General features: G+C 73.9%; 39 protein-coding genes. 27 read left to right on the forward strand and 12 right to left on the reverse strand.

Features of this window, described 5'->3' with window-relative positions; all coding sequences use genetic code 11:
* Positions 1-115: 115 nt before the first annotated feature.
* From pgl to tkt, 5 genes are all read right to left on the reverse strand, one after another.
* Entirely contained in the window at positions 116-928 is an 813-nt protein-coding gene (gene pgl, locus ACI79A_RS17625) for a 6-phosphogluconolactonase (RefSeq protein WP_457085057.1), read from the reverse strand.
* On the reverse strand, positions 925-2,145 hold the full coding sequence (locus ACI79A_RS17630) for a glucose-6-phosphate dehydrogenase assembly protein OpcA (RefSeq protein WP_457085058.1): 1,221 nt from the start codon (positions 2,143-2,145) through the stop codon (positions 925-927). Before ACI79A_RS17630 ends, pgl begins: the two co-directional genes overlap by 4 nt.
* 49 nt (positions 2,146-2,194) lie before the next feature.
* Positions 2,195-3,718, reverse strand: coding sequence for a glucose-6-phosphate dehydrogenase (gene zwf / locus ACI79A_RS17635; RefSeq protein ID WP_457085059.1), 1,524 nt, complete (start codon positions 3,716-3,718; stop codon positions 2,195-2,197).
* Positions 3,719-3,835: 117 nt separating this feature from the next.
* Entirely contained in the window at positions 3,836-4,942 is a 1,107-nt protein-coding gene (gene tal / locus ACI79A_RS17640; protein ID WP_457085060.1) for a transaldolase, read from the reverse strand.
* Between the two features lie 87 nt (positions 4,943-5,029).
* The gene (tkt, locus tag ACI79A_RS17645) at positions 5,030-7,267 is read right to left on the reverse strand and encodes a transketolase (protein WP_457085061.1); all 2,238 of its coding nucleotides are present in this window, start codon (positions 7,265-7,267) and stop codon (positions 5,030-5,032) included.
* Between the two features lie 321 nt (positions 7,268-7,588).
* Here tkt and ACI79A_RS17650 point away from each other — a divergent pair, with 321 nt between their 5' ends.
* Positions 7,589-8,512: a heme o synthase gene (locus ACI79A_RS17650; RefSeq protein ID WP_457085062.1), complete on the forward strand. Its 924-nt coding sequence runs from the start codon at positions 7,589-7,591 to the stop codon at positions 8,510-8,512.
* 16 nt (positions 8,513-8,528) lie between these two features.
* Here ACI79A_RS17650 and ACI79A_RS17655 read toward each other — a convergent pair whose 3' ends face one another.
* The gene (locus ACI79A_RS17655; protein WP_457085063.1) at positions 8,529-9,050 is read right to left on the reverse strand and encodes a VanZ family protein; all 522 of its coding nucleotides are present in this window, start codon (positions 9,048-9,050) and stop codon (positions 8,529-8,531) included.
* Positions 9,051-9,151: 101 nt separating this feature from the next.
* Positions 9,152-10,093: a COX15/CtaA family protein gene (locus ACI79A_RS17660; RefSeq protein ID WP_457085064.1), complete on the reverse strand. Its 942-nt coding sequence runs from the start codon at positions 10,091-10,093 to the stop codon at positions 9,152-9,154.
* 172 nt (positions 10,094-10,265) lie between these two features.
* Here ACI79A_RS17660 and ACI79A_RS17665 point away from each other — a divergent pair, with 172 nt between their 5' ends.
* From ACI79A_RS17665 to ACI79A_RS17705, 9 genes are all read left to right on the forward strand, one after another.
* Positions 10,266-12,821, forward strand: coding sequence for an ATP-dependent Clp protease ATP-binding subunit (locus ACI79A_RS17665; RefSeq protein WP_457085065.1), 2,556 nt, complete (start codon positions 10,266-10,268; stop codon positions 12,819-12,821).
* A 175-nt stretch (positions 12,822-12,996) separates the two neighbouring features.
* A complete protein-coding gene (locus tag ACI79A_RS17670) occupies positions 12,997-13,749 on the forward strand; it encodes a helix-turn-helix transcriptional regulator (protein WP_457085066.1) in 753 nt (250 codons plus the stop codon).
* A 32-nt stretch (positions 13,750-13,781) separates the two neighbouring features.
* A complete protein-coding gene (gene sufB / locus ACI79A_RS17675; RefSeq protein WP_457085091.1) occupies positions 13,782-15,188 on the forward strand; it encodes a Fe-S cluster assembly protein SufB in 1,407 nt (468 codons plus the stop codon).
* A complete protein-coding gene (sufD, locus tag ACI79A_RS17680; RefSeq protein WP_457085067.1) occupies positions 15,188-16,537 on the forward strand; it encodes a Fe-S cluster assembly protein SufD in 1,350 nt (449 codons plus the stop codon). Before sufB ends, sufD begins: the two co-directional genes overlap by 1 nt.
* A 1-nt stretch (position 16,538) precedes the next feature.
* Positions 16,539-16,880 (forward strand): non-heme iron oxygenase ferredoxin subunit, encoded by a 342-nt coding sequence (locus ACI79A_RS17685; RefSeq protein WP_457085068.1) that lies wholly within the window; start codon positions 16,539-16,541, stop codon positions 16,878-16,880.
* 19 nt (positions 16,881-16,899) lie between these two features.
* Positions 16,900-17,733 carry a Fe-S cluster assembly ATPase SufC gene (sufC, locus tag ACI79A_RS17690; protein WP_457085069.1) on the forward strand — a complete coding sequence of 278 codons (834 nt, stop codon included), beginning with the start codon at positions 16,900-16,902 and terminating at the stop codon, positions 17,731-17,733.
* The gene (locus ACI79A_RS17695) at positions 17,730-19,070 is read left to right on the forward strand and encodes a cysteine desulfurase (RefSeq protein ID WP_457085070.1); all 1,341 of its coding nucleotides are present in this window, start codon (positions 17,730-17,732) and stop codon (positions 19,068-19,070) included. The genes sufC and ACI79A_RS17695 overlap by 4 nt, the downstream gene beginning before the upstream one ends.
* Complete coding sequence (gene sufU, locus ACI79A_RS17700; RefSeq protein WP_457085071.1) at positions 19,070-19,555, forward strand: Fe-S cluster assembly sulfur transfer protein SufU; 486 nt, start codon at positions 19,070-19,072, stop codon at positions 19,553-19,555. Before ACI79A_RS17695 ends, sufU begins: the two co-directional genes overlap by 1 nt.
* The gene (locus ACI79A_RS17705) at positions 19,552-19,929 is read left to right on the forward strand and encodes a metal-sulfur cluster assembly factor (RefSeq protein ID WP_457077168.1); all 378 of its coding nucleotides are present in this window, start codon (positions 19,552-19,554) and stop codon (positions 19,927-19,929) included. Before sufU ends, ACI79A_RS17705 begins: the two co-directional genes overlap by 4 nt.
* Before the next feature lie 330 nt (positions 19,930-20,259).
* Here ACI79A_RS17705 and ACI79A_RS17710 read toward each other — a convergent pair whose 3' ends face one another.
* Positions 20,260-22,095 (reverse strand): SCO7613 C-terminal domain-containing membrane protein, encoded by a 1,836-nt coding sequence (locus ACI79A_RS17710; protein WP_457085072.1) that lies wholly within the window; start codon positions 22,093-22,095, stop codon positions 20,260-20,262.
* Between the two features lie 127 nt (positions 22,096-22,222).
* Here ACI79A_RS17710 and ACI79A_RS17715 point away from each other — a divergent pair, with 127 nt between their 5' ends.
* From ACI79A_RS17715 to ACI79A_RS17750, 8 genes are all read left to right on the forward strand, one after another.
* Positions 22,223-23,833, forward strand: coding sequence for an ABC-F family ATP-binding cassette domain-containing protein (locus tag ACI79A_RS17715; protein WP_457085073.1), 1,611 nt, complete (start codon positions 22,223-22,225; stop codon positions 23,831-23,833).
* 376 nt (positions 23,834-24,209) lie between these two features.
* A complete protein-coding gene (locus ACI79A_RS17720) occupies positions 24,210-24,440 on the forward strand; it encodes a helix-turn-helix domain-containing protein (RefSeq protein WP_457064284.1) in 231 nt (76 codons plus the stop codon).
* On the forward strand, positions 24,437-25,225 hold the full coding sequence (locus tag ACI79A_RS17725; RefSeq protein WP_457085074.1) for an enoyl-CoA hydratase/isomerase family protein: 789 nt from the start codon (positions 24,437-24,439) through the stop codon (positions 25,223-25,225). Before ACI79A_RS17720 ends, ACI79A_RS17725 begins: the two co-directional genes overlap by 4 nt.
* 158 nt (positions 25,226-25,383) lie before the next feature.
* A complete protein-coding gene (locus tag ACI79A_RS17730; protein ID WP_457085075.1) occupies positions 25,384-27,264 on the forward strand; it encodes an ABC transporter ATP-binding protein in 1,881 nt (626 codons plus the stop codon).
* Between the two features lie 50 nt (positions 27,265-27,314).
* A complete protein-coding gene (locus ACI79A_RS17735) occupies positions 27,315-27,782 on the forward strand; it encodes an SgcJ/EcaC family oxidoreductase (protein ID WP_457085076.1) in 468 nt (155 codons plus the stop codon).
* The gene (locus ACI79A_RS17740; RefSeq protein WP_457085077.1) at positions 27,779-28,597 is read left to right on the forward strand and encodes a sulfurtransferase; all 819 of its coding nucleotides are present in this window, start codon (positions 27,779-27,781) and stop codon (positions 28,595-28,597) included. The genes ACI79A_RS17735 and ACI79A_RS17740 overlap by 4 nt, the downstream gene beginning before the upstream one ends.
* Positions 28,598-28,629: 32 nt before the next feature.
* A complete protein-coding gene (locus tag ACI79A_RS17745) occupies positions 28,630-28,908 on the forward strand; it encodes a hypothetical protein (RefSeq protein WP_457085078.1) in 279 nt (92 codons plus the stop codon).
* A 42-nt stretch (positions 28,909-28,950) separates the two neighbouring features.
* Positions 28,951-29,322 (forward strand): hypothetical protein, encoded by a 372-nt coding sequence (locus ACI79A_RS17750; RefSeq protein ID WP_457085092.1) that lies wholly within the window; start codon positions 28,951-28,953, stop codon positions 29,320-29,322.
* Positions 29,323-29,326: 4 nt separating this feature from the next.
* Here ACI79A_RS17750 and ACI79A_RS17755 read toward each other — a convergent pair whose 3' ends face one another.
* From ACI79A_RS17755 to ACI79A_RS17765, 3 genes are read right to left on the reverse strand one after another with little or no spacing between them, the layout of a single operon-like run.
* Complete coding sequence (locus ACI79A_RS17755; RefSeq protein ID WP_457085079.1) at positions 29,327-30,034, reverse strand: sirohydrochlorin chelatase; 708 nt, start codon at positions 30,032-30,034, stop codon at positions 29,327-29,329.
* A 58-nt stretch (positions 30,035-30,092) separates the two neighbouring features.
* Positions 30,093-30,854: an SDR family oxidoreductase gene (locus ACI79A_RS17760; protein WP_457085080.1), complete on the reverse strand. Its 762-nt coding sequence runs from the start codon at positions 30,852-30,854 to the stop codon at positions 30,093-30,095.
* 35 nt (positions 30,855-30,889) lie between these two features.
* Positions 30,890-33,817, reverse strand: a complete 2,928-nt coding sequence (locus tag ACI79A_RS17765) for an aconitate hydratase (RefSeq protein WP_457085081.1) — start codon at positions 33,815-33,817, stop codon at positions 30,890-30,892.
* 95 nt (positions 33,818-33,912) lie between these two features.
* On the opposite strand from ACI79A_RS17765, the gene ACI79A_RS17770 reads away from it, so the two are divergent.
* Positions 33,913-34,656, forward strand: a complete 744-nt coding sequence (locus tag ACI79A_RS17770) for an SIR2 family NAD-dependent protein deacylase (protein WP_457085082.1) — start codon at positions 33,913-33,915, stop codon at positions 34,654-34,656.
* A 126-nt stretch (positions 34,657-34,782) separates the two neighbouring features.
* Here ACI79A_RS17770 and ACI79A_RS17775 read toward each other — a convergent pair whose 3' ends face one another.
* A complete protein-coding gene (locus ACI79A_RS17775) occupies positions 34,783-35,685 on the reverse strand; it encodes an IclR family transcriptional regulator (protein ID WP_457085083.1) in 903 nt (300 codons plus the stop codon).
* 336 nt (positions 35,686-36,021) lie between these two features.
* On the opposite strand from ACI79A_RS17775, the gene ACI79A_RS17780 reads away from it, so the two are divergent.
* Genes ACI79A_RS17780 through ACI79A_RS17815 form a run of 8 tightly spaced genes read left to right on the forward strand, consistent with a single transcriptional unit; the run spans position 36,022 to position 42,258 of the window.
* Positions 36,022-36,594: a UGSC family (seleno)protein gene (locus tag ACI79A_RS17780; RefSeq protein WP_457085084.1), complete on the forward strand. Its 573-nt coding sequence runs from the start codon at positions 36,022-36,024 to the stop codon at positions 36,592-36,594.
* Positions 36,591-37,685, forward strand: coding sequence for a hypothetical protein (locus ACI79A_RS17785; RefSeq protein ID WP_457085085.1), 1,095 nt, complete (start codon positions 36,591-36,593; stop codon positions 37,683-37,685). The genes ACI79A_RS17780 and ACI79A_RS17785 overlap by 4 nt, the downstream gene beginning before the upstream one ends.
* Entirely contained in the window at positions 37,682-38,584 is a 903-nt protein-coding gene (locus ACI79A_RS17790; protein WP_457085086.1) for an SDR family NAD(P)-dependent oxidoreductase, read from the forward strand. The genes ACI79A_RS17785 and ACI79A_RS17790 overlap by 4 nt, the downstream gene beginning before the upstream one ends.
* Positions 38,581-39,441, forward strand: coding sequence for an SDR family NAD(P)-dependent oxidoreductase (locus ACI79A_RS17795; RefSeq protein ID WP_457085087.1), 861 nt, complete (start codon positions 38,581-38,583; stop codon positions 39,439-39,441). The genes ACI79A_RS17790 and ACI79A_RS17795 overlap by 4 nt, the downstream gene beginning before the upstream one ends.
* 18 nt (positions 39,442-39,459) lie before the next feature.
* Positions 39,460-40,020: a UGSC family (seleno)protein gene (locus tag ACI79A_RS17800; RefSeq protein WP_457085088.1), complete on the forward strand. Its 561-nt coding sequence runs from the start codon at positions 39,460-39,462 to the stop codon at positions 40,018-40,020.
* The gene (locus ACI79A_RS17805) at positions 40,017-41,087 is read left to right on the forward strand and encodes a hypothetical protein (RefSeq protein ID WP_457085089.1); all 1,071 of its coding nucleotides are present in this window, start codon (positions 40,017-40,019) and stop codon (positions 41,085-41,087) included. The genes ACI79A_RS17800 and ACI79A_RS17805 overlap by 4 nt, the downstream gene beginning before the upstream one ends.
* The gene (locus ACI79A_RS17810; RefSeq protein WP_457075419.1) at positions 41,084-41,314 is read left to right on the forward strand and encodes a hypothetical protein; all 231 of its coding nucleotides are present in this window, start codon (positions 41,084-41,086) and stop codon (positions 41,312-41,314) included. The genes ACI79A_RS17805 and ACI79A_RS17810 overlap by 4 nt, the downstream gene beginning before the upstream one ends.
* A 2-nt stretch (positions 41,315-41,316) precedes the next feature.
* Complete coding sequence (locus ACI79A_RS17815; RefSeq protein ID WP_457085090.1) at positions 41,317-42,258, forward strand: SDR family NAD(P)-dependent oxidoreductase; 942 nt, start codon at positions 41,317-41,319, stop codon at positions 42,256-42,258.
* Positions 42,259-42,403 lie beyond the last annotated feature (145 nt).

Raw genomic sequence — 42,403 nt, forward strand, 5'->3', positions numbered from 1 at the left:
CGGACCCCCCCCACGACGAGGCCCCCCCCCCCCCCCCCCCCCCCCCCCCCCCCCCCCCCCCCCGGGGGGCGGCGGCCCCCCCCCCCCCCCCCCCCCGGTCGTTCCCGTCGGTCGCCTACCCGCGCGGGAGACGGCTCGCGGCGGCCTCGTCGAGCAGCCAGCGGGTCGCCCGCTTCCCGCGGGCCCCTGCCGCCGGGATCTCCAGCGGGGAGGCGCCGGACAGCGCCCGGGCGACGGCCTCGGCCTTCCCCTCGCCGCTGACCAGCAGCCAGACCTCCTCCGCGGAGGTGATCGCGGAGAAGCCCAGGCTCACCCGGGTCGGCGGCGGCTTCGGGCAGTCCCGGACGGCCACCACCGGCCGGTCGTCCCGGGCGGCGGGGGAGTCCGGGAAGATCGACGCCACGTGCCCCTCGGGCCCCATGCCCAGCAGCAGCACGTCGAACCGGGGGAGCGTCGCGCCCTCGCCGGCGGCCTGGGCCAACTGCTCGGCGTACCAGGCGGCGGCGCCCTCCGGCTCGTCGAACCCGGCGTCGGACGACGGGATGGCGTGCACCCGCTCGGGCGGGATGCCGGCGGGCAGGATCAGGGTCTGCCGCGCGCCCAGCTCGTTCCGGTCGTCGGAGTCGGCCGGGACGAAGCGCTCGTCGCCCCACCAGACATCCACCGCGGTCCAGTCGACGACGGCGTGCTCGGGCTCGGCCACGAGGTCCGCCACGCGCTCGAGGACCGCGGTGCCGATCCCGCCGCCGGTCACCACCACCGACGCGGTGCCGTGCACGGCCTGGGCGGCGGCCAGCCGCGCGACGAGGGCGGAGGCCACGGATCGGGCCAGCCGGTCGGCGTCGGGCTCGACGACGACGTCCGGGGCGGGCAGCCCCGAGTCGTCCAGCGCCCGGTCGACCTGGTCCCCGGGGGATGCCTGGCTCATCGCCGTCCTGCCTCCTTCGCCGTCGGTGTACCGGCGGACTGCACGACCTGCTGCTCGTCGGAGTCGTCGGCGGGGGAGTCGTGCTCGCCGCTCTCGGCGATCTCGTCGGTGTCACCCGGGGTGTCCGGCACGGTGGGGGCGGCGGCGGCCGCCGTGTCCGAGGCGCCGGGCACCTCGTCCTCGGCGGAGTTGAGCTCCGCCTCGGCGGCCGCGGGCGACTGCTCGGGGCGCATGGGGTCGAACCAGACGTGGTCGCGGCAGGCCGGCCGGTCGGACAGCCCGGACAGCCCGGAGACCGCCTCCAGCGCCTCGCTGAAGGGCTCGTCGGGGTCGAGGCGACGCAGCTCCTCCCCGATCAGCTCGCCCAGCGAGCGGTCGGCCAGTGCGACGACGGCCTCGGGGCGGAACGGCTGGGTGATGACCGCCCCGCCCTTGCGGTCGTCCTCGATGCGGAGCTCCTCGTCCTGGTCCAACCGCAGCGCGACCGCGTGCACCCCGGACGGCCCGGGGACCCGGGGGGTGGCGACGACCGGGATCCGGCACCCGCAGCGGGCGGACAGCCACCCGGCGACCAGCTGGGCGGTGGCGCTGGCCGGGTCGCCCTCGACCTGCCCGCCGTGGACCCGCACCGGCTCGCCGCGCCGTCCGGCCACGGAGTCCAGCGTGGAGGCGAGCGTCGCCCGCCACGGCGTGCTCCGCGTCCAGGCCAGGTCGGTGTCGCCGGGGGCGTAGTCCTTCGCGCGGTTCCGCAGCGCGGCCACCGGGTCCTCCGCCAGGGCGGAGTCGGTGATCCGGCGGTCGGCGATGACGCCCAGTGCGTCGCGCGCGATGAGCTCGGGCGGGGCCTCGTGCCACCAGGTGACGACGGGGGCGTCCGCGGCCAGCAGGGGCAGCACCACCGATTCGGCGTGCAGCCCCAGCCGCCCGTACATGCGCATGACGACGGCCTCGCCCGGACCGAGCCGGCCGCCGATCAGCACCTCGGCGTCCAGCCGGGGCACCGGGGCCTCCACCTGGCGGCGCACGACGATCAGCAGCCGGCAGGGGTGCGCCTCGGCGGCCGAGGCGGCGGCCTGCTCGGCCTCGGCGACCCGGCGCTCGTCGGCGACGACCACCAGGGTCAGCGCGACGCCGCTCATCACGGCGCCGCCGGTGCGGCGCTGGGCCGCCAGTTCCTTGACCACCGCGGATCCGGTGGTGTCCCACAGCGTGGTCACGAGGTCAGCTCCTCAGCTCGCGAGGGTGGGGGAGGGGCAGGGATGCCGGTCACGGTCGGCGCCACGCCCGGCCTTCGGCCTCCAGCATCCCGTCGGCGGCCCGGGGACCCCACTCGCCGGCCCGGTAGGAGTGCGGCGTGGTGCCGGCCCAGAAGGCCTCCAGCGGGTCGATGACCGCCCAGGAGGCCTCGACCTCGGCGTTGCGGGGGAACAGGGTGGCGTCGCCGAGCAGCACGTCCAGCAGCAGCCGCTCGTAGGCCTCGGGGCTGGCCTCGGTGAACTGCTCGCCGTAGAGGAAGTCCATCGAGACGTCGCGGACCTCCATCACGCTGCCGGGCACCTTCGACCCGAACTTCAGCGTCATGCCCTCGTCCGGCTGGACGCGGATGACCAGCTGGTTGTGGCCCAGCTCCTCGGTGTCGGTCGGGGCGAAGGGCAGGTGCGGGGCGCGCCGGAACGACAGGGCGATCTCGGTGACCCGTCGTGGCAGGCGCTTGCCGGTGCGCAGGTAGAACGGCACGCCGGCCCAGCGGCGCGTCTCGACGCCCAGCCGGACGGCGGCATAGGTCTCGGTCGTCGACTCGGGGTCGACGCCCTCCTCCTGCCGGTAGCCCTTCGCCCGCTGGCCGGCGAGCCAGCCCTGCTCGTACTGGCCACGGATCGCGAACCGCTCCATGTCCCCCTCGGCGGGGATGGAGATCGCGCGGAGCACCTTCAACTTCTCGGTGCGGATCTCGTCGGCGGAGAACTCGACCGGCTCCTCCATCGCGGTCAGCGCCAGCAGCTGCAGCAGGTGGTTCTGCAACACGTCCCGGGCGGCGCCGGTCTTCTCGTAGAAGCCCGCGCGTCCGCCGATGCCGACGTCCTCGGCCATGGTGATCTGCACCGAGTCGACGTGGTGGCCGTTCCAGATCGGCTCGAAGAGCGAGTTGGCGAAGCGGAGCGCCAGCAGGTTCTGGACCGTCTCCTTGCCCAGGTAGTGGTCGATCCGGAAGACGTCGTCGGCGGTGAACACCGAGTCGACCAGGGCGTTCAGCTCGCGGCTGGAGGCGAGGTCGGTGCCGAAGGGCTTCTCGACGACGACCCGGCGCCACCGCTCCGGGGTGCTCTCGGCCATGCCGGTGCGCTGCATCTGCTTGAGCACGACGGGGAAGAGCGCCGGCGGGATCGACAGGTAGAACGCGGCGTTGCCACCGATGCCGTGGCTGCCCTCCAGCTCGGCCAGGTTGTCGGCCAGCTCGTCGAAGGCGTTGTCGTCGTCGAAGGAGCCCTGGACGAAGCGGACGCTGTTGGCCAGTCGCTCCCAGACCTCCTCGCGCCAGGGGGTGCGGGCGTGCTCGCGGGCGGCCGAGCGGGCCAGCTCGGAGAACTCGACGTCACCCCAGTCGCGGCGGGCGAAGCCCAGCAGGGCGAAGTTGGTGGGGAGCAGACCGCGGTTGGCCAGGTCGTAGACCGCCGGGAGGAGCTTCTTGCGCGAGAGGTCACCGGTGATGCCGAAGACGACGAGGGCGCAGGGCTCGGGAACTCGGGGCAGCCGCCGGTCCCGCGGATCGCGCAGCGGGTTGGTGGACATCGTCTCCGTCCTCGATGGCTGGGTGCCCGCCGTCCGGCCCGGGTGGGCCGGACGGCGGGCAGGGTGCTGCGGTGTCTCAGGTGGTGCGGTGGAGGTGCGCCGGAGGCCGGCGCACCGTCACTTCTTGTCCTGCAGCTGCTCCTGCACCGAGCCGGTCAGCTCGTCCCAGGCGTCGACGAACTTCTGCACGGCCTCCTCCTCGAGGACGCGGAACACGTCGTCGAGGTCGATGCCGGCGTCGCGGACCGACTGCATGACCTTCTCGGCCTCGGCATAGGAGGACTGCACCGGCGTGCCGGCCCGGCCGTGGTCGGCGTAGGCCTGCATCGTCTTCTCCGGCATGGTGTTCACCGTGTCGGGGGCGATGAGCTCGGACAGGTACAGCGTGTCGGAGTACTCCGGGTTCTTGACCCCGGTCGACGCCCACAGCGGGCGCTGCTTGCTGGCGCCCTTGGCCTCCAGCGCCTTCCAGCGGTCGGAGGAGAACACCTCCTCGTAGGCCTGGTAGGCCAGCTGGGCGTTGGCCACGCCGGCCTTGCCCTTGAGCGAGGCGTCGGCGCCCGAGGCGTCCAGCCGCTTGTCGATCTCGGTGTCCACCCGGGACACGAAGAACGAGGCGACCGACTCGATGCCCTCGAGGGACGCGTTCGGGTCCTCGGCCAGCCGCTGCTCGAGGCCGGTGAGGTAGGCGTCCATGACGGCCTTGTACCGGTCGATGCTGAAGATCAGCGTCACGTTGACGCTGATGCCCCGGGCGATCGAGGTGGTGATCGCCGGGAGGCTCTCCAGCGTCGCCGGGATCTTGATGAACAGGTTTGGCCGGTCGACCAGCCACCACAGGTGGGCGGCCTCGGCGGCGGTTGCGTCCTCGTCGTGCGCCAGCCCCGGTGCGACCTCCAGCGAGACGCGACCGTCCCGCCCGGTGCGGGCAGCGACCGGTGCGAGCAGGTCGCAGGCGTCCCGGACGTCCGCGGCGGTGATGGTGCGCAGCGCCTCCTCGACGCTCACCTTCCGCACCGCCAGGGCGTGCAGCTGGTCGTCGTAGGACTTCGACCCGCTGATCGCCGCGGCGAAGATGCTGGGGTTGGTGGTGACGCCGACGACGCTGTGCTCGTCGACGAGCTGCTGCAGGTTGCCGCTGCGGATGCGGTCACGGGAGAGGTCGTCGAGCCAGACGGCGACCCCCGCCTTGGACAGCTGTGCCAGGTTCTCGTTCTGGGCCATGTCATGCCCTCCTGTCGGTGTAGTTGTGGCCCCGCTGCAGGGCCCCGCCGCGAGCTCGCGAGCGGTGGGGGGCAGCGGGGTCCTTCCTCAGTGGTCGCCGGTGGCGTCGGAGCCGAAGACCCCGCCGCGGGAGACGCCGGCACCGCTGGGGGGAGTGGCGCCGGAGGCCGCGGCCTCGATGCTCTCCCGCGCAGCCGCGACGACGGCGTCCTCGGTCAGCCCGAACTCCTCGTACAGCTTCGAGTAGGACGCGCTGGCGCCGTAGTGGTTGAGACCGACGATCCGGCCCGCGTCGCCGACGAACTCGCGCCACCCCATGGGGACGCCGGCCTCGACGCTGACGCGCGCCTTGACCGACGGGGGGAGGACCTCGAGGCGGTAGGCCTCGTCCTGCTCGGCGAACCACTCCCAGCAGGGCAGCGAGACGACCCGGGTCGGGACGCCGGCGGCCTCGAGCTGCTCGCGGGCGGCGACGGCGATCTGCACCTCGGACCCGGTGCCCATGAGGATCACCTCCGGGGTGCCGGTGGACGCCTCGGCGAGCACGTACCCACCCTTCGCGACGCCCTCGGCGGAGCCGAACTCGGTCCGGTCGAACACCGGCAGGTTCTGCCGCGACAGCGCCAGCCCGGCCGGCCGGTCGTTGTGCTCCAGGATCGTCCGCCAGGCGACGGCGGTCTCGTTGGCGTCGGCCGGGCGGACGAAGTCCAGCCCGGGGATCGCCCGCAGCGCGGCGTAGTGCTCGATCGGCTGGTGCGTCGGGCCGTCCTCGCCCAGGCCGATGGAGTCGTGCGTCCACACGTAGGTGACCGGCAGCTGCATCAGCGCCGCGAGCCGCACGGCGCCGCGCATGTAGTCGGAGAAGGTGAGGAACGTGCCGCCGTAGACGCGGGTGCCGCCGTGCAGGGCGATGCCGTTCATGACCGCGCCCATGGCGTGCTCGCGGACGCCGAAGTGGAGGGTGCGGCCGTAGGGGCCACCGGTCCACATCTTGGTCTGCCGGTTCGCCGGCAGGAACGACGGCTCGCCCTTGACCGCGGTGTTGTTGCTCTCCGCCAGGTCGGCCGAGCCGCCCCACAGCTCGGGGAGCTCGGGGTAGAGCGCGCTCAGCACCTCACCGGAGGCCTTGCGGGTGGCGACGCCCTTGGGGTCGGCGTCCCAGGTCGGCAGGTTCGCCGCCCAGCCCTCGGGGAGGGTGCGGGTGGTCATCCGCTCCAGCAGCGCCCAGCCCTCGGGGTTGGCCTGCTGCCACGCGTCGAACTGCGACTGCCAGGCGCGGTGCGCCTCCTGGCCCCGGGTGACGGCCTTGCGGGTGTGCTCGATGACCTCGGGGGTGACCTCGAAGGTCTGCTCCGGGTCGAAGCCGAGGATCTCCTTGGTGGCCTTGACCTCGTCCTCGCCCAGCGCCGAGCCGTGCACCGCGCCGGTGTTCTGCTTGTTCGGTGACGGCCAGCCGATGACGGTGCGCAGCACGATCAGGGACGGGCGGGTGGTCTCGGCCTTGGCGGCGGCGAAGGCGGCGTCGAGGGCGGCGAGGTCCTCACCGTCGTCCACGTGCTGCACGTGCCAGCCGTAGGCCTCGTACCGCTTGCCGACGTCCTCGGTGAAGGCGACCGTGGTGTCGTCCTCGATGGAGATCTGGTTGTCGTCGTAGACGAGCACGAGGTTGCCCAGCTGCTGGGTGCCGGCCAGGGACGACGCCTCGGCGCTGACGCCCTCCTCCAGGTCGCCGTCGGAGGCGAAGGCCCAGATGGTGTGGTCGAACAGGCTCTCGCCCTCGGGGCTCTCCGGGTCGAACAGGCCGCGCTCGCGGCGGGCCGCCATCGCCATGCCGACGGCGTTGCCCACGCCCTGGCCCAGCGGGCCGGTGGTGGTCTCCACGCCGGCGGTGTGGCCGACCTCGGGGTGGCCCGGGGTCTTCGAGCCCCAGGTGCGCAGCGCCTTGAGGTCGTCGAGCTCCAGGCCGTAGCCGGCCAGGTAGAGCTGGACGTACAGCGTCAGGCTGGAGTGGCCCATGGAGAGCACGAACCGGTCGCGGGCGACCCAGTTCGGGTCGCTCGGGTCGTGCTTGAGCCACTTCTGGAACAGCAGGTACGCGGTGGGCGCCATGCTCATCGCGGTGCCCGGGTGGCCGTTGCCGACCTTCTGCACCGCGTCCATCGCCAGCACGCGGGCGGTGTCGATGGCCTTGCGGTCCAGCTCGCCGAAGCCCTCGGGCAGCGTCGGGTTCGGCTGACGCGGCGAGCCGGTGGCGGTGTCGGCGGCGGCCTCGGCCGGCGCCTCGGGTCGGGTGGCTTCCGTCGACGACGTGTTGTCAGTGCTCATGTGGCGCTCGGTGCTCCCTCGGGGTAGGTCGATGTCGGGCCACCCGGGGGGCGCGGGGACCCACTCACCCCGGGCGGACGACGGTGCGCACCACGGCCGCCCCGGTCGGGCGCGGTCGGAAGTCGGGAGCGGTGGGTGCGCCGGCGTCCTCGACGACCGCCCTACCCGCTCTACGCGCAGAGTCAACGTGATCAAACCCTAGTGGTGCCGGGCCATTCCCACCGGGCGGCCCGGCTACAGTGGTCGAGCAACCCATCCCCCGGCGGAGAAGGACCTCGTGGTGGCCTGCTGCCCGCGCGACGCCGCGCACCTGGGTCCCCGGTGACGGCGATCGCCGACCGCACCGTCGGCCGTGCCCAGCCGCTGCGCTCGGCCCGTGCGACGGTGGCTGCCTACGTGTCGCTGACCAAGCCGAAGCTCGTCGAGCTGCTGCTGGTCACCACGCTGCCGGCGATGATGCTGGCGGCCGGGGGCTGGCCGGGCACCGGTCTGGTCCTGGCCACCCTGGTCGGCGGCATGCTCGCCGCCGGGGCGGCCAACACGATCAACTGCTGGTACGACCGGGACATCGACCGGCTGATGTCCCGCACGCGCAACCGGCCCATCCCCAGCGGGGTCATCGCACCCCGCAACGCGCTGGTCTTCGGCGTCATCCTCGCGTGGGTCTCGCTGGTCCTGCTCGGGTTGTTCACCACGCCGCTGGCCACGGCCCTCGCGGCCGCCGCGGTGCTGGCCTACTCGGTGCTCTACACGATGGTGCTCAAGCGCCGGACCCGGCACAACACCGTGTTCGGCGGGCTGCCGGGCGCCGCCCCGGTGCTGATCGGCTGGGCCGCCGTCACCGGATCGCTGGACTGGCCGGCCTTCGTCTTCTTCGGCATCGTCTTCTGCTGGCAGATGCCGCACTTCTGGGCGCTGGCCAGCCGGTTCCGCTTCGACTACTTCCGGGCCGGGGTGCCCATGCTCTCGGTGGTGGCCGGACCGGTCACCGTCGGGCGCCAGTCGGTCGCCTGGGCCTGGGGCACCCTGGGCACCTCGCTGCTGATGGTGCCGGTGACGCCGCAGCTGGGCTGGATCACCGGCATCGGCACGCTGGCCCTGGGCGTCTGGTACGTCGCGGAGTCGCACGCCTGGCTGCGGCGGATCAAGGCCGGCGTCCCCGATCGCCCGATGCGGCTGTTCTCGGTGTCGATCACCTACATGACGCTGCTGTCGATCGCCCTCGTGGCCGACGTCCTGGTCTAGCGGCCCGGACGGGAGCTCACCCCCGCGAGGCCGGCTCGCGGTCGGTGCGGCGACGGTCGGCCAGGGCGATGGTCCCGACGGCCAGCAGGACGCCGCAGACGGCACCTGCGGTGTTCATCGTCCAGTCGGTGGTGTCGCAGGCCCGCCCGAGGACCGGCACGACGGCCTGCACCGCCTCGATCAGCGCCGAGGCGACCGTCGCGACGGTGAGCACCAGCAGCGGACGGCGGCTGAGCAGCGTGCCGACGAAGGCCGGCGGGAGGAACAGCGCGAGGTTGGCCAGGAGTTCCACGCTGCCCAGGGTCGGCAGGGAGAACTGGACCGTGCAGCGGACGTCGTCCGCCCGCGAGGCTCCCGCGGGGACCAGCGTCAGCGCCACCACCGGCAGCAGGGACAGCCCGAGCAGCGTGCCGAGAACCCGGGTACCGGCGCGTCGGCTGCGCAGCAGCGCGAAGCCGATGAGCACGCAGCCCAGCGCGACCGCCAGCAACGCGACCGGCACGAGCGCCGCGTGGTCGATCAGCACGTCGGTGATCACCGGAGCATCCGGATCAGGGCGTCAGGTGGCACGCCGGTGACCCTGTCACGGGCGGACCGGACGGGGTGGCGGCCCGGCCGGGTGCGCCGGGACCGGCCTCCTCAGCGGGCAGCGGTAGTGGTGAGCGGGGCCTCGGTGACCGGCAGCTCGGAGGCCGGCCCACGCACCGACCAGACCAGTCGCGCCGTGTAGACGGTGACCAGCACCGCGCCGGCCATGTGCAGCAGCACCAGCGCCGCCGGCAGGTGGGTGAAGTACTGGGCGTACCCGACGACGCCCTGGAGCAGCTCGACGATCAGCAGGTCCCGAACGGCGCGGCGCACCCGGGCGGGGGCGTCGGTGGCGTGCAGGCCCACCAGCAGCGCCACGGTCAGCCCGATGAGCAGGAAGACGACGTCGGCGTGGAGCTGGCTCATCAGCTCCGGGTCGAAGCCGGTCCGCCCGGCCTCCGGGTCGCCGCTGTGCGGGCCGCTGCCGGTGACGACGGTGCCGAGCACGTGCACCGCGGCGACGGTGACCGCGATCCCGTTGGTCAGCAGCGCGAACGGGCGGCGGACCAGCAGCTGACCCACCCCCGGCTCGCGGGAGCGGAGCCACAGGATGGTCGCGAGCGCCACCAGGACCATCGACAAGAGGAAGTGGGCGGCCACCGTCCAGGGGTTCAGACCGGTGAGCACGGTGACGCCGCCCAGCAGCGCCTGTGCCGGGATGCCGAGGAAGCTCAGCACCGCCAGCCGCCGGAGGTCGTGGCGGGCCGACCGGAAGACGGCGACCACGGTGGCGATCGCCACCGCGGCCAGCACGAAGGTCAGCAGTCGGTTGCCGAACTCGATCATCCCGTGCCCGGCGAGCTCCGGCGTCGCCACGAAGCTCTCGTCGGTGCAGCGCGGCCAGGTGGGGCAGCCCAGCCCCGAGCCGGTCAGCCGGACGGCGCCGCCGGTGACGACGATCAGCCCGTTCGCCACCACGTTGGCCAGGGCGATGCGGGACACGGTCGACGGACGCACCGTGGCCGAGCGGACCGAGCTGGGAAGAACTGACACGTCGCCGATGCTATCCGTGCCGGTGCCCCCACCGGCCCGCCGCGAACGGCCCGCCGGTGCCCCTGCTGGCCCCGTCACCCCGGCCGACCGCTGATCAGGCCGTCGAGGTGCAGAGCGCCCGGTGCGGGTAGGTGAGCACCGCCACATCGACACGAGAGGCGGCCATCGACTGATGAGCAGCGGTTTCCCGGGCGGCCCCTTCGGCGGCAGCCCCTTCGACGACTTCTTCCAGGCGTTCCTCGGTCCCGGGGCGCGTCGTGGGATGCAGCGGGTCGACATCACCCAGCTGCTGAGCTCGCACTCCCGGGAGGTGGTCTCCGCCGCGGCGCGCCAGGCCGCCGAGTGGGGGAGCCCCGACCTGGACACCGCCCACCTGCTGTGGGCCCTGGCCGGGCACGAGCCGACGCGCACACTGCTGGCCCGCAGCGGCGCGGACGCCGACGGCCTGCGCGACGCCCTGGCCGCGGAGCTGCGGGGCGGTGAGGCCACCGGGCAGCCGCCGGCGCTGACCCCGGCGGCGAAGCGGGCCCTGCTCGACGCCCACCAGGTGTCGCGCGCCAGCGGTTCCACCTACATCGGTCCCGAGCACCTGCTGTTCGCCCTGGCGCTGAACCCGGAGTCCGGCGCGGGCCGGGTGCTGGGCAGCGCCCGGGTGACCCCGGAGGGGCTGCAGCGGGCGGCGGCGGGCGGTCCCGTGCCGGCCGGCGGGGCCGGTGGGGGAGAGCAGCCGCCGTCGAACACCCCCACGCTCGACGAGTACGGCCGCGACCTCACCGCGCTGGCCCGGGACGGGCGGATCGACCCGGTCATCGGCCGCGCGCAGGAGATCGAGCAGACCATCGAGGTGCTCTCCCGGCGGAACAAGAACAACCCGGTGCTCATCGGCGAGGCCGGCGTCGGCAAGACCGCGATCGTGGAGGGCATCGCTCTGCAGATCGTGGACGGCGACGTCCCCGAGTCGCTGCGCGACCGCCGGCTGGTCGAGCTGGACCTGACCGGCCTGGTCGCCGGCACCCGCTACCGCGGCGACTTCGAGGAGCGGCTGAAGAAGGTGATGGACGAGATCCGCGAGCACAGCGACGAGGTGATCGTCTTCATCGACGAGCTGCACACGGTCGTCGCCGCCGGCGGATCCGAGGGCTCGGCGGGGGCGGGCAACATGCTCAAGCCGGCCCTGGCCCGCGGGGAGCTGCACATCGTCGGCGCCACCACGCTGGACGAGTACCGCCGCAACATCGAGACCGACCCGGCCTTCGAGCGCCGCTTCCAGCCGATCCTGGTCCCGGAGCCCAGCGTGCTGGACACCGTGGAGATCCTGCGCGGGCTGCGCGACCGGTACGAGGCGCACCACCAGGTGCGGTTCACCGACGAGGCACTGGTCGCCGCGGCGGAGCTGTCGAGCCGCTACATCACCGACCGGCACCTGCCGGACAAGGCGATCGACCTGATCGACCAGGCCGGCGCGCGCACCCGGCTCCGGGTGCGGCGGCCGACCACCGACCTGCGTGCGCTCGAGCAGCGCGTGCTGGAGCTGCAGCGGGAGAAGGACCAGGCGGTCGCCGCCGAGCACTACGAGCGGGCCTCCGCGCTGCGGGACGAGTGCCAGGCGGCGCAGGCCGAGCTGGAGCAGGCCCGGTCCGGCGGGGGCGCCGGCATCCCCGAGGTGGGGACGACGGAGATCGCCGAGGTGGTCTCCCGGGCGACCGGGGTGCCGGTGGCCCAGCTGACCGAGGAGGAGCGCGACCGGCTGCTGCGGCTGGAGGACGTGCTGCACGAGCGGGTCGTCGGCCAGGACGAGGCGGTCGGGGTGGTCGCCGAGGCCATCCGGCGCTCGCGCGCCGGGCTCGGCGACCCGGACCGGCCGATCGGCAGCTTCCTGTTCCTCGGCCCGACCGGCGTCGGCAAGACCGAGCTGGCCCGGGCGCTAGCAGAGGCGCTGTTCGGCGACTCCGACCGGATGATCCGGCTGGACATGAGCGAGTTCCAGGAGCGGCACACGGTCAGCCGGCTGGTCGGCTCGCCCCCCGGCTACGTGGGGTACGAGGACGCCGGCCAGCTCACCGAGGCCGTGCGTCGCCGGCCGTACTCGGTGGTGCTGTTCGACGAGGTCGAGAAGGCCCACCCGGACGTGTTCAACACGCTCCTGCAGCTGCTGGACGACGGCCGGCTCACCGACTCGCAGGGGCGGACGGTCGACTTCACCAACACCGTGGTCATCATGACCAGCAACCTGGGGTCGGAGGCGATCGTCAACGCCGGCCGGGGCCCGCTGGGCTTCACCGCGGGCGGGGACGCCGGCGACGACCTGCGTGACCAGGTGATGCGGCGGCTGCGGGAGGAGTTCCGGCCGGAGTTCCTCAACCGGATCGACGAGATCGTCGTCTTCCGGCAGCTGGAGGCCGAGCAGCTGGCCCGGATCACCGACCTGCTGCTGGACGAGACGCGGCGTCGGCTCAGCGCCCAGGACATCGGGCTCGAGGTGACGCCCGAGGCGGTCTCCTGGCTGGCCGAGCGCGGCTTCGAGCGGCAGTTCGGTGCCCGGCCGCTGCGCCGTGCCATCCAGCGGGAGGTGGACAACCAGCTGTCCCGGCTGGTGCTCGGCGGGGCGTTGGGCGCCGGTCAGCGGGTCCGGGTCGGCGTGGTGGACGGCGAGCTGGAGTTCACCGTCGAGGACGCCGCGCCGAACAGCGTGGCCACGGCTGAGAGCGAGGCCCCCGCCGGGGTGTGAGCTGCCTCTCGGGAGGCCGGCAGGTAAGGGCGACCTTGCTTGCGGGCCTCCCGATTAAGCACACAATCGTGTTGTGGAATCCGCTGCGACCCGTGTCCCGACCCCGGCTCCGGCCGGTGCCGGGTCGGCGTCGTCCCCGGCTCCGACGGGGGAGGACGGGCGCACCCGCAACCGGGTGAGCGCCCTGCTCCTCGAGCACGGTCCGCAGTCCGCCGCCGAGCTCGCCGCCCGGCTCGGGATCTCCCCGGCCGCCGTCCGCCGGCACCTGGACGGTCTGCTCGCCGCCGGGCGGGTCGCCGAGCGCGAAGCAGCCGCCGGGCGTCGCGGCCGGGGGCGGCCGGCCCGCCGGTTCGCGCTCACCGAGGCGGGGCGGGAGTCGTTCCCGCACGCCTACGACGACCTCGCGCTCACCGCGCTGCGCTTCGTCGCCGCCCACGGCGGCCCCGAGGCGGTGCGCGAGGTCGCGGAGCAGCAGCTCGCCGGGCTGGAGGAGCGCTGCTCCGCGGCCGTCGAGCAGGCGCAGCGGGGCGCCGCCGGGCCGGTGGACCGCGCCGAGGTGGTCGCCGCCGCGCTCACCACCGAGGGCTACGCCGCCATGGCGCTCTCCCTGGGCGGTGGCGCGACCTCCGGTGGCGAGCAGCTGTGCCAGCACCACTGCCCGGTGGCCCACGTGGCCGCCGAGTTCCCCCAGCTGTGCGAGGCTGAGACCGCGGTGATCAGCCGGCTGGTCGGCACCCACGTGCAGCGGCTGGCCACCATCGCCCACGGGGACGGCGTCTGCACGACGCACATCCCCGCCCGCACTCTCCGCGCCGGGAACAAAGTCACCCCGGCACGCCCTGTACCTGCTGGTCGCGCCGCAGCCGGGACGGCTGGCGCCAGCACTCGATCCACCCCCTCGATCGACCGGGAGAGGACCCCCGCATGACCAGCACCCAGCAGCCGGTGACCAGCACACCGATGACGCAGGACGAGACGATCGACGCGCTCGGCCGCTACAAGTACGGCTGGGCGGACGCCGACGTCGCCGGCGCCTCGGCCACCCGTGGCCTCAACGAGGACGTCGTCCGCGACATCTCGCGCCGCAAGAACGAGCCCGAGTGGATGCTCGAGCGCCGGCTCAAGGCGCTGAAGATCTTCGGCAAGAAGCCGATGCCCGACTGGGGCTCGGACCTCTCCGGGATCGACTTCCAGAACATCAAGTACTTCGTGCGCTCGACCGAGGCCCAGGCCACCACCTGGGACGAGCTGCCCGACGACATCAAGAACACCTACGACAAGCTGGGCATCCCCGAGGCGGAGAAGCAGCGGCTGGTCGCCGGTGTCGCGGCGCAGTACGAGTCCGAGGTCGTCTACCACAAGATCCGCGAGGACCTCGAGGAGCAGGGTGTCCTGTTCCTGGACACCGACACCGCGCTGCGCGAGCACCCGGACCTGTTCCGCGAGTACTTCGGCTCGGTCATCCCCTCCGGGGACAACAAGTTCGCCGCGCTGAACACCGCCGTGTGGTCCGGCGGCTCCTTCATCTACGTGCCGCCGGGCGTGCACGTGGAGATCCCGCTGCAGGCCTACTTCCGGATCAACACCGAGAACATGGGCCAGTTCGAGCGCACCCTGATGATCATCGACGAGGGCGCCTACGTGCACTACGTCGAGGGCTGCACCGCGCCGATCTACAAGACCGACTCGCTGCACTCCGCGGTCGTCGAGATCATCGTGAAGAAGAACGCGCGCTGCCGGTACACGACCATCCAGAACTGGTCGAACAACGTCTACAACCTGGTCACCAAGCGGGCCGTGGCCCACGAGGGCGCGACCATGGAGTGGGTCGACGGCAACATCGGCTCCAAGGTGACGATGAAGTACCCGGCCGTGTGGATGACCGGCGAGCACGCCAAGGGCGAGGTCATGTCCATCGCCTTCGCCGGCGAGGGCCAGCACCAGGACGCCGGCGCCAAGATGGTGCACGCCGCGCCGCACACCTCCTCGACGATCGTGTCGAAGTCGGTGGCCCGGGGCGGTGGCCGCACCTCCTACCGCGGCCTGGTGCAGGTCGACGAGGGCGCCTACGGCTCCAAGTCGACGGTGAAGTGCGACGCGCTGCTGGTCGACACGATCAGCCGCTCGGACACCTACCCCTACGTCGACGTCCGCGAGGACGACGTCGCGATGGGCCACGAGGCGACCGTCTCCCGGGTCAGCGAGGACCAGCTCTTCTACCTGATGAGCCGCGGGCTGTCCGAGGACGAGGCGATGGCGATGGTCGTGCGCGGCTTCGTCGAGCCGATCGCCCGGGAGCTGCCGATGGAGTACGCCCTCGAGCTGAACCGCCTGATCGAGCTGCAGATGGAAGGTGCCGTCGGCTGATGTCGAGCCCCGACACGAACAACACCACGACCACCGCCGACGAGCTCGGGCCCGAGGCGCTGGCGGCGGCCGAGACCTCGCAGCTGGCCGGGGAGCTCTTCGCCCCCGGCGTCGGTGCCCAGGCCGGCCCGCCGACCACCCCGGCGGCCGGCACCGGCAGCGCCGGCGACGTCCCCGCGGGGTCGCACTCGCACGGCGGCCCGGCCCCGACCGGCTCGCCCGCCGAGCGGTTCACCTCGACCGACCCCGACGCCTTCGGTGTCGTGACCGGTCGGGAGGAGGAGTGGCGCTTCACCCCGATGCGCCGCATCCGGCCGCTGCTGGAGGGCGCGCCGTCGCAGGCGCAGCTCACCTGGTCGACCGACCTCCCCGAGGGCGTCTCGCTCACCAGCGTCGAGGCCGACGACCCGCTGCTCAAGGGCCTGCCCGAGCCGGTCGACCGGCTGGCCGCGCTGACCCGTCAGCGCAGCGGTGGCGCGGCCGTCGTCCGGATCGCGAAGGAGGCCGTGCTCGACCGCCCGGTCACCCTGGGGCTGGCCGGCACCGGCGGTGACGAGGTCGTCTGGGGCCAGCTCGTGGTCGAGGTCGGCGCCTTCGCGCAGGCCACGGTCGTGCTGGACCACAGCGGCCTGGCCCGGTACGCCGGCACCGTCTCCTTCCTGCTCGGCGACGGCGCGCAGGTCACCGTCGTCTCGGTGCAGGACTGGGCGCCCGGCGCCGTGCACGGGGCCCAGTACGACTCCGTCATCGGCCGGGACGCCAGCCTCAAGCAGGTCGCGGTCACCCTCGGCGGCGACCTGGTCCGGCTGGTGAACAACGTGCAGTACGCCGGCCCCGGCGGCTCGGTCGACATGCTCGGCGTGTACTTCACCGACGAGACCCAGCACCAGGAGCACCGGCTCTGGGTCGACCACGCGACGCCGAACTGCTCCAGCAACGTCGTCTACAAGGGCGGCCTGCAGGGGGAGAAGGCGCACACCGTGTGGGTCGGCGACGTCCGGATCCGCCCGGCGGCCACCGGCACCGACACCTACGAGCTCAACCGCAACCTGGTGCTCACCGACGGCGCTCGCGCCGACTCGGTCCCGAACCTGGAGATCGAGACCGGCGAGATCGTCGGCGCCGGCCACGCCAGCGCCACCGGACGGTTCGACGACGAGCAGCTGTTCTACCTCTGCTCGCGCGGCATCGACGCCGAGACCGCCCGCCGCCTGGTGGTGCGCGGCTTCTTCGCCGACGTCGTCCAGCAGATCGGCCTGCCCGAGCTGCAGGACCGGCTGATGGGCACCATCGAGCGCCGGCTCGGAGCCCTCCCCGACCTGGACGACCAGCCGGTCGAGGTCGCCTGAGATGGCGTTCGAGCGGGTCTGCGCCCGGTCCGAGGTGCCCGAGGACGGCGCGCTGCGGATCGAGCTCGCGGACGTCGACGTGGCGGTCGTGGACTTCGACGGTGAGATCTTCGCCATCGAGGACCGCTGCTCCCACGCCGACATCCCGCTGACCGAGGGCGACATCGAGGAGGTCGACGGCGCGCCCACCATCGAGTGCGCGCTGCACGGCTCCTGCTTCGACCTGCGCACCGGCCAGCCCACCAACCTCCCGGCCACCGAGCCGGTCCCCGTCTACCCGGTCCGGGTGGAGGGCGACGACGTCCTGATCGACGTCGACGCCCCCCTCGCCGCGGCCAACTGACCAAGGAGCGACAACACCCGTGACCAGCCCCACCGCGACCCCGTCCGCCACCGGCCTGCAGGCCGGCAGCGTCCTGGAGATCCGCGACCTGCACGTCACCGTCGGCGAGGGCGACGAGGCCAAGGAGATCCTCCGCGGCGTCGACCTCACCGTCCGCGGCGGCGAGACCCACGCCATCATGGGCCCCAACGGGTCGGGCAAGTCGACCCTGGCCTACTCGATCGCCGGGCACCCCAAGTACACGATCACCGGCGGCACGGTGACCCTCGACGGCGAGGACGTCCTCGCCATGAGCGTCGACGAGCGCGCCCGGGCCGGCCTGTTCCTGGCCATGCAGTACCCGGTCGAGGTCCCCGGCGTCTCGGTGTCGAACTTCCTCCGCACCGCGGCCACCGCCGTCACCGGCCAGGCGCCGAAGCTGCGCACCTGGGTGAAGGACGTGCGCACCGAGATGGAGAACCTCGAGATGGACTCGGCGTTCGCCGAGCGCAACGTCAACGAGGGCTTCTCCGGCGGTGAGAAAAAGCGCCACGAGATCCTGCAGATGCGCCTGCTCAAGCCGAAGATGGCGATCCTCGACGAGACCGACTCCGGCCTCGACGTCGACGCGCTGCGGATCGTCTCCGAGGGCGTCAACCGGGCCAAGGCCGACAGCCCGGTCGGCGTCCTGCTGATCACGCACTACACGCGGATCCTGCGCTACATCAAGCCCGACTTCGTGCACGTCTTCGTCGCCGGCCGGGTCGTCGAGGAGGGCGGGCCGGAGCTGGCGCAGAAGCTCGAGGACGAGGGCTACGCCGCCTACGTCAAGGACTCGGCCGAGCAGGCCGCCGCGGAGGCTCAGCAGGCATGACCCAGACCGTCTCGCGTCCCGCCGGGGCGCCGAGGGTGCCCCTGCCGCTGGACGTCGAGGCGATCCGGGCGGACTTCCCGATCCTGTCGCGCACCGTTCGCGACGGGCGCCGGCTCGTCTACCTCGACTCCGGCGCCACGTCGCAGAAGCCGCGCTCGGTGCTCGACGCCGAGCGCGACTTCTACGAGAACCACAACGCCGCCCCGCACCGCGGCGCGCACCAGCTCGCCGAGGAGGCCACCGGCCTCTACGAGGCGGCGCGGGCGAAGGTGGCGGCGTTCATCGGGGCGCCGGAGAACGAGGTCGTCTTCACCCGCAACAGCACCGAGTCGATCAACCTGGTCGCCTACGCGCTGTCCAACGCGGCGACGGCGAAGGAGCCGGAGTTCCGCCGGTACGCCGTCGGGCAGGGCGACGAGATCGTCGTCACCGAGATGGAGCACCACGCCAACCTGCTGCCCTGGCAGCAGCTGTGCGAGCGCACCGGGGCGACCCTGCGCTGGCTCGGGCTCACCGACGACGGCCGGCTGGACCTCTCCGACCTCACCACCGTGGTCAACGAGCGGACCAAGCTGGTCGCGGTCACCCAGCAGTCGAACATCCTCGGCACGATCAACCCGCTCGAGGAGATCATCGGCCGGGCGCACGAGGTCGGCGCGCTGGTGCTGGTCGACGGCGCGCAGTCGGTGCCGCACCAGCCGGTCGACGTCACCGCGCTCGGCGCGGACCTCCTGGTGTTCTCCGGGCACAAGATGCTCGGTCCCACCGGGGTCGGTGTGCTGTGGGGCAGGTACGAGGTGCTCGACGCCCTCCCGCCCTTCCTCACCGGCGGCTCGATGATCGAGGTCGTCCGGATGGAGGGCAGCACGTTCATGCCCCCGCCGCAGCGGTTCGAGGCCGGCGTGCCGATGACCGCACAGGTCATCGGCCTCGGCGCAGCCGTGGACTACCTCGAGCGTCTGGGCATGGACAAGGTGCTGGCGCACGAGGAGGCGCTCACCGAGTACGCGCTGGCGGAGCTGCAGGCGATCCCCGGCGTCACCGTGATCGGCCCGCCGGACACGGTGGCCCGCGGTGGGGCGATCAGCTTCACCGTGGAGGGCATCCACCCGCACGACGTCGGCCAGGTCCTCGACGACCTCGGCGTCGAGGTCCGGGTCGGCCACCACTGCGCGTGGCCGGTGGTCCGCCGCTACGGCGTGCCGGCCACCACCCGCGCCACCTTCTACGTGCACACCGGCTACGACGACGTCGACGCGCTCGTCGACGCGGTGCGGGAAGCCCAGCGGTTCTTCGGCGTTGCACCCTCCGAGAGCAACGAGGGAGCAGCGAGCTGATGCAGCTGGAGTCGATGTACCAGGACATCATCCTGGACCACTACCGGAACCCGCACGGGCGCGGTCTGCGCGACCCGTTCGAGGCCGAGGTGCACCACGTCAACCCGACCTGCGGCGACGAGGTCACCCTGCGGGTGCACCTCGAGACGGACGCCGCCGGCCAGCCGATCCTGTCGGACGTCTCCTACGAGGGCATGGGCTGCTCGATCAGCCAGGCGTCGGTGTCGGCCATGTACGACCTGGTGCTCGGCAAACCGGTGCCCGAGGCGCTGGCCGCCGGCGAGCACTTCATGACCCTGATGCAGAGCAAGGGCGACGCGTCCGTGGCCCAGCAGCTGGAGGAGGAGCTGGAGGACGCCATCGCGTTCGCCGGCGTCTCCAAGTACCCGGCGCGGGTCAAGTGCGCGCTGATGAGCTGGATGGCGCTGAAGGACGCGAGCGCCCGCGCGCTGTCCGCAGCCCCGACCGAGGGAGTGAACCGATGAGCGAGACCACCGAGCCGGCTCCGGCCGAGGGCATCTACGGCGGCAAGTCCGCCCTGCTGGAGGACGTCGAGGAGGCCATGCGCGACGTCGTCGACCCCGAGCTGGGCGTCAACGTCGTCGACCTGGGCCTCGTCTACGGCCTGGACGTCGACACCGAGTCGAACGTCGCCATCATCGACATGACGCTGACCTCGGCGGCCTGCCCGCTGACCGACGTCATCGAGGACCAGGCCCGCCAGGCGCTGACCGGCGGCCCCGGTCCCGGCCTGGTCGACGACATCCGGATCAACTGGGTCTGGATGCCGCCGTGGGGCCCGGACAAGATCACCGACGACGGCCGCGAGCAGCTCCGCGCGCTCGGTTTCCGGGTCTGACGTCTGTGTTCCTCGCCGGTCTCCTCGACCGGCTGGCCGCGGGGGAGACCTCGCCGGCCGATGCGAGTGTCTCGCCCGTGCCGGCGCCCGCCCTCCTCGATGGACGGCGGGCGCCGGCACTCGTCGTCGGTGGGACCGGATGGCATGTCGTGGCCGCCGACGTCGACCCCACCTGAGTGGCCGAGCAGGTCGCGCACGAACCGATCGAGGCGCCGCTGGGAGCGCGCTTCCGGTCCGCGTTGGCCGATCACCCGCGGGCGCGCGTCGCGCGCTCACGCCCCGGGCTTCCGACGCCCGTTGCCTCGGTGCAGTGGCTGTAGCGACCTGGCGTCAGCGCAGGTCGGCGACGCGGGTGAGGGCCGCGCGCGCCCGTGAGCGTCGCTCCTCGTAGGCCGCGCCCGCGGCGAGCAGGACTGCGCCCGCGGCCCCGACGGCCAGCAGACCGGTGGACGGCAGGTGCGCGACCAACCGGCCGAGCGCCACCGCGGTCAGCGAGGCCGCGCCCACGACCAGCGGCGCCTGCACCTGCCAGCGGCCGCCGGCGATGGCGGTGACCGTGGCGGCCAGGACCACCAGCACCAGGCGGGTCACGTCCGGCCCGGTCGCCGCCAGCCACACCGACGGGACGAAGGCGACCACCAGCCCCGGGCCCCACGCCGGCCACGAGGCCCCGGTGGCCAGCCGCCGGCCCGAGTACAGCCACAGCACCGTCGCGGCCGGCAGCGTGTAGGCCTCCGGCACGCCGACGCCGGCCTGCCCCGCGGCCGTCCAGGCCGCCAGCACCAGCGCGACGCACCCCACGGCCCGGACCGGAGCCCGGTCGGTCACCGAGCCGGAGGCGACGAAGGCCGCACCGACCACGGCGAGCCCCACGGCGAGGCCGGACAGCCCCGAGGCGCGCGCCAGCTCGGCGAGCCCGGCGACGGCGACCGCGGCCGTCGTCCAGGTCAGCGGCAGCTCCGACCGGTGCCCCCGCAGCGCGGTCGCGCTGCCGACGGCGAGCAGGACCAGCACGACCAGCAGCCAGCCGGCCGCTGACGGCCCGAGGGTGCCGTCGGCGTCGGCCAGCAGCACGGCGGCGGCCAGGCAGCCCACCGCGACCGGCAGCGCCCCGGGGCGGTCGGTCGGCTGCCGGGCGGCGACCACGACCGCCGGCGCCGCGGCGGAGGCGAGCAGGGCGGCCAGCGCCGACCAGTGCCCCGACCCGAGCAGCTGCACGACGGCCGTGCCGGTGAGCACCCCGGCGGTGGCGAGACCGGTGGGGCGCAGCAGGGCGGCGGGTTCCGGGGAGGCCACCGCACCGATCACCGCCGCGAGCGCGAGCCCCAGGTACCCGCTGGTCATCACCCCGACCAGCCCGGCCGCCTGCAGCACCCCCGAGACGGCCGCTCCGGCCACCAGCCCGGCGAGCACCGGAGCGGCCGGCCGGGGACCGAGCATCGACCGCAGGCCCCGGCGGCGGCGCAGGGCCAGCAGCGCCCCGGCCGCCAGGAGCATCAGTGCGGCCGGGGCCAGGGCCGTGCTCACCGACTCCGTCGTCCAGACCACGGCGGCGCCCTCGACCACCCCGGTCGACCACCAGGCCGCGGCCGTCACCAGGGTGACCACCGCGACGGCGCGCCGCGCGGCGAACGTGACCGCGAGCCCGGCGACGGCGGTGGCCAGCACGGCGGTCGCGTGCGGGGCCAGTGACAGGCCGGACCCGGTGAGCGCGCTCAGCACTGCGCCCTGTCCGGCTCCCCAGGCCGCGATCGGCCAGGTGAGGGTCGTCCGGCCGATCAGGCCGACGACGGCGAACACCGCGGCGAGCAGGGCGAGCAGCACCCCGGTCGGGCCACCGGGGCCATCCCCGGCCGACCACGCGCCCACCGCGGCGAGCACCACCGCGGCAGAGGCGAGCGCCTCCTCGCTGCTGCGCAGGCCCCGGCGCCCGGCCCGCAGCGAGCCCAGCGTCGCGACGACGGTCAGCAGGGTGACCACGAGCAGGCCCGGGACCGAGCCGGCGTCAGTGAGCGACGCCGCGCCGGCGGCCACCACGGCCACCGCGCCGGCGCCCAGGAGCACCTGCTGCGGGGCGACGTCCCCGGTGCCGGTCTCCGCCGGGGCCGGGCGGGGCGGCAGGGGGCGCCCCAGCGGGGGTGGGTACTCGACCTCCGGCCTCGGCACGGTGGTCCTCCTCCCGCTGACGGCTGCCCTCACGCTACGGCGGCCGCCGCGGCGCGGCGGCCTGGACCGGGGGTGACGCCGAGGTCACCCGGGAATGGGGTCGGCGGATGGCGGTCGAGCGCCTACCATGGGATCAGTGATCACGACGACCGGCCTCGAGCTGCGCGCCGGCGCCCGGATCCTCATCAGCGACGCCGATCTGCGGGTCCAGCCCGGTGACCGCATCGGGCTGGTCGGGCGCAACGGTGCCGGCAAGACCACCACCCTCACCACCCTGGCCGGGGAGCGGGTGCCGCACGCCGGCAAGGTCGACGTGACCGGTGAGCTCGGGTACCTCCCGCAGGACCCCCGCAGCGGCGACCTGGACATCACCGCCAGCGACCGGGTGCTCTCCGGCCGCGGTCTCGACGTCCTCAAGGCCCAGCTGACCAAGGCGCAGGTCGCCATGGCCGAGCCGGCCGACGACGCCGAGCGTGACCGGGCGGTACGCCGCTACGGCCGGCTGGAGGACCAGTTCGCCGCCCTCGGCGGGTACGCCGCGGAGTCCGACGCGGCCCGCATCTGCACCAACCTCGGGCTCCCGGACCGGATCCTCGCCCAGCCGCTGCGCACCCTCTCCGGTGGCCAGCGTCGCCGGGTGGAGCTGGCCCGGATCCTGTTCTCCGACGCCGACACCCTGCTGCTCGACGAGCCGACCAACCACCTGGACGCCGACTCGATCACCTGGCTCAAGGGCTACCTGGCCAGCCACCGGGCCGGCCTCGTGGTGATCAGCCACGACGTCGAGCTGCTGGAGGCCGTGGTCAACAAGGTGTGGCACCTGGACGCCAACCGGGCCACCGTCGACATCTACAACCTCGGCTGGAAGCGGTACCTGGACGCCCGGGAGACCGACGAGCGCCGCCGCAAGTCCGAGCGGGCGAACGCCGAGAAGAAGATCGACGCGCTGACCAGCCAGGCGGACAAGATGCGCGCCAAGGCGACCAAGGCCAAGGCCGCGCAGAGCATGGACAAGCGCGCCGCCCGGCTGGCCGCCGGCCTGGCCGAGGTGCGGGTGCAGGACAAGGTCGCCAAGCTCCGCTTCCCAACCCCGGCACCCTGCGGGAAGACCCCGCTCACCGCCGAGGGGATCAGCAAGAGCTACGGCTCGCTGGAGATCTTCACCGGCGTCGACCTGGCGATCGACCGGGGCACCCGGGTCGTGGTGCTCGGCTTCAACGGCGCGGGCAAGACCACCCTGCTGCGGATGCTGGCCGGCACCGAGACGCCGGACACCGGCGAGGTGAAGGCCGGGCACGGGCTCCGGGTGGGCTACTACGCCCAGGAGCACGAGACGCTGGACATGGACCGCACGCTGCTGGAGAACATGCGCTCGGCGGCCCCGGACAGCACCGACACCGAGCTGCGCCGCATCCTGGGCGCGTTCCTCTTCTCCGGCGAGGCGGTCGACCAGCGCACCGGCACGCTCTCCGGTGGCGAGCGCACCCGGCTGGCCATGGCCACCCTCGTCGTCTCCGGCGCCAACGTGCTGCTGCTGGACGAGCCGACCAACAACCTCGACCCGGCCAGCCGGGAGCAGGTGCTCGAGGCGCTGCGCACCTACGGCGGCGCGATCGTGCTAGTCACGCACGACGAGGGTGCGGTGCGGGCGCTGAACCCGGACAAGGTGATCATCCTGCCCGACGGCACGGAGGACACCTGGAGCGAGGACCTCGCCGACCTGGTCTCGCTGGCCTGACGACAGCCGCAGGAGCATCGCAGGGAGCGCCGGCGACCGAGGAGCGGACTGCGGCGCGGAGTCAGGCCGGGGTGTCGCGCCTGACGACAGCCGCGGGACCATCGCAGGGAGCGCCGGCGACCGAGGAGCGGACTGCGGCGCGGAGTCGGGCCGGGGGTCTCGCTGGCGTAACGGTCGCACCGCTCTCCGGGCCGACGCCCCAGCCCTGACCTGCGCGGCTGCCGAACTCGGACGCACGCGTTCTTGTTGCGGTGGCCGACCTCCGTCGGGTGGGTGATCATCGGTGCTGGGACGCCGAGGTCATCGGGACACGGCGCCGGGGGATCAGCGGGAGACCACCGACGGCGTCGGCGGGCTCCTGACACGGAGGGGAGTCATGGCCGACTCGAGCACTGCGGACCTGAGCAAGGGCAAGCGCATCACCGGCGACGACCGGAGTTCGCTCGCCGACGAGCTGCGCGCCCGGTACGACGGCGGGGAGAGCATCCGGTCGCTGGCCAGCTCCACCAACCGCTCCTACGGGTTCGTGCACCGGCTGCTCTCGGAGTCGGGGGCCACGCTGCGTGGCCGGGGTGGCGCCAACCGGAACGCGAAGAAGTCTGCGTGACGTCGGCCCCGGTTGCCGGGGCCGACGCCGGCGGGTGGGTGCGGACGGCGCGCGACGGCGCCGTCCTCACCGTCACCCTCGACCGCGCCGACCAGCTGAACGCGCAGACGCCGGCCACCTGGGCCGCCCTGCGCGCGGTGGGGGAGTCCCTGGACGACGCCGTGCGGGTGGTGGTCGTGCGCGGTGCCGGCCGGTCCTTCTCCGCCGGGCTGGACCGCACCCTGTTCGACCCGTCGGCCGCCACGGGCGGCGGGCTGGGGGAGCTGGCGGCCCTGCCGGCGGAGGTCGCCCAGGACCGGATCCGCGGCTACCAGGCCGGGTTCCGCTGGCTGCGCTCGCCCGGGATCGTCTCGGTCGCCGCCGTCCAGGGCCACGCGATCGGCGCCGGCGCCCAGCTGGCGCTCGCCTGCGACCTGCGGGTGGTCACCGACGACGCGCAGCTGCGGCTGCCGGAGGCGAGCCTGGGACTGGTGCCCGACCTCACCGGCACCAGCACCCTCGTCGAGCTGGTCGGGTACAGCCGGGCGGTGGAGATCTGCCTGACCGGGCGGTCGGTGGGCGCGGCCGAGGCGGTGGCCACCGGGCTCGCCAACGTCGCCGTCCCGGCCGAGCAGCTGGACGCGACGGTGAGCGACCTGGTCGCGGCGCTGGTGGCGCCGGACGCCGGGGCCGCGCGGGAGACGCTGGCGCTGCTGCGCTCGGCGGTCCGCAACGGCCCCGAGGTGCAGGACGCCGCCGAGCGGGCGGCCCAGGTGCGCCGGCTGGGTGCGCTCGCCGCCCGCTGAGCGACCAAACCGCCGGCAAGGCGGAGGGGTGATGTGCAGCGCGGGCGGAGAGGGCCCTTCGTCGGACGCCCGCTCCGGAACAAGCACAGCCGCGCGCCTGTTGCCCGGCTTGATCACGCCGTCACAGCACGGAAGGCGGTGCCGCGGTGGACGGCTCGATGACCTCCATGGCCGCGATGCGGTCGTTCAGCCGGGACTCCTCGGTCACCGCCCGGGAGATCCCGAAGGGCACGGTGCGGCGGATCCTCGCCATCGCCGGGCCCTACCGGCGCGAGCTGATCGCCTTCCTCGCGCTCGTCGTCTTCTCGGCGGTGATCGGCGTCGTCAACCCGCTGCTGGCCGGGGACATCGTCAACCGGATCGCCGGGCTGGAGGGCACCGCCGGCGGCGTCGTCCGGATCGCACTGGTCATCGCCGGCCTGGCGGTGCTGGACGCCGGCAGCTCGCTGGCCCAGCGCTGGTACTCCGCGAGGATCGGCGAGGGCGTCATCTACGACCTGCGCAGCCGGGTCTTCGGCCACGTGCAGCGCATGCCGGTCGCCTTCTTCACCCGCACCCAGACGGGCGCACTGGTCAGCCGGCTGAACAACGACGTCATCGGCGCGCAGCGGGCGTTCACCTCCACGCTCTCCGGCGTCGTCTCCAACGTGATCGCCCTGGTGCTCACCGCCGGCGTCATGCTGACGTTGTCCTGGCAGATCACGCTGCTGTCGATCGCCATGGTGCCGCTGTTCGTGGTTCCCGCCCAGCGGGTCGGGAAGCGGCTGCAGTCGATCACCCGGGAGTCCTACGAGCTCAACGCGTCGATGAACGCCACGATGAGCGAGCGGTTCAACGTGGCCGGTGCCCTGCTGGTGAAGCTGTTCGGCCGCCCCGAGGTCGAGGCGGAGTCGTTCCGCGGCCGGGCGGCCCGGGTGCGCGACATCGGCGTGCTGTCGGCGATGTACGGGCGGGCGTTCTTCACCGCCCTCACCCTGGTCGCCGCCCTGGCGACCGCCCTGGTCTACGGGCTGGGTGGCTGGCTGGCGTTCACCGGCTCGCTGTCCGCCGGCGACGTCGTCGCCCTCGCCCTGCTGCTCACCCGGCTCTACGGCCCGCTGACCGCGCTGGCCAACGTGCGGGTCGACGTGATGAGCGCGCTGGTCAGCTTCGACCGGGTGTTCGAGGTGCTCGACCTGCAGCCGATGGTCGCCGAGGCGCCGGACGCCGTACCGGTTCCCGCCGACGACCGCTCGGTCGAGTTCGACCGGGTCTCCTTCCGCTACCCGGCGGCCGCGGACGTGTCGCTGGCGTCGCTCGAGGACGTCGCCGTACCCGAGCACGGTGCCTCGGCGGAGGTGCTGCACGAGGTGTCGTTCCGGGCCGAGCCGGGGCAGCTGGTCGCCCTGGTGGGCAGCTCCGGGGCAGGGAAGTCGACGATCGCCGCGCTGGTCTCCCGGCTCTACGACGTCACCGGCGGCGCGGTGCGGGTCGGCGGGGTCGACGTCCGGCAGGCCACCAGCGACTCGCTGCGCGACGCGATCGGCGTCGTCAGCCAGGACGCGCACCTGTTCCACGACACCATCGGCGCGAACCTCCGGTACGCCAAGCCGGACGCGACCGAGGAGGAGCTGTGGTCGGCGCTCACCGGGGCGCGGATCGCGGCGCTGGTGCACTCGCTGCCCGACGGGCTGGACACCGTGGTCGGTGACCGCGGCTACCGGATGTCGGGCGGGGAGAAGCAGCGGCTGGCGATCGCCCGGGTGCTGCTCAAGGCGCCGGGCATCGTGATCCTGGACGAGGCGACCGCCCACCTGGACAGCGAGTCCGAGGTCGCCGTCCAGCGCGCGCTGGACACCGCGCTGGCCGGCCGGACGTCGCTGGTCATCGCCCACCGGCTGTCCACCATCCGGAACGCCGACCAGATCCTGGTGGTCGACGAGGGGCGGATCGTCCAGCGCGGCACCCACTCCGAGCTGCTCGCGGCCGGCGGGCACTACGCCGACCTGTACCGGACGCAGTTCGCCGACGGCGGGCCGCGAACCGTGGAGGTCGGGTGACGACTAGCGTCACTCCTGAACCACGTGCACCACGTCCCAGGAGTTGAGCGTTGAGCGCAGGCCATCCCCACGACACCCAGATCCGGGCTCTCTACGCCCGCTTCCTGGCCGGGTGGAACCAGCGCAGCGGCGCCACGGTCTCCTCGGTCTTCGCCGACGACGGCGACCTCATCGAGCTCGACGGCACGATCCACAGCGGCCGGCTGCAGATCGCGTCGGACATGCGGCGGCTGTTCGCCGAACGGGCCACCCCGACGTTCGTCGGGGTCGTCCGCTCGCTGCGCCCGCTCGGTGACCACATGGCGGTGCTGTACGCGGTCGCGGGCATGGTGCCGCCCGGCGCCCAGGCGCTGGAGCCGTCGCTGCACACCGTGCACTCCCTGGTCGCCGCCGAGGAGCACGGCCGCTGGCGGATCGCCGTCCTGCAGAGCACCCCGGCCCGGTACGGCGGCCGCGCCGACGTGATCGCCGCCCTCACCGCGGAGCTGGAGGCGGCCCGGCAGGGGGGCTCCGCGTGACGGTGCTGACGTCGGTCGCCGACCTCCTGCACGATCCGGCGCCGGTGCTGCTCGACGTGCGCTGGCAGCTGGGATCGGACACCGGCCGGGACGAGTACCTGGCCGGTCACCTGCCGGGTGCGGTCTTCGTCGACCTGGACACCGAGCTCTCCGGGCCGCCGTCGCCCGAGGCCGGCCGGCACCCGCTGCCGTCGGTGCAGTCGCTGCAGTCAGCCGCGCGGCGGTGGGGGATCTCCGCCGGCTCGCGGGTGGTCGTCTACGACGCCGGACCGGGCCTGGCCGCCGCCCGGGCCTGGTGGCTGCTGCGCTGGGCCGGCCTGACCGAGGTCACCCTGCTGGACGGCGGGCTGGCGGCCTGGACCGCGGCCGGCGGCCCGGTCGAGGTCGGCGACGTCGTGCCGGCGCCCGGGGACGTCACCCTCGCCGGCGGCGGGATGCCGGTGGTCACCATCGACGAGGCGGCGGCCCTGCCGGGCGAGGGAGTCCTGCTGGACGCCCGGGCCGGCGAGCGCTTCCGCGGCGAGGTCGAGCCCATCGACCCGCGCGCCGGCCACGTGCCCGGGGCGGTCAGCGCGCCCACGACCGAGAACGTCGGGGACGACGGCCGGTTCGTTGCAGCCGCTGTACTGAAGGAGCGGTTCGCCCGGCTCGGCGTCACGCCGGGCACCCGGGTCGGCGTCTACTGCGGATCCGGCATCACCGCCGCGCACGAGGTGGCCGCGCTGGCGCACGCCGGCGTCGAGGCGGCGCTGTGGCCGGGCTCGTGGTCGCAGTGGTCGAACGACCACGCCCGGCCGGTCGCCACCGGCGGCTGACCGTTCCGCCGGGCCACGGCCATACTCGGCGGGTGCAGACCGACACCTCACGGGCCGCCGGGAGTCTGCTGCTCGCGGTCCTGTCCGGGGCCGCGCACCTGACGGTCGGCTACTTCTACCTGACCAGCGGTCTGGCGGTCCCGCTGTACGCGCTGCTGCCGCTCTGGCTGCTCTGGCTGGCGCTCGCGGCGTGGCTGATCCGGTTGGCTGCTGCCCGGTCGTGGTGGACGCCGCTGGTGCCGCTGGCCGCCGCCGCGCTGCTCGTGCTGTCGCTCGTGGTGGGTGACGCGTTCCTGGGCTGGCAGGCCTGAGTCCTCCGGCGGGTGTGGCGAAACCGCTAACCTGCGCGCGTGATGATGACCGCCGTCATCGGTGTGACGCTGCTCGCCGGGCTGGCCGTCTTCCAGAGCGCCCTGATCGCGGGGGCCCCGCTCGGCCGTTTCGCCTGGGGCGGGCAGCACGTCGTCCTGCCCCGGGGACTGCGGATCGGCAGCGCGGTGGCGATCGTGCTCTACGGGGTGATCGCCCTGTTCGTCCTGCAGGCGGCCGGCGCCCTCTCGGTGGTCCCGCGCGCGGTGTCCGACGTCGTGATCTGGGTGCTGACGGGCTACTTCGTGCTGGGCGTGCTGATGAACGCCGCGTCCCGCAGCCGGCCGGAGCGGCTGGTGATGACCCCGGTCGCGCTCGCGCTGGCCGTCGTCTGCCTGCTGCTTGCCCTGCGCTGACCGGTCAGGCGGGGGTCAGGGCCGCGTCGTAGCGGTCGAGCAGGACGGCGGCGATCCGGTCGTCGGGCAGCAGTGGTGCTGTGACGCAATCCGCGCCCGCGCCCTGGAGCTTGTCGTGGAAGTGTCCCGGGGCCAGCAGATAGGCCGCGACCACCACCCGCTCCGCACCGGCCTTGCGTGCGGCGGCCACCGCATCGGGGACGGTCGGCTGGGCGGCCGAGCCGTAGCCGGTGGTCACCGGGCCCGCCCAGTCGCGCTGCAGCAGGTCGGCGGTGCTCTCCACGTCGGCCACCGAGCGCGGGTCGCTGGACCCGGCGGCGGCGAGCACGATCGCCGTCAGCGGGTCGCGCGGGTCGGCGCCGGCCTCGCGCAGCCGGTCGGTGAGCACGGCGGCCAGCCGCGGGTCCGGGCCGAGTGGCCGGGCCGCGACCGCCTGCGGGTGCGCCTCGACCGCGCCGGCGATGTCCACGTGCACGTGGTAGCCGCCGGACAGCAGCAGCGGGACGACGACCGCCGGGGTGCCGTCGTCGGCGAGGCCGCGGACCACGTCGACGACGGTGGGCGGCTGCACGTCGACGAACGCCGCGGTCGTCCGGACGCCCGGTCGCTGCGCCCGGGCCGCCAGCGCCAGCTCGGCGATGAGCCGCCGTCCGGTGGGGTTGCGGGTGCCGTGCGCGCAGGCGACCAGCACCGGCGGCGATTGCGCGCTCATGTACGTCTCCCGGTGGTCCGATAGGTGCTTCGTGGCGCAACTGCGCCCGGGTGGGGAGTCACAGCGCGCGGGTGACGCCGCCGTCGACGGCGAGCATCGTGCCGGTGACGTAGGAGGCGGCGGGGGAGAGGGCGAAGGCGGCGACCCGGCCGAACTCATCCGGCCGCCCCACCCGGCGCAGCGGGATCGATGCCTCCGTGCGGGCCCGGGCCGCGGCGGGGTCGCCGGAGGCGGCTTCGACCTCGGTGACCCGGTCGGTGGCGATGGTGCCCGGCAGCAGGCCGAACACCCGGATCCCGCGGGGGCCGAGCTCGTCGGCGAGCGCCTTCGCGGTCATCGCCAGCCCCGGCCGCAGCCCGTTGGAGATCGCCAGGTGGCCGATCGGCTGGCGCACCGACGTCGACAGCACGAAGCCGATCGCCGCACCCTCGGCCAGGTGCGGCACCAGCGCCCGGACCAGCCGCAGCGGGCCCAGCAGCACGCTGTCCACACCTGCGCGCCAGGCCTCCTCGCCGACCTCCAGCACGGAGCCCGGCGCCGGCCCGCCCACCGAGATCAGCGCGCCGTCGACCCGGCCCAGCCGGTCCAGGGCGGCGCCGACCAGCGCCTCGGCGGCATCGGGCCCGGCCAGGTCGGCCGGGACGCCGAACGCCGCCGGCCCTCCACCCAGAGAGGACACGGCGGCGTCCACGGACCCGGCGCTGCGGGAGCTGATCAGCACCCGGGCGCCGTCGTCGACCAGGGCACGGGCGGTCGCGAACCCCAGCCCCCGGCTCGCGCCGGTGAGCAGGATCCCGCGACCGCCCAGCCCCAGGTCCATGCGGAGGTCAGCCCCGGTCGGTCAGGCGTTGCCGGTCAGGCGTTGCGCAGCGACCGGAGGACGTACTGCATGATCCCGCCGTTGCGGTAGTAGTTCGCCTCACCGGGGGTGTCGATCCGGACGCGGGCGTCGAACTCGACGTCCCCGGCCTGCACCTTCACCGTGCGCGGGATCGAGCCGTCGTTCAGCTCGGTGATCCCGGTGATGGTGAACTCCTCGTCGCCGGTCAGGCCCAGCGACTCCCGGTTCTGGCCCTCCGGGAACTGCAGCGGCAGCACGCCCATGCCGATCAGGTTCGACCGGTGGATGCGCTCGTAGCTCTCGGCGATGACCGCCTTGACGCCCAGCAGCGCCGTCCCCTTGGCCGCCCAGTCGCGCGACGAGCCGGAGCCGTACTCCTTGCCGGCCAGCACCACCAGCGGGATGCCCTGCGCCTGGTAGGCCTGGGAGGCGTCGTAGATCGACGTCGTCTCGCCGGTCAGGTGGTTCTTGGTGACGCCACCCTCGGTGCCCGGCACCAGCTGGTTGCGCAGCCGGATGTTGGCGAACGTGCCGCGGATCATCACCTCGTGGTTCCCGCGACGGGACCCGTAGGAGTTGAAGTCGCGGCGCTCGATGCCGTGCTCCTGCAGGTACCGGCCCGCCGGGGAGTCGGCCTTGATGGAGCCGGCCGGCGAGATGTGGTCGGTGGTGACCGAGTCGCCGAGGACGGCGAGGGTGCGGGCACCGGTGATGTCCTGCACCGGGGTCGGCTCGGCCGGCATGCCGTCGAAGTACGGGGGCTTCCGGACGTAGGTGCTCTCCGCGTCCCAGGCGAAGGTGTCACCGGTCGGCGTGGGCAGGTTCTGCCACTGCTCGGTGCCGGCGAACACGTCCTGGTAGCTGTCACCGAACTGCTCGGCCGAGACGGCCTCGTCGATGACCCGCTGCACCTCGTGCGGGGAGGGCCAGATGTCGCGCAGGTAGACGTCCTGCCCGTCGGTGCCCTTGCCCAGCGGCTCCGTCGTCAGGTCCAGGTCCATCGTCCCGGCGAGCGCGTAGGCGATCACCAGCGGCGGGGACGCCAGGTAGTTCATCTTGACGTCGGGGTTGATCCGGCCCTCGAAGTTGCGGTTGCCCGAGAGCACCGAGACGACGGCGAGGTCGGCCTCGTTGACCGCCTTGCTGACCGGCTCCGGCAGCGGACCGGAGTTGCCGATGCAGGTGGTGCAGCCGTAGCCGACCAGGTAGAAGCCGAGCTTCTCCAGGTACGGGGTGAGCTGGGCCTTCTCGTAGTAGTCGGTGACGACCTTCGACCCCGGCGCCAGCGTGGTCTTCACCCACGGCTTGCTGGTCAGGCCGAGCTCGACGGCCTTCTTGGCCAGCAGCGCGGCGCCGATCATGACCGACGGGTTCGAGGTGTTGGTGCAGGAGGTGATCGCGGCGATCACCACGTGCCCGTGGTCGACGAAGGTCTCGGTGCCGTCCTCCATCACGACCTTGGTCGGCTTGCTCGGCCGATCGGGGAGGACGTCGCCGTGCACGAACGGGTGCGGCTTGCCCTGCTCGGTGCTCTCCGACCCCGGGGCCGGCGGGTCGCTGGCCGGGAACGACTCGGCCGAGGCCTCGTCGGCGGGGGAGACCACGCCGTAGGGCTTCTCGTTGGACGGGACACCCGGCTTGCGGTCCTCGCCGCCCACCTCGTCGTCGGCGACGTAGGCCGGCAGCGCCTCGCGCCACGCCTGCTTGGCGTCGGTCATCGCGACCCGGTCCTGCGGGCGCTTCGGGCCGGCGATGGAGGGGACGACGGTGGAGAGGTCCAGCTCGAGGTACTCGGAGAAGGCCGGCTCGCGGGTGTCGTCGTGCCACAGGCCCTGGGCCTTGGCGTAGGCCTCGACCAGCGCGATCTGCTCGGCCGAGCGGCCGGTCAGCTTCAGGTAGGTGATCGTCTCGCCGTCGATCGGGAAGATCGCCGCGGTCGAGCCGAACTCCGGGCTCATGTTGCCGATCGTGGCCCGGTTGGCCAGCGGGACGGCGGAGACGCCGGCGCCGTAGAACTCGACGAACTTCCCGACCACGCCGTGCTGGCGCAGCATCTCGGTGATGGTGAGCACCAGGTCGGTGGCGGTCGCGCCGTCGGGCAGCTCGCCGGTCAGCTTGAAGCCGACCACGCGGGGGATGAGCATCGACACGGGCTGGCCGAGCATGGCCGCCTCGGCCTCGATGCCGCCGACGCCCCAGCCGAGCACGCCCAGGCCGTTGACCATGGTGGTGTGGCTGTCGGTGCCCACGCAGGTGTCCGGGTAGGCGACGACGCGGTCACCCTCGGGGCGGGGGAAGACGACGCGGGCCAGGTGCTCGATGTTGACCTGGTGCACGATGCCGGTGCCCGGGGGGACGACCTTGAAGTCGTCGAAGGCACCCTGGCCCCAGCGGAGGAACTGGTAGCGCTCGCCGTTGCGCTGGTACTCGATCTCGACGTTGCGCCCGAAGGACTCCGGGGTGCCGAAGACGTCGGCGATGACGGAGTGGTCGATGACCAGCTCGGCCGGCGCGAGCGGGTTGATCTTCTGCGGGTCGCCGCCGAGGTCGGCCATCGCCTCGCGCATGGTGGCGAGGTCGACGATGCACGGGACGCCGGTGAAGTCCTGCATCACCACGCGGGCCGGGGTGAACTGGATCTCCTGGTCGGGCTCCGCGTTCGGGTCCCAGTTGGCCAGGGCACGGATGTGGTCGGCGGTGATGTTCGCGCCGTCCTCGGTGCGGAGGAGGTTCTCCAGCAGGACCTTCAGGCTGAAGGGGAGCTTCTCGCTGCCCTCCACCGCGTCGAGCCGGAAGATGTCGTACTCGGTGCCGTCGACGTCGAGTGTCGAGCGGGCTCCGAAGCTGTCCTTGCTGGCTGCCACTGCTTGCGCCTCACCCTCGCTGGTCCTGCGCGCGTTGTACTGCGCCTCGATGTGCCACCCGTCATCTTCCCAGGCCATCGCGGCGGATGCGGAGCAAGGCCACCCTTCCCTCACCCTCGGTGAGGGGTTCGCCGCGTGGTGGCCGGACGAGCGGGCTCCTACCGTGGGACGGCGTGACCGTGCCCGAGCCCCTCCCGGACTGGCTGACCGGCGCCCGGCGGGTGTGCGTCCTGACCGGTGCCGGGATCTCCACCGACAGCGGCATCCCCGACTACCGGGGGCCCGACGGCGTCTGGACGCGGGATCCCGAGGCGGAGAAGCTGGTCACGCTCTCGTACTACCTGCGCGACCCGGAGATCCGCCGCCGGTCCTGGCAGCTGCGTCGGGAGCTGGCGACGGCGCAGGTCTCCCCGAACGCGGGGCACGACGCGCTCGTCGGCCTGGCGGGTCGGGGCCGGCTGCGTGCGCTGCTCACGCAGAACATCGACGGCCTCCACCAGGCCGCCGGGTCCACCGACGTGCTGGAGCTGCACGGCACGGTCCACGAGGTGGTCTGCACCGCCTGCGGCGCGCGCACGCCGACGACGGTGGTGCTCGCCCGGGTCGATGCCGGCGAGGCCGACCCGGCCTGCCCGCGGTGCGGGGGAGTGCTCAAGACCGCCACGGTCTACTTCGGTGAGCCCCTGGAAGCCGCGGTCCTCGACGCCGCGGCGGCGGCCGCGGCGGACTGCGACCTCTTCCTGGCCGTGGGCACCTCGCTCGGCGTGCACCCGGCGGCCGGGCTGGTGGAGGTGGCCGCCGCGCACGGCGCCCGGGTCGTGATCGTGAACGCCCAGCCGACGCCCTACGACGGCCTGGCCGACCTCGTCGTCCGGGAGCCGATCAGCGAGGCCCTGCCCCGGCTGCTGGCCGGCTGACCCGGCGCTGGGCCGTCCTGGCTCACCGTGCGTGCTCCTGGCTCAGCGCAGACGGTGAGCCAGGAGCACGCACGATCAGCCTTCCTGATCCCGGGAGGGCACGCCGGGGACCAGGTCGGGGTGCGCTCAGATGAGGTCGGGTTCCATCGTGCGGCGCACGGTGCGCGGGTCGACGGTGCTCACCGACGGTGCGCCGAGGGCGCGGCTGATCCCGCGGGCGGTGGCGGCCAGCACCGGGATGAGCGCGTGGCTCTTCACCGTCTCGCGCTGCACGGTCACCCCGAGCGAGGCGACCACCTCGTCGCCCGGGCCGCGGACCGGGACGGCCAGGGCCAGCGCCCCGGCGGGCGGCAGGTGGTTCTCCGCGATCGCGACGCCGGTGCGCCGGACCTCGGCGAGCACCCGGCGGAGCTTGTCGACGTCGGTGATGGTGTTGGCGGTGTACCGGCGCAGCGGGCTCGCGAGCACCTCGCGCTGGACCTCCGGGTCGGCGTAGGCCAGCAGCACCTGGCCGGTGCCGGTGGCGTGCAGCGGCCAGCGCCCGCCGAGCCGGGAGAGCACCCGGATCGCGCCGCGGGCGCGCAGCGCCTCCACGTAGACCACGTCGTGGCCGTCGCGGACCGCGAGGTGGATGTTGGCCCGGGTGGCGTGGTGCAGGTCGTCGAGGAAGGGCAGCGCCAGCTCGCGCAGCTGCAGCCCCTGCGGCGCCAGGGCACCCAGCTCGAGCAGGCGCAGGCCGATGGCGTAGCGGCCGTCGGGCCCGCGCTCCAGGGCGCCCCACTGGCGCAGCTCGCCGACCAGCCGGTGGGTGGTGGTCAGCGAGAGCCCGGTGCGGCGGCTGATGTCGGACAGCGAGAGGGAGGCGTGCTCCGGGCCGAAGGCGGCGAGCACCGCGAGGGTGCGGCCGGCGGCGGTGGCCGGTGAGGCGGGGGCGGCGCTCCCCGGGGCGGTGCCGCCCGTGGCTGACGGGCGGCTGGGGCGGCGGGCCCCGTCGGTGGCGGTCGAGTGCAGCGGCATCGTTGCCGGCATGTCGTCCTCCTGGCTCGGACCGGGGTGGGCAGACCGGCGGGTGACTGGTGGCGGTGATCACAATCTCCGGCCGTTCCAGGGTGCTTGTCAAGCACCGCCGATCGGACGGCGCTTCCGCCGGGGGGAAGCCATCTCGCTCCGCCGACGGCGCCCGGACCACGATCATCCACAGGGCTGAGGTGACCCCGGTCACCCGCCAGACCGCGGCCCGCCCGGTCGCCCCGACGTCCTCGGGGTGGCCGGCGGAGCTCCACCCGAGGAGGACCGTCCGATGTCCCGTCAGAGGCAGCAGCGCCGCCGCCCCGCCCCGCGCCCCGTCTGCGTGAGGGTGGCGTGATGGCCACCCTCGCCGACGTCCTGGACCCCACCGGCCTGAGCGCGGTGCGGGTGTCCAGCAGCTCGCTCGCGCCCCGCCGCACCGACCTGGCCGGCGCCCGCATCGGGCTGCTGGAGAACACCAAGCACAACGCCGCCCTGCTGCTGGACGAGATCGCCGGCCATCTGGAGCGCGAGCGGGGTGCTTCCACCGTGCTGCGCCGCACCAAGACGGCGTTCGCGCTGCCGATGCCCGCGGAGCTGCTCGAGGAGCTCACCCGCGAGTGCGACGTCGTCCTGGTCGGGGTCGGGGACTGCGGGTCGTGCAGCGCCTCGGCCGTCGCCGACGGGATCGCCCTGGAGCGCGCCGGCGTGCCGACGGCGGTGATCTGCTCCGACGCGTTCACCGCGACCGCCAGCGGCATGGCCGAGGTGCAGGGCGACCCGGACTACGCCTACCTGACCACCCCGCACCCGGTGGCGATCCTCACCCCGGAGGCGGTCGCCGAGCGGGCTGCCGGGCTGGTGCCGGAGGTGGTCGCCACGGTGACCGCCGCCGACGGCGCCGCGGAGCTGCGCGGGCGCGCCTCGTGACCGCGGTCGAGCCCCGCCCCGCCGTCGACGCCGACCCGGACGCCGCACGGCTGGCGATCGAGCACTGCTACGAGCAGGGCTGGTCCGACGGGCTGCCGCTGGTGCCGGCCACCCGGCCGCTGGTCGACGAGTTCCTCGCCACCGTCGACCGGGCCCCCGACGAGGTGATCGGGGAGATGCCGCACCTGCACCGCACCGTCACCGTCGAGCTGGCTGCGATCAACGCGGCCATGGCCGGCTGCCGGCCCGAGTACTTCCCGGTGGTGCTCGCCGCCTGGGCGGCGATCCAGCGCGACCGGTCGGCCACCGGGGGTGGCTGGCAGAGCACCAGCGGGCCCTCCCCGCTGCTGGTCGTCAACGGGCCGGTCCGCGCCGAGCTGGGCATCAACTCCGCCGGCGGGGTGTTCGGGCCCGGCTTCCGCGCGAACGCCACCATCCCCCGGGCGCTCGGGCTGATCGTGCGCAACGCCTTCGGCGTCGTCCCGCACGGCTTCGAGCAGGCGACCCAGGGGCTGCCCGGCCGTTGGCAGGTATGCCTGGGGGAGAACGAGGAGGAGAGCCCCTGGGAGCCGATGTCGGTCGAGGGCGGCGTGCCCGCCGGCACCAGCGCGGTCTCCGCGATGCTCACCCGCACCGTCGAGTACGTCGACAACCGGCACACCGCCGACCCCGAGCAGCTGCTGGCCGACTTCGCCGACACCATCTCCCGCAGCGGGGCGCTGATCTTCAAGCACGCCCCGGCCGGGATCGTCTTCTGCCCGGAGCACGCTCAGCTGCTCGCCGGCGCCGGGATGAGCCGGGCCGACGTCCGCGCCTGGCTGGTCGAGCGGTGCGGGCGCAGCAAGGCGGACCTCGCCCGGGTCGGCAAGGACGGCGTCGGCGACAACGGCGTCCGCTTCGCCGACGGCACCACCGCACCCGACGCCTTCGACCCCCTCTTCGCCGCCGCCGGCCCGGAGGTCCTGCCCATCGCCGTCGCCGGCGCCCGCAACGCGGGCATCTCGATGGTCGTCCGGGTCTTCTCCGGCTGGTCGGCCAGCTCGGTACCGGTCGAAGGCACCACCACCACCGCACAAGGGAGTGCCTCGTGACCCACCCGGCAGGAAACCAGCCCGACCCGTTGCAGGACCCGTTCGGCGCCGCCGGTGACCGCTGGATGACCGGCCGCACCGCGCTGGTCACCGGCGGCGGCCAGACCAGCACCGAGCAGCCCGGCGTCGGCTTCGCCATCAGCCGGGTGCTCGCCGCGCACGGTGCCCGGGTCGCCGTGCTCGACCGCGACCGGGCCGCCGCCCAGCGCACCGTCGACCGGATCGCCTCCGACGGCGGGGAGGCCGTGGTCGTCGTCGCCGACCTGCTGGACGACGACGACTGCCGCCGCGCCGTGGAGGAGACCGTGGCCGCGTTCGGCTCGGTCGACACGCTGGTGAACAACGTGGCCGTCGGCGACCGGGCCGGCGTCTTCGAGGTGACCCCCGAGCGGTTCCACCAGCTGATGGACCTCAACCTGACCACCGCCTGGCAGATGACCCGGCACGCCGCGCCCCGGCTGCCGCGCGGCGGGGCGATCGTGAACATCAGCTCGGTCGGCGTGCGCGCCCGCGGCCCGGCGATGGTCTACAACCTGGCCAAGGCCGGGCTGGAGAACCTCACCGTCGGCGCCGCCAACACCCTCGGTGACCAGGGAGTGCGGGTCAACTGCGTGCAGGTCGGCGCGATCTGGGGCGCCTTCGCCGCGGCCAACATGTCCGAGGAGATGCGCGAGATCCGCAAGGGCTTCTCCGCGCTGGGCACCGAGGGCACCCCCTGGGACATCGCGCAGGCGGTGCTCTTCCTGGCCAGTGACCACGCGCGCTGGGTGTCCGGGCAGATCCTCTCCGTCGACGGCGGCCCCGCGGTGGGCAAGCCACCCCGGCCCCGGTCCGTCGAGGTGCCCGCGACCGTGACCCCCGAGGCCGTCCCGGTGGCCGTCTCGGGAGCCCAGGCGTGAGCGCACCCCGGGTCGCGCTGGTCACCGGCTGCGGCAAGCCCGACGGCATGGGCCAGGCCATCGCCCGCCGGCTCGCCGCGTCCGGGCACGCCGTCGTCGTCACCGACCTGCAGCCGGCCGGCGTGCCCAACGCCCGGCAGGAGCAGCGCGGCGCCGGCTGGGGCGGGGTGGAGGCGCTGGCCGCGGAGATCACCGCCGCCGGCGGGGACGCCCTCGCCGCGCTCGGCGACGTCAGCGACCCCGGCGACGCCGCGGCCATGGTCGCCGCGGCGGTCGACCGGCACGGCCGGCTCGACGTCCTGGTCAACAACGCCGCCGCCCCGCAGGGCCCGGACCGGGCCGACGTCGCCGACGTGCCGATCGAGGTGTTCGACCGGGTCCTCGCGGTCAACCTGCGCGGCCCCTGGCTGATGAGCTCGGCCGCGGTGCCGGTCATGCGCGCGCAGCGGTCGGGCCGGATCGTGAACATCTCCTCGATGGCCGGGCTGACCGCCGCGCCGTTCTCCGGCGCCTACTCCGCCTCCAAGGCCGGGGTGATCGGGATGACCCGCGCGCTGGCGATGGACCTCGGGCCCTGGGGGATCACGGTCAACGCGCTCTGCCCCGGCCTGGTCGCCACCAGCCGGGCGTTCCTCTCCGCGGCACCGGACGCCGACGAGGCGGCGCTGATGGAGCAGCGCGGCCGCAACATCCCCGTCGGCCGACCCGGGCAGGCCGAGGACATCGCGGCCGCGGTCGCCTTCCTCGCCTCGCCGGAGGCCGGCTACATCACCGCCCAGGCCATCCCCATCGACGGCGGCGGGATGACGCCGTTCCCGCTGCGCCGTCCCGAGCCGGCCGTCCCGGCCGGTGGCTGACCCGATCCTGGAGGACCCGTGTCCCTGTTCGACGACATCGTCGACCCCACCCGCGGCCCGGCCGGCACCGTCAAGGGCCGGACGTCGCTCGCCGCCCGCCCCGGTGACCTCGCCGGGCTCCGGGTCGGTCTGCTGGTGAACACCAAGCGCAACGCCGAGGAGTTCGTGCAGGAGGTGGCCGCGCTGCTGGAGTCCCAGCACGGCGCCCGCATCGCGATCCAGCGGACGAAGCCGAGCATCGTGCACCCCGCGCCGGAGGAGATGCTCGCCGAGCTGCGGGCCGAGGCCGACGTCGTGGTCGTGGGGGTGGGTGACTGCGGCTCGTGCAGCGCCTCCGCCGTCGCCGACGGGCTGCAGCTGGAGGCCGCCGGCATCCCCGCCGTCGTCCTGGTCAGCGACGCCTTCCGGGTCAGCGCCGACGCGATGGCCGCCCTGCAGGGCACCGCCGGCTACGAGTACGTGACCACCCCGCACCCGGTGGCCAGCCTGTCCCGCGAGGGCGTGCGGGCCCGCGCCGAGCGCGCCGTCCCCGAGATCGTCACCCTGCTGACCCGGCCGGTCACGGCGGCCGCGTCGTGACCGCCGCCCCGGAGGCCCCCGCCGGCCTGCAGGTGGTGCGGCAGGCGATCGAGCACTGCCACGCGCAGGGCTGGACCGACGGGCTGCCCGTCGTGCCGGCCACCGCGGCCGACGTCGCGGAGTTCCTCGCCACCGTCGACCGCGACCCGGACGAGGTGATCGGCGCGCAGGAGCACCTGGACCGCCGGGTCACCGTCGCCCAGGCCGCGGTCAACGCGGTGATGGCCGGCTGCTTGCCCGAGTACTTCCCGCTCGTGCTCGCCGCCTGGGAGGCGGTCCGCGAGGAGCCGTCGTCCCGCGGGGGCGCGTGGCAGTCGACCAGCGGACCGGCGCCGCTGCTGGTGGTCAACGGGCCGATCCGCACCGAGCTCGGCGTCAACTGCGCCGGCGGCGTGCTGGGCCCGGGCTTCCGGGCCAACGCCACCGTCGGCCGGGCGCTCGGGCTGCTGGTGCGCAACGGTTACGGGATCAAGCCGCAGGAGCTGGAGCAGGCCACCCAGGGGGTGCCCGGCCGCTGGACGCTGTGCATCGGGGAGAACGAGGAGCTCTCCCCCTGGGAGCCGTTCAGCGTCGCCGGGGGAGTGCCGGCCGGCACCTCCGCGGTCTCCGCGATGCTCATCCGGGACGTCGAGTACGTCGACAACCGGCACACCGAGGACGTCGAGGCGCTGCTGCGCGACTTCGCCGACACCCTGGCCCGCACCGGCGCCTACCTGGGCATGAAGCACTCGACCGGCGGGCTGGTCCTGGGCCCGGAGCACGCGCAGGTGCTCGCCGCCGCCGGGTACTCGCGGGCCGACGTCCAGCAGTGGCTGTTCGAGCACGCCGTCCGCCCGCAGTCCGACCTGGTCGCCGCCGGCAAGGAGTCGCACGACGTCGACCCGGGTCCGGACCCGATGCCGATGCTGCCCTCGCCCGCGGAGATCCCGATCGTCGTCGCCGGCGCGGCCAACGCGGCCATCTCCGCGGTCTTCCGTCCCTTCGGCTGGGCCACCTGGTCCGGCCGCTCCGTCCCCGTCCCCGATTCCTGCCCGAGCCCCAGCCGTACCGAGGAGAGCGCCCCGTGACCGTCGACGAGAAGCAACTGGACCAGCTGCGGCAGACGCTGCAGGCCGACGACTACCGGCTCGACGTCGACGTGGCCGGCGACCGGGCCGACGTCCGGATCGTGGCCGGGCCGGACGCCTGCGAGGAGTGCCTGGTGCCCAAGCCGCTCATGCAGCAGATGCTCGCCCCGGTGCTCGGTGTCGACCCGGCCAGCATCGAGCTCACCTACCCGGTCGACGGGCACTGAGCGTGGAGGTCAGCCTCGAGGGCAAGGTCGCGCTGGTCACCGGCGTCGGACCGAACATCGGCAGCGGCATCGCGCTGGCGCTGTCCCGGTACGGCGCCAAGGTGGCGTGCAACGACGTCAACGACGACGTCATCAAGACCGCCATGGCGCGGATCGAGCGCAACGGCGGGGAGGCGATGGCCGCCCCCGGCGACGTCACCGACGAGGCCGCGGTGCAGGGCTACGTCGACGCCGTCCTGGAGCGGTGGGGCCGGATCGACATCCTGGTCAACAACGCCGCGATGCTCGGCGGCAAGGGCGTGCTCGACGAGGACGCCGGCACCTTCGAGCGGTCGATCAAGGTCTCCGGGCTCGGGTACTTCCTGAACACCAAGATCGTCGGCCGTGCGATGGCCGAGCGCGGGATCCGCGGGTCGATCGTGTGCATCTCCTCGTCCAACGGCTGGAACGGCTCGGCCGGGGTGATCGCGTACGCCTTCAACAAGGGCGGGGTGAACAACTTCGTCCGCGCCGCCGCGATGGACCTCGCGCCCTACGGCATCCGGGTCAACAGCTACACGCCGACCGCGCCGACCATCGACAACCCGGAGCTGCTCGCCGAGCTGGCCGAGCGGGGCATCCCCGCCGACATGCTCAACGCAGGCCGCAAGGGCGGCGGCGGTGGCGGCCTGGGGGGCGGTGCGGGGGAGGAGCCGTGGCGCCGTCCGGCGCGGTGGACCGGGGAGCGGCCGCCGCTGGTGCCGATGGGCAGCACCGGCACGCCGACCGACATCGGGCACGCCGTCGCCTGGCTGTGCTCGGACTACGCGCGGCTGATCACCGGCACCGACCTGGTCGTCGACGGGGGAGCGCGGGCGAAGAACTTCGCCTACTTCCCGGCCGACCCCGAGGAGCTCGCCGGCCCGGTGCCGCTGATCCCGCTGGACCAGACCCCCGCCGGCTGACCTGCCGCAGCCCGCGGGCGCACGAGAGGGGGGGGGGGGGGGGGGGGGGGGGGGGGGGGGGGGGGGGGGGGGGGGGGGGGGGGGGGGGGGGGGGGGGCGGGCGGGGGGGCCGGGGCGGGGGCGCGCGCGCGCGGGGCGGGGGGGG

This window comes from Modestobacter sp. SYSU DS0657 (genome assembly GCF_054050925.1).

What these genes read in the sequence shown, in the direction of transcription:
- pgl (WP_457085057.1), bottom strand. Translation starts at nt 928, where the DNA reads ATGAGCCAGGCATCCCCCGGGGACCAGGTCGACCGGGCGCTGGACGAC.
- zwf (WP_457085059.1), bottom strand. Translation starts at nt 3,718, where the DNA reads ATGTCCACCAACCCGCTGCGCGATCCGCGGGACCGGCGGCTGCCCCGA.
- tal (WP_457085060.1), bottom strand. Translation starts at nt 4,942, where the DNA reads ATGGCCCAGAACGAGAACCTGGCACAGCTGTCCAAGGCGGGGGTCGCC.
- tkt (WP_457085061.1), bottom strand. Translation starts at nt 7,267, where the DNA reads ATGAGCACTGACAACACGTCGTCGACGGAAGCCACCCGACCCGAGGCG.
- ACI79A_RS17665 (WP_457085065.1), top strand. Translation starts at nt 10,266, where the DNA reads ATGAGCAGCGGTTTCCCGGGCGGCCCCTTCGGCGGCAGCCCCTTCGAC.
- sufB (WP_457085091.1), top strand. Translation starts at nt 13,782, where the DNA reads ATGACGCAGGACGAGACGATCGACGCGCTCGGCCGCTACAAGTACGGC.
- sufD (WP_457085067.1), top strand. Translation starts at nt 15,188, where the DNA reads ATGTCGAGCCCCGACACGAACAACACCACGACCACCGCCGACGAGCTC.
- ACI79A_RS17685 (WP_457085068.1), top strand. Translation starts at nt 16,539, where the DNA reads ATGGCGTTCGAGCGGGTCTGCGCCCGGTCCGAGGTGCCCGAGGACGGC.
- ACI79A_RS17695 (WP_457085070.1), top strand. Translation starts at nt 17,730, where the DNA reads ATGACCCAGACCGTCTCGCGTCCCGCCGGGGCGCCGAGGGTGCCCCTG.
- sufU (WP_457085071.1), top strand. Translation starts at nt 19,070, where the DNA reads ATGCAGCTGGAGTCGATGTACCAGGACATCATCCTGGACCACTACCGG.
- ACI79A_RS17705 (WP_457077168.1), top strand. Translation starts at nt 19,552, where the DNA reads ATGAGCGAGACCACCGAGCCGGCTCCGGCCGAGGGCATCTACGGCGGC.
- ACI79A_RS17715 (WP_457085073.1), top strand. Translation starts at nt 22,223, where the DNA reads ATGGGATCAGTGATCACGACGACCGGCCTCGAGCTGCGCGCCGGCGCC.
- ACI79A_RS17720 (WP_457064284.1), top strand. Translation starts at nt 24,210, where the DNA reads ATGGCCGACTCGAGCACTGCGGACCTGAGCAAGGGCAAGCGCATCACC.
- ACI79A_RS17730 (WP_457085075.1), top strand. Translation starts at nt 25,384, where the DNA reads ATGACCTCCATGGCCGCGATGCGGTCGTTCAGCCGGGACTCCTCGGTC.
- ACI79A_RS17750 (WP_457085092.1), top strand. Translation starts at nt 28,951, where the DNA reads ATGATGACCGCCGTCATCGGTGTGACGCTGCTCGCCGGGCTGGCCGTC.
- ACI79A_RS17755 (WP_457085079.1), bottom strand. Translation starts at nt 30,034, where the DNA reads ATGAGCGCGCAATCGCCGCCGGTGCTGGTCGCCTGCGCGCACGGCACC.
- ACI79A_RS17760 (WP_457085080.1), bottom strand. Translation starts at nt 30,854, where the DNA reads ATGGACCTGGGGCTGGGCGGTCGCGGGATCCTGCTCACCGGCGCGAGC.
- ACI79A_RS17765 (WP_457085081.1), bottom strand. Translation starts at nt 33,817, where the DNA reads ATGGCCTGGGAAGATGACGGGTGGCACATCGAGGCGCAGTACAACGCG.
- ACI79A_RS17775 (WP_457085083.1), bottom strand. Translation starts at nt 35,685, where the DNA reads ATGCCGGCAACGATGCCGCTGCACTCGACCGCCACCGACGGGGCCCGC.
- ACI79A_RS17780 (WP_457085084.1), top strand. Translation starts at nt 36,022, where the DNA reads ATGGCCACCCTCGCCGACGTCCTGGACCCCACCGGCCTGAGCGCGGTG.